At 58.2% G+C, this 57671-nt stretch carries 48 protein-coding genes and 10 pseudogenes; 20 read left to right on the top strand and 38 right to left on the bottom strand.

Annotated features, from left to right (window positions below):
* Positions 1-29 precede the first annotated feature (29 nt).
* From VSR68_RS32595 to VSR68_RS32575, 5 genes and pseudogenes are all read right to left on the bottom strand, one after another.
* Positions 30-257: pseudogene (locus VSR68_RS32595) on the bottom strand (NAD(P)-binding protein); the annotation flags it as partial.
* A 3-nt stretch (positions 258-260) separates the two neighbouring features.
* Positions 261-941, bottom strand: coding sequence for a cupin domain-containing protein (locus VSR68_RS32590; protein ID WP_342943709.1), 681 nt, complete (start codon positions 939-941; stop codon positions 261-263).
* A gap of 76 nt (positions 942-1017) precedes the next feature.
* On the bottom strand, positions 1018-1362 hold the full coding sequence (locus VSR68_RS32585; protein ID WP_342943708.1) for a carboxymuconolactone decarboxylase family protein: 345 nt from the start codon (positions 1360-1362) through the stop codon (positions 1018-1020).
* A gap of 68 nt (positions 1363-1430) precedes the next feature.
* Positions 1431-1712: a hypothetical protein gene (locus VSR68_RS32580; RefSeq protein ID WP_090874148.1), complete on the bottom strand. Its 282-nt coding sequence runs from the start codon at positions 1710-1712 to the stop codon at positions 1431-1433.
* Between the two features lie 28 nt (positions 1713-1740).
* Positions 1741-2520: a glucose 1-dehydrogenase gene (locus VSR68_RS32575; protein ID WP_342943707.1), complete on the bottom strand. Its 780-nt coding sequence runs from the start codon at positions 2518-2520 to the stop codon at positions 1741-1743.
* 147 nt (positions 2521-2667) lie between these two features.
* On the opposite strand from VSR68_RS32575, the gene gcvA reads away from it, so the two are divergent.
* On the top strand, positions 2668-3582 hold the full coding sequence (gene gcvA / locus VSR68_RS32570; protein ID WP_342943706.1) for a transcriptional regulator GcvA: 915 nt from the start codon (positions 2668-2670) through the stop codon (positions 3580-3582).
* Positions 3583-3748: 166 nt separating this feature from the next.
* On the opposite strand, the gene VSR68_RS32565 is transcribed toward gcvA, so the two are convergent.
* From VSR68_RS32565 to VSR68_RS32555, 3 genes are read right to left on the bottom strand one after another with little or no spacing between them, the layout of a single operon-like run.
* A complete protein-coding gene (locus VSR68_RS32565; RefSeq protein ID WP_342943705.1) occupies positions 3749-4675 on the bottom strand; it encodes a LysR family transcriptional regulator in 927 nt (308 codons plus the stop codon).
* A 12-nt stretch (positions 4676-4687) separates the two neighbouring features.
* Positions 4688-5983 (bottom strand): MFS transporter, encoded by a 1296-nt coding sequence (locus VSR68_RS32560; RefSeq protein WP_342943770.1) that lies wholly within the window; start codon positions 5981-5983, stop codon positions 4688-4690.
* Complete coding sequence (locus VSR68_RS32555; RefSeq protein WP_342943704.1) at positions 5980-7323, bottom strand: tetratricopeptide repeat protein; 1344 nt, start codon at positions 7321-7323, stop codon at positions 5980-5982. Before VSR68_RS32555 ends, VSR68_RS32560 begins: the two co-directional genes overlap by 4 nt.
* 132 nt (positions 7324-7455) lie before the next feature.
* Here VSR68_RS32555 and VSR68_RS32550 point away from each other — a divergent pair, with 132 nt between their 5' ends.
* On the top strand, positions 7456-8322 hold the full coding sequence (locus tag VSR68_RS32550) for a helix-turn-helix transcriptional regulator (protein WP_342943703.1): 867 nt from the start codon (positions 7456-7458) through the stop codon (positions 8320-8322).
* A gap of 132 nt (positions 8323-8454) precedes the next feature.
* Here the strand turns inward: VSR68_RS32550 and VSR68_RS32545 are convergent, their stop codons facing one another.
* On the bottom strand, positions 8455-9888 hold the full coding sequence (locus tag VSR68_RS32545; RefSeq protein WP_342943702.1) for an amino acid permease: 1434 nt from the start codon (positions 9886-9888) through the stop codon (positions 8455-8457).
* 415 nt (positions 9889-10303) lie between these two features.
* Complete coding sequence (locus tag VSR68_RS32540; RefSeq protein ID WP_342943701.1) at positions 10304-11557, bottom strand: MalY/PatB family protein; 1254 nt, start codon at positions 11555-11557, stop codon at positions 10304-10306.
* A 559-nt stretch (positions 11558-12116) separates the two neighbouring features.
* On the opposite strand from VSR68_RS32540, the pseudogene VSR68_RS32535 reads away from it, so the two are divergent.
* Together VSR68_RS32535 and tnpC are read left to right on the top strand one after the other, a co-directional pair.
* Positions 12117-12485 (top strand): annotated as a pseudogene (locus VSR68_RS32535) (Tn3 family transposase); the annotation flags it as partial.
* An 11-nt stretch (positions 12486-12496) separates the two neighbouring features.
* Positions 12497-12862 (top strand): annotated as a pseudogene (gene tnpC, locus VSR68_RS32530) (Tn3 family transposase post-transcriptional regulator TnpC).
* A 119-nt stretch (positions 12863-12981) separates the two neighbouring features.
* On the opposite strand, the gene VSR68_RS32525 reads toward tnpC, so the two are convergent.
* Positions 12982-13734: an SDR family oxidoreductase gene (locus VSR68_RS32525; protein ID WP_342943700.1), complete on the bottom strand. Its 753-nt coding sequence runs from the start codon at positions 13732-13734 to the stop codon at positions 12982-12984.
* 119 nt (positions 13735-13853) lie between these two features.
* Between VSR68_RS32525 and VSR68_RS32520 the strand changes: the two genes are divergently transcribed.
* Entirely contained in the window at positions 13854-14477 is a 624-nt protein-coding gene (locus VSR68_RS32520; RefSeq protein WP_342943699.1) for a helix-turn-helix domain-containing protein, read from the top strand.
* Between the two features lie 184 nt (positions 14478-14661).
* Here the strand turns inward: VSR68_RS32520 and VSR68_RS32515 are convergent, their stop codons facing one another.
* From VSR68_RS32515 to VSR68_RS32485, 7 genes are all read right to left on the bottom strand, one after another.
* Positions 14662-15879, bottom strand: a complete 1218-nt coding sequence (locus VSR68_RS32515) for an MFS transporter (RefSeq protein ID WP_342937527.1) — start codon at positions 15877-15879, stop codon at positions 14662-14664.
* A gap of 123 nt (positions 15880-16002) precedes the next feature.
* Positions 16003-17208, bottom strand: coding sequence for a 3-sulfinopropanoyl-CoA desulfinase (gene acdA / locus VSR68_RS32510; RefSeq protein WP_342943698.1), 1206 nt, complete (start codon positions 17206-17208; stop codon positions 16003-16005).
* Positions 17196-18416 (bottom strand): CaiB/BaiF CoA-transferase family protein, encoded by a 1221-nt coding sequence (locus tag VSR68_RS32505; RefSeq protein WP_342943697.1) that lies wholly within the window; start codon positions 18414-18416, stop codon positions 17196-17198. Before VSR68_RS32505 ends, acdA begins: the two co-directional genes overlap by 13 nt.
* A 153-nt stretch (positions 18417-18569) precedes the next feature.
* The gene (locus VSR68_RS32500; protein ID WP_342937530.1) at positions 18570-18911 is read right to left on the bottom strand and encodes a carboxymuconolactone decarboxylase family protein; all 342 of its coding nucleotides are present in this window, start codon (positions 18909-18911) and stop codon (positions 18570-18572) included.
* Between the two features lie 49 nt (positions 18912-18960).
* Complete coding sequence (locus VSR68_RS32495) at positions 18961-20187, bottom strand: MalY/PatB family protein (RefSeq protein WP_342937531.1); 1227 nt, start codon at positions 20185-20187, stop codon at positions 18961-18963.
* Between the two features lie 56 nt (positions 20188-20243).
* Positions 20244-21533 carry a transporter gene (locus VSR68_RS32490; RefSeq protein ID WP_342943696.1) on the bottom strand — a complete coding sequence of 430 codons (1290 nt, stop codon included), beginning with the start codon at positions 21531-21533 and terminating at the stop codon, positions 20244-20246.
* A gap of 97 nt (positions 21534-21630) precedes the next feature.
* Complete coding sequence (locus VSR68_RS32485) at positions 21631-22104, bottom strand: PaaI family thioesterase (RefSeq protein WP_342937533.1); 474 nt, start codon at positions 22102-22104, stop codon at positions 21631-21633.
* A 295-nt stretch (positions 22105-22399) separates the two neighbouring features.
* On the opposite strand from VSR68_RS32485, the gene VSR68_RS32480 reads away from it, so the two are divergent.
* The 3 genes from VSR68_RS32480 (at position 22400) to VSR68_RS32470 (ending at position 25328) form a co-directional block, all read left to right on the top strand.
* Complete coding sequence (locus tag VSR68_RS32480) at positions 22400-23314, top strand: LysR family transcriptional regulator (RefSeq protein WP_342943695.1); 915 nt, start codon at positions 22400-22402, stop codon at positions 23312-23314.
* 172 nt (positions 23315-23486) lie between these two features.
* Positions 23487-24065: a cysteine dioxygenase gene (locus VSR68_RS32475; protein WP_342943694.1), complete on the top strand. Its 579-nt coding sequence runs from the start codon at positions 23487-23489 to the stop codon at positions 24063-24065.
* A 63-nt stretch (positions 24066-24128) separates the two neighbouring features.
* On the top strand, positions 24129-25328 hold the full coding sequence (locus VSR68_RS32470; protein ID WP_342943693.1) for an MFS transporter: 1200 nt from the start codon (positions 24129-24131) through the stop codon (positions 25326-25328).
* Between the two features lie 191 nt (positions 25329-25519).
* Here the strand turns inward: VSR68_RS32470 and VSR68_RS32465 are convergent, their stop codons facing one another.
* Entirely contained in the window at positions 25520-26650 is a 1131-nt protein-coding gene (locus tag VSR68_RS32465; RefSeq protein ID WP_342943692.1) for an aminotransferase class V-fold PLP-dependent enzyme, read from the bottom strand.
* A gap of 570 nt (positions 26651-27220) precedes the next feature.
* Here VSR68_RS32465 and VSR68_RS32460 point away from each other — a divergent pair.
* The gene (locus VSR68_RS32460; protein ID WP_342943691.1) at positions 27221-27811 is read left to right on the top strand and encodes a hypothetical protein; all 591 of its coding nucleotides are present in this window, start codon (positions 27221-27223) and stop codon (positions 27809-27811) included.
* 45 nt (positions 27812-27856) lie between these two features.
* On the opposite strand, the gene VSR68_RS32455 is transcribed toward VSR68_RS32460, so the two are convergent.
* Together VSR68_RS32455 and VSR68_RS32450 are read right to left on the bottom strand one after the other, a co-directional pair.
* On the bottom strand, positions 27857-28321 hold the full coding sequence (locus tag VSR68_RS32455) for a hypothetical protein (RefSeq protein WP_342937539.1): 465 nt from the start codon (positions 28319-28321) through the stop codon (positions 27857-27859).
* 260 nt (positions 28322-28581) lie between these two features.
* Entirely contained in the window at positions 28582-29331 is a 750-nt protein-coding gene (locus VSR68_RS32450) for an H-NS family nucleoid-associated regulatory protein (protein ID WP_342943690.1), read from the bottom strand.
* Positions 29332-29763: 432 nt separating this feature from the next.
* On the opposite strand from VSR68_RS32450, the gene VSR68_RS32445 reads away from it, so the two are divergent.
* Positions 29764-29913, top strand: a complete 150-nt coding sequence (locus VSR68_RS32445) for a hypothetical protein (protein WP_342937541.1) — start codon at positions 29764-29766, stop codon at positions 29911-29913.
* A gap of 65 nt (positions 29914-29978) precedes the next feature.
* Here the strand turns inward: VSR68_RS32445 and VSR68_RS32440 are convergent, their stop codons facing one another.
* The 5 genes and pseudogenes from VSR68_RS32440 to VSR68_RS32420 form a co-directional block, all read right to left on the bottom strand.
* Positions 29979-30809, bottom strand: coding sequence for a GSU2403 family nucleotidyltransferase fold protein (locus VSR68_RS32440; protein WP_342937542.1), 831 nt, complete (start codon positions 30807-30809; stop codon positions 29979-29981).
* Complete coding sequence (locus tag VSR68_RS32435; protein WP_342937543.1) at positions 30806-31951, bottom strand: RpiR family transcriptional regulator; 1146 nt, start codon at positions 31949-31951, stop codon at positions 30806-30808. The genes VSR68_RS32440 and VSR68_RS32435 overlap by 4 nt, the downstream gene beginning before the upstream one ends.
* Positions 31952-33210: 1259 nt before the next feature.
* Positions 33211-34245: an IS630 family transposase gene (locus VSR68_RS32430; RefSeq protein WP_090870157.1), complete on the bottom strand. Its 1035-nt coding sequence runs from the start codon at positions 34243-34245 to the stop codon at positions 33211-33213.
* Between the two features lie 175 nt (positions 34246-34420).
* Positions 34421-35152, bottom strand: a complete 732-nt coding sequence (locus VSR68_RS32425; protein WP_342943689.1) for a hypothetical protein — start codon at positions 35150-35152, stop codon at positions 34421-34423.
* A gap of 723 nt (positions 35153-35875) precedes the next feature.
* Positions 35876-36366 (bottom strand): annotated as a pseudogene (locus VSR68_RS32420) (transposase); the annotation flags it as partial.
* Between the two features lie 753 nt (positions 36367-37119).
* Here VSR68_RS32420 and VSR68_RS32415 point away from each other — a divergent pair.
* Positions 37120-38661 (top strand): methyl-accepting chemotaxis protein, encoded by a 1542-nt coding sequence (locus tag VSR68_RS32415; protein ID WP_342937545.1) that lies wholly within the window; start codon positions 37120-37122, stop codon positions 38659-38661.
* Between the two features lie 335 nt (positions 38662-38996).
* On the opposite strand, the gene VSR68_RS32410 is transcribed toward VSR68_RS32415, so the two are convergent.
* A complete protein-coding gene (locus VSR68_RS32410) occupies positions 38997-39410 on the bottom strand; it encodes a metallopeptidase TldD-related protein (RefSeq protein WP_342943688.1) in 414 nt (137 codons plus the stop codon).
* Positions 39411-39433: 23 nt separating this feature from the next.
* Here VSR68_RS32410 and VSR68_RS32405 point away from each other — a divergent pair, with 23 nt between their 5' ends.
* Entirely contained in the window at positions 39434-39727 is a 294-nt protein-coding gene (locus VSR68_RS32405; protein ID WP_342943687.1) for a hypothetical protein, read from the top strand.
* Here VSR68_RS32405 and VSR68_RS32400 read toward each other — a convergent pair.
* From VSR68_RS32400 to uppS, 9 genes and pseudogenes are all read right to left on the bottom strand, one after another.
* Positions 39722-39883: a hypothetical protein gene (locus VSR68_RS32400; protein ID WP_342943686.1), complete on the bottom strand. Its 162-nt coding sequence runs from the start codon at positions 39881-39883 to the stop codon at positions 39722-39724. The two genes, VSR68_RS32405 and VSR68_RS32400, sit on opposite strands and share 6 nt — an antisense overlap.
* 181 nt (positions 39884-40064) lie before the next feature.
* Positions 40065-40280 carry a hypothetical protein gene (locus VSR68_RS32395; protein WP_342943685.1) on the bottom strand — a complete coding sequence of 72 codons (216 nt, stop codon included), beginning with the start codon at positions 40278-40280 and terminating at the stop codon, positions 40065-40067.
* 147 nt (positions 40281-40427) lie between these two features.
* A complete protein-coding gene (locus VSR68_RS32390; protein ID WP_342937552.1) occupies positions 40428-40985 on the bottom strand; it encodes a hypothetical protein in 558 nt (185 codons plus the stop codon).
* Positions 40982-41257 (bottom strand): hypothetical protein, encoded by a 276-nt coding sequence (locus tag VSR68_RS32385; protein ID WP_342937553.1) that lies wholly within the window; start codon positions 41255-41257, stop codon positions 40982-40984. Before VSR68_RS32385 ends, VSR68_RS32390 begins: the two co-directional genes overlap by 4 nt.
* 802 nt (positions 41258-42059) lie before the next feature.
* Positions 42060-42710: pseudogene (locus VSR68_RS32380) on the bottom strand (IS6 family transposase); the annotation flags it as partial.
* Positions 42711-42718: 8 nt separating this feature from the next.
* Complete coding sequence (locus tag VSR68_RS32375) at positions 42719-43690, bottom strand: class I SAM-dependent methyltransferase (protein WP_342943684.1); 972 nt, start codon at positions 43688-43690, stop codon at positions 42719-42721.
* On the bottom strand, positions 43687-45039 hold the full coding sequence (locus VSR68_RS32370; protein WP_342937555.1) for an STM4012 family radical SAM protein: 1353 nt from the start codon (positions 45037-45039) through the stop codon (positions 43687-43689). The genes VSR68_RS32375 and VSR68_RS32370 overlap by 4 nt, the downstream gene beginning before the upstream one ends.
* 401 nt (positions 45040-45440) lie before the next feature.
* Positions 45441-46532: a terpene synthase family protein gene (locus VSR68_RS32365; protein WP_342937556.1), complete on the bottom strand. Its 1092-nt coding sequence runs from the start codon at positions 46530-46532 to the stop codon at positions 45441-45443.
* A gap of 414 nt (positions 46533-46946) precedes the next feature.
* Positions 46947-47717 (bottom strand): polyprenyl diphosphate synthase, encoded by a 771-nt coding sequence (gene uppS / locus VSR68_RS32360; RefSeq protein ID WP_342937557.1) that lies wholly within the window; start codon positions 47715-47717, stop codon positions 46947-46949.
* Between the two features lie 1192 nt (positions 47718-48909).
* On the opposite strand from uppS, the pseudogene VSR68_RS32355 reads away from it, so the two are divergent.
* Positions 48910-49460 (top strand): annotated as a pseudogene (locus VSR68_RS32355) (IS6 family transposase); the annotation flags it as partial.
* Here the strand turns inward: VSR68_RS32355 and VSR68_RS42940 are convergent.
* A pseudogene (locus VSR68_RS42940) lies at positions 49442-49621 on the bottom strand (IS6 family transposase); the annotation flags it as partial. The pseudogenes VSR68_RS32355 and VSR68_RS42940 sit on opposite strands and share 19 nt — an antisense overlap.
* Before the next feature lie 672 nt (positions 49622-50293).
* Here VSR68_RS42940 and VSR68_RS32350 point away from each other — a divergent pair.
* The 5 genes and pseudogenes from VSR68_RS32350 to VSR68_RS32330 form a co-directional block, all read left to right on the top strand.
* A pseudogene (locus VSR68_RS32350) lies at positions 50294-50500 on the top strand (DDE-type integrase/transposase/recombinase); the annotation flags it as partial.
* A gap of 150 nt (positions 50501-50650) precedes the next feature.
* The gene (locus VSR68_RS32345; protein ID WP_342937559.1) at positions 50651-51778 is read left to right on the top strand and encodes a phosphoribosyltransferase domain-containing protein; all 1128 of its coding nucleotides are present in this window, start codon (positions 50651-50653) and stop codon (positions 51776-51778) included.
* Positions 51768-52526 (top strand): trehalose phosphatase, encoded by a 759-nt coding sequence (locus tag VSR68_RS32340; RefSeq protein WP_342943683.1) that lies wholly within the window; start codon positions 51768-51770, stop codon positions 52524-52526. Before VSR68_RS32345 ends, VSR68_RS32340 begins: the two co-directional genes overlap by 11 nt.
* A complete protein-coding gene (locus VSR68_RS32335; RefSeq protein ID WP_342937561.1) occupies positions 52519-53613 on the top strand; it encodes a cysteine protease StiP domain-containing protein in 1095 nt (364 codons plus the stop codon). Before VSR68_RS32340 ends, VSR68_RS32335 begins: the two co-directional genes overlap by 8 nt.
* Positions 53613-54560 carry an HpcH/HpaI aldolase/citrate lyase family protein gene (locus VSR68_RS32330; protein ID WP_342937562.1) on the top strand — a complete coding sequence of 316 codons (948 nt, stop codon included), beginning with the start codon at positions 53613-53615 and terminating at the stop codon, positions 54558-54560. The genes VSR68_RS32335 and VSR68_RS32330 overlap by 1 nt, the downstream gene beginning before the upstream one ends.
* 144 nt (positions 54561-54704) lie before the next feature.
* Here the strand turns inward: VSR68_RS32330 and VSR68_RS32325 are convergent.
* Positions 54705-54971 (bottom strand): annotated as a pseudogene (locus VSR68_RS32325) (IS6 family transposase); the annotation flags it as partial.
* 115 nt (positions 54972-55086) lie between these two features.
* Between VSR68_RS32325 and VSR68_RS32320 the strand changes: the two are divergent.
* Together VSR68_RS32320 and VSR68_RS32315 are read left to right on the top strand one after the other, a co-directional pair.
* On the top strand, positions 55087-57330 hold the full coding sequence (locus tag VSR68_RS32320; protein ID WP_342943682.1) for a S10 family serine carboxypeptidase-like protein: 2244 nt from the start codon (positions 55087-55089) through the stop codon (positions 57328-57330).
* Positions 57331-57562: 232 nt separating this feature from the next.
* Positions 57563-57671 (top strand): annotated as a pseudogene (locus VSR68_RS32315) (IS6 family transposase); the annotation flags it as partial.

Genomic DNA, 57671 nt, shown 5'->3' with positions numbered 1-57671 from the left:
GCCGAATAATCGCAAGCTTGCGATTAGTCCGCAGGCCAGAACCACGCCGGTCCGAGGTCGAAACGGTGAGGATCTTCCGTTACGCTCCCGGTGCCTGCAACCATCGGCCCGTTGGCAGGAACGGACTCAATCCGGCCACCGAATGTGTCACTTGCCTCAAGGAGTACGTAGTCCCTGAGGCCATGCTGTTCGAGCAAGAAGGCCGCATACAACCCACTGAGGCCGCCGCCGATAATCGCGATATGTGCAGTCGACATCGGTTATCCGCCTGCCGCAAGACCGGCGAGATGGCCTGTCTTCAGATACAGCGTGGCGCCATGCGGGCCAGCCACGAGATCGGGATATTCGCCTGCAGGCAGACGCAACCAGCAACCTCGAACGTATTGCCGCCCGTCGCTCCACAGTTCGCCGCACAGTTCGCCCGTTAACACCAGCAGTTCGGCGCTATCGATCGCGTTCGCGAAGAGCTGCTCGTCCGGATCGAGGCGTAACAGAGCGGTCCGTTCGGACGCATCTGAAAACAGCAAGCAAACGTCACGGCCTGCGCGTCGTCCCCAGCACAACGGGTCGTGTGTGTCGATACGCACGGCGCGATCTTCCCCAGGCGGCATCTGCCCGAGCTTGACGAAAATGATTGCGCCCTCATCGCTGGAGGGCTGATGCGACGACCCAGGTGGATTGCGCAGATACCATCCGGCCGGATAGTGCCGATTCCCTTCCGAGAACGTGCCGGACAGCACCAGTATCTCCTCGCCACCTGCGTGTTGATGCTGCGGGAAACACGAGGCCGAAGCGTAGCGCACGATGCTCGTGGCACGGCCCGTCTCGCCGCCCAGCCGGTCGAGCATCACGCGCTCGACCCCGCTTTGTGGTGAAGCGACCCAATGGTATTGATCGGCCGCGACGACAGCGCAGCGCGAGAAGTCCGCGTTGACGAGCATCGCGTTTCCTCCAGGCATGAACGGGAGGCCGTCGGCTGATCGCTGCAAGAGCCCCAACCAACGGCCTCAGATTGGACTATTTGTTCGGCAACGAAGCGTGTGCGTCGAGGACGCGCGCCGAGTACGTCAGCGCAGCGCCTGCGTTCAGCGCAATCGCGACGCCCAGCGCTTCGGAGATTTCTTCCAGCGTGGCGCCGTGCTCGACCGCTTTTCTGGTATGCACAGTGATGCAGCCGTCGCAGCGCGTCGTGACAGCGACGGCCAGCGCGATCAGTTCATGGATCTTCGGCTCCAGTTTGCCGGTCTTCGCGGCAGCGCCTTCGATCGTCATCAAACCACGCACCACATCGGGAGTGAGCGTGGCGTATTCGTTCACGCGCGCGATCAGCACGTCGCGATAGGTATTCCAGTCTTGCATCATGGTGGTGTGTCCAGGCGACCAGGTGAGGGCTCGTGCCGTGGCTCGAAGCCCCATTGAATAGGTGAGTGTTATGCGGCCTGATAGATGCGCACGTCCGGCACGTCGTCCAGCAGCGGCTTGAGACCGCCGACCACATCGGCGCTGAACAATGCGCTCTCCAGGTAGGCTTTCGCGTTTTCCTCTGTGTCAAAACCGTGCAGCACCTGCACATCCTGCTCGCGCACCAGCAGTTCCTTCGACTTCGCGCCCGCGATCGTATTGAGGAACGCGGCCTTGTACTTCTGATAGACGCCGACGGCAGCGGCACGGTTGGCATCGGCGATCTTCAGGGTGATTTGCAGATAGACCATTTCTCGGCTCCTGTCACGGAAGGGTTGATCAGGCCTGGCGACCGGCCATCACGCCGCCATCGACGGAGAGGACGGTGCCGGTAATCCACGACGCACTCGAAGAAGCCAGGAACAGAATCGCCTCGGCGACGTCGGCCGGCTGTCCATTGCGACCAAGCGGGTGGAAAGCATTGAAGGCCGGCAAGGATTCCTTGACCTGGTCGTCCGTCATGAACGTGTTGTAGACGGGCGTTTCCACCACGGCCGGTGCGACGGTGTTGACCCGGATGTTCGAGGCCGCAAGTTCGATAGCAAGGTTGCGCGTCAACGCGTGTACGCCGCCATTCGCCGCGGAGTACGCAGCCGAAGGCGTCGCCCCGATGGCCTGCAGGGCCCAAAGCGAGCCTGTCTGCACGATGGCGCCACCACCGCGCAGCTGCATCGCCTTCGCCGCGGCCTGCGCCATGAAGAATTTACCCTTGAGGATCGTGTCGAGAAACCAGTCGTACTCGGACTCGTTCACGTCGAGAAATGCCTTGGGGCGGAACACGCCCGCGTTGTTGACGAGAATGTCGACGCCGCCAAACCCCTGCGTCGCCAGTTCGACCAGCGCCGTCGCCGTACCAGGCCGGGCGATGTCACCCGCATGGACACGCACTCGGGCGCCGGACGGGTCGATATCCGCCGCTGCCTGCCTGAGCTTGGCCTCGTCACGGCCGCCAATGACCACGTTGGCGCCGGCGTTCACAAGGCGGGCGGCGACTTCTTTACCGATGCCCGATCCGCCGCCCGTGATGATAGCGATTTTGGAAGAAAAACTATTATCCATGACTGCTCCTGAAAAAGAATGAAAGATCGGAACGAAAGCAACACGAATCGTGTCGTTATTGCTAATTCATGGGAATATTCTCGCCACCCTGCACCACATTCACAAATGAGATATTCTGTTTGCCATTGAAAGAAAATCTTTCTACCGATGACCGCTCCGATTTTCCTGAACGCGCTGCGCGCCTTTGAGGCAAGCGCGCGCCACCAGAGCTTTTCTGCTGCTGCACTGGAATTGAACGTCACGCCGGCTGCCGTCGGTCAACTCGTTCGCAGCCTCGAAGAATGGCTGGGTGTGCCGCTGTTCCATCGCGGCAGCGGCGGGCGAGCGCGTCTTGTGCCAACGGACGTTGCCGTACGGGCACTGCCCGACATCCGCGATGGGTTTGATCGGCTGAACCTCGGATTCGCGCGACTCAAGGAAGGCTCGGCTGTCGGGGTGCTGACGGTGACCGTCAGTCCGGCGTTTGCCGCGAAGTGGCTTCTGCCGCGCATTGACCGCTTCCAGAGCACCTGGCCAGAAACCGACGTGCGTCTCGACACCAGCCTGAAGCTGATGGATTTCGCGACCCAGGGAATTGATATCGGAGTTCGTTACGGCGCGGGGAACTGGCCAGGATTGGAGGCCGAGAAACTGATGGACGAAGAGGTCTTTCCCGTGTGCTCACCGGCGTTTCTCGACAAGCATCGCCGCTTGCGCGGCCCGGCAGACCTGGCCGGGCTGACGCTGATAGACGATCTCTCCGTCGATCGTCAGATCGGATTCGTCACCTGGGACGCGTGGCTCGAAACCGTTGGAAAGAAAACAATCGCGGCTCGATCCGGGTTGAAGATCAACAATTCTGCCGCGGTCTTGCAAGCCGCGATCGATGGCCGCGGAGTCGCGCTAGCGCGTAGCGTTCTCGTCCGCGATGATCTGGCCGCCGGGCGTCTGGTCCGGTTGTTTCCAGACATCGTGCGGCCGTCGGTGCTCGCGTATTACGTCGTCTACCGGAAGGAGTGTGCTGCGTTGCCGAGACTTGTCGCGTTTCGCGATTGGCTTCTTAGCGAGGCTTGCGTCGACTGACATACGAAGTACGTTGGCCCTCATATCGAGTGACCGCTTTGTGGATACGATCGTCGAATGGGCGCCTGCCAGCGCTTGCGCAAGCGTCAGTCTCGCGATGTTGCTACTGGCATCGGCCATGTCGTGCGGCGAGCCGCCCCGTTGCGAGGCTTCTGTATTCATTGCGTCACTCCAGATCCGTTTGGTCGACCACCATCCGTTGCGCAGGGACCCAGAGATCGTGCGCCATCGTCAGAAATCCGGCGATATAGGCGACATCCTCTTCGCCCTTGCGAACCCCGACATTGATGCTCTTGCTCAAGCCATGCTCGCCGAGCCGGACGGTCCGTACAGGCAACCCGTTCCCCTCCTCCGCGACGAGCCAGTTCGGTAAGACGGCGATGCCGCGACCGGCCGCAACCAGTTGCAGCATCAGTTCAGTCTGCTCTGCCGTCCGATGAAATTTCGGCTTGCAGTGCGCGGGCACCAGAAAGCGCGTGAAGATGTCGAGGCGCTCCTTGCTCACGGGAACCGTGATCAGTTCCTCGCTCATCAGGTCCTGAGGCACAGCGAACTCGCGTGTGGCGAGCGGATGGCACTCCGGCACCACCAGCATCAACTCATAGTCGATGACGGGACAGAACGTGATGTCCGGCACGTCGATCGGGTCGGGCGTGATCAGCAGATCGATTTCATACCCGAGCAGCGCGGCAACGCCATCAAAGCGGAATGCGGTGCGCACATCGAAATCGACATCGGGCCACGCGGTGAGGTAGTGCGGCGTGAGCCGGGTAAGCCATTTCTGGCACGGATGACATTCCATGCCCACGCGCAGCGCTCCACGGCGACCCTCTGCGAAATTCGTCAGCGTCCGTTCTGCGTGCTCCATCTGCGGTAGCACGCGCCCAGCGAGGCCAAGCAGATATTCGCCGGCGTGCGTGAAGCGCAGTCCACGGCCGTTCTTGGTCCAGAGCTTGACGCCATGCCGTTCTTCAAGTTTTCGAACCATGTGGGATAGCGCCGACTGCGTCACATTCAACCGGTCGGCCGCCGCCGTCACGCTGCCGAGGCGATCCACTTCCATCACGATCGAGAGGTATTGGAGGTCTAGCATTCCTGTTCTCCATCAGCGCAACGCTTCGGTGCTTCGCGGGCGATCGACGCTATCGGTGCGTTGGATCGGCTCTTGCGACGATCTCGCTTTTCGCAAAGTGAGCGCAAACCCGACCAGACCCAGCACCGGTCCTGGCACCAGAAGCCACATCGCATCGAGTCCGATATGTTCGAAAAGCGAGGTGCTCGCTTCAATCGATAACACCGTGATCGCAAAGCCAATCGAGTTCTGGATCGCGAGCGCGCTTCCCACGAGCGCGCGCGGACATGCGTCGGCAGCGAGCGCGGAAAACTGCGGCGAGTCAGCGGGGGCCGACGCGCCCCAGATCAGCAGAAGCACGGCCATCGTTTCGGGAGCCAGGTGACGCCAGCCCAAAGCGAAGACGAGCCCACATAAACCGGATATCGCGAGTGCGCATGTCGCTACCTTCGCACTGCCGAGGTATCGCGATACAACACCGCCGAGCAAGGAGCCCAGCGCACCGATCCCGATCACAATGAACGACATCGCCGAAACACTGAGCCCTGGATAAGCGCTCGTCAGCGACGTATGGGAAATCAGCAGCGGTACCGCGGTCCAGAACGCGTAAAGCTCCCACATGTGACCGAAATACCCGAGCGTCGCGGCCCGAAACCGGCGAACGCGAAACGCGCTGAATACGGATGGCGGCGACGTCGCTGATGTCTCCTTGCTGCTCGCAGAACGGGTCGACACGACGGAGTGCGGCCCATCGCCGAGCGCGCCGATAATGCCGGCCCCACCGACAGCAAGCAACGACGACGCAGAAATGACCAGTTGCCATGAGAGACCCATTCCCAGCACTCGCATCGCATGGGGCAGCGCCGTGCCGAGTATGAGCATCCCGACAAGCTGCGCGAGCGCTTGCCCCGTGCGATTGGGCGCCCAGCCGATGATCAGCTTCATTCCCATCGGGTAGATGCCGGCGAGGCAGATACCGACGCCGAACCGGAAGAGCGCGCCACTCACGAGACCGGTCGACAGCCACGCAAAGCCCAGGTTGAACAGCGCACCGACGACGGCGCTGCAGACGAAGATTCTGCTCGCGCGAAAACGATCGGCGGCGCCGCTCAGCGAGACGATGAGTGTGCCGAGGATGAACCCAAGCTGCACCGCACTCGTCAACCAACCGATGTCGGCAGCGCCGATGTGCCAGATTCTCACCAGGTCGCCGGCAGTACTGTTCGCACTGAACCACAGTGCAGTACCGAAGAGTTGGGCGATCGAGATTGCGGCGACCGGGCCTATCCCTTCAATGAGCCGTTTCCGCACGCCGGTCGCCCCGATCATCGATTCGCGATGGGCGCCCGCGCGCTGCGCAACTGGTCGAGCCATCGCTCGTCTCGAGGAGACGGGCGACGATGCAGCCGTTCGTTGAGGATCGCGTGCGCTTTCCCGACCTCGCCGCTTCGCATTAGCGCAACCAGCAAGGTGTCCTCGACGACCTCGCGCTGCGCGCCGCTTCCGCCGATTCGCACGACGTCTCGCGCGACCGGCTCGAGAATCTCTGCGGCGAGCGCGTACTTTGCTTCGGCGAAGGCCAACGACGCGCGGCAGATCGCCGGGACGACGGGGCCAGCCGGAAGCTTGCCTTCGTCGATGAGCCTGTTGAGCTCGGCAACGCGTTCTTCGACGGCTTTGCTGTCGCCCGTCGCCGCGGCGACCAGCGCCATGTGGAAGTCAGCGAACGGAAAGCCCGCTTCCTTGAAGTAATCCGACGCGTACTTCGCTGCGTCGTCCCACATGCCCGCCGGAACCGCGTGGCCGTAGGCCTGCACGCGCCAGAGAAACGACGACGTGTCGCTGACGATGTTGATCGGCGTGCCGAGCGACGCAGCCGGCGCGACATGCTCGTTGTAGATGGCGAGCGCTCGCCCGGTGTCTGCCCGCTCAAGGGCGATGAGCGCGCTATGCCATGCAATGTGGCCGTGAAGCACGCCCGTCTTGTCATATTCCGGCAGCCAGCCGGTAATCATGTCTTGCGCCTCGTCGTTCGCACCGGATTCGTACAGCACGTGGGCGACGGCGTGCGCCGCATTCACGTTGTGTCGCCGCACTTGCAGCGCGCGTTGCGTCAGCGTGCGTCCGAGCTGGAGGTCGCCGTTTTCGCCATGCGCCCAGCCTCGATAGGTCAGGAACCACCAGTCGTCGGCATCGAAGTGTTTCGCGTGGCGTTCGCACAGGTCGACGCGTGCCTGGTCATGGTCGGCTATGCCGGAAAACGCGAAGAGGCCGAACGCCCCAAGCGGCATCGACAGGATGACGATGTCCCGCGGCCAGCGGTCGGTGTGCGCGAGCGCGGCGGTGAGTGCCCTGGCCGCCTGTCCGTTGATGGCCAGCGACAGCACGTCGACGTGGCTGCGCTCACGTTCCGTCCCGTTACGGGCGACGAGATCGAGCGCCTTCACGATATGTGCGCGAGCCTGGGCCGGCTGCACGCTAATCGCATGCAGGCGCGCGCGGGCGGCATACGCCAGCGCGAAATCGGGGTCGGCCGCGATCGCCTCGTCCAGTGCGTCCCCGGCGCCCGGCCACAGCGACAGAAGCAGGTCGACACCCGTACGGTATCGCTCCGCGGCATGGTCGGATGTTGTCGAAAGCGGCAGGTCGTAGCGGTCGAGGCGGCCCATAAATCGGATACTCCGGAAATTCGTTAGCAATCGGGCACGGCTGTCAGTTGCGACCGGCCCTGTAGCGCTTCAAAACGCGGGAAGGTCATTAAACCCGGTTTTCCCGTGACAGTATTTCGACTGGTAGCCAGAATGTATAGAATATCTGCCAATCGGACGAACGACATGAACTGGGAAACAATCGAAGCCCCGGCGGACGCCATGCCTCCCGCACCGCTCACAGTCCGTGCGCAGTTCATTCCGGCGCGTCACTTCTTTCCGGAGCACTCGCATCGCTGGCATCAGATGGTCTACGCGATTTCCGGGGCGTTGACGGTAATATCGGAAGGCGGGTCGCTCGTGATCTCTCCGGAGCAGGCCGTGTGGTTGCCGACCGGGCTTCGTCACAAAGTGGGTTCGCTTCTCGGCGCTGAGTTTCGCAGTCTGTGGATAGCCGAAGAGACCGGCCGCGCGCTCGCAGGCACGGCTCCGATGGTGTTCGCGGTTTCGCCGCTGCTGAAGGCGCTCATCATCGAAGCGGCGGCCATCGAAGGGCGGCAAGACGATGACGGCTATGCCGGTCGAATCACCCATCTCATTCTCGACCAGCTCCGGCGCACGCGGCCACTGCCGACCGCGTTGCCGTGGCCGAGAGACGGCGCGCTCGCGACGCTTTGCGAAGCGCTTTATTCAGATCCGGCAGATCCGCGTGGACCGGAAGACTGGGGGCGCGTGCTAGGCATGTCGGCCCGCACGCTGGCGCGACGTTTCGTCAGCGAGACGGGGATGAGCTTGCGGTCGTGGCGCCGCCGAATGAGGCTGTTCAGGGCGATCGAACTGCTTGGCGGCGGCATGGGCGTCACCCGCACAGCGATGGAGCTTGGCTACGGCTCGACATCGGCATTCGTGTATGCGTTTCGTCTCGAAATGGGCAGCAGCCCGCAGGTCTATATGCGCGGTCGTGGCGAGGAGGCGGGAAACCGGTCTGCGTCGCCAACTGCCCGTGTCGCCAGCGAATGATGGCAAATCAGCGCGCGGCACGCGTCAATGCATTAAGGGGCGGCTGCCACGGTGGTCCGTGGTAGTCCGCCCTCATAGGCTTAAGGAAGTCGCGAAATCGTTTCGATGCTCCGCGCGGGCACCGGATGGCTCTCAGGCCAGTTGATCCTCCGGCTTGCCGACTTCAAGTTCGTCACGCGCCTGAGACACGTCCTTGCGGACGTAGAACCGGTAGGCCGCATACACGACCAGCACCCAGACGGCCGAAACAACCAGCGACATGCGCATATCCGGCAGGATCGCGATACCGACCAGCACCGCCACCACGAAAGTGAGCGCGATGTAGTTGCTGTAGGGGTAGAACGGCATCCGGTACGCGATCTGGTGTTCTTCCCCGTTCTGGATCTTCAGCTTCCGGAACCTGAGATGGCTGATGACGATTGAGCCCCATGCACAGACCAACGCGAACACAGTCACCGAAGAGAAGAGTTCGAACGCCTGCTCAGGCATGATGTAGTTCAGCAGCACGCCCGCGAACATCGCGGCAAACACCATCAGGATTGCACGGTGCGGCACCTTGCGTGAATTGGTGACGCCGAGAAAGGCCGGTGCGTTCTTCTGCAGCGACAGGTTGTAGAACGTGCGGCTATTCGTGAACACGCTCGCGTTGACTGCCGACAGCACGGCCATGATCACGACCAGATTCATGATGCTCGCTGCGGCCGGAATGCCGATCTTCGTGAAGACCTCGACGAACGGGCTACCCTTCGTCGTCAACGACGTCCACGGGAAAACCATCAGCAGAACCGCGATCGCACCGACGTAGAAAATCAGCAGTCGCCAGAACGTGGCATTGACAGCCTTCGGCATCGTCGTTTTGACATCCTTCGCTTCGCCGGCCGCGAGACCGAGATTTTCGACACCGCCGAATGAGAACGCGACCATCACGACCGCGAGGAATGTGCCGCTCGCTCCCTTGGCAAAGAATCCGCCGTGGTCGACCAGGTTGTGATAACCGACGGGCACGCCGTTGTTGCCGATGCCAAACACGATCATGCCGACGCCAAAAATGATCATGGCGACGATCGCGATCACCTTGACGAGCGAGAACCAGAACTCCGCCTCGCCGTATATCTTGACGCCGATCATATTGACGACAAACATCAGCGATACCGCGGCGCCGGCCGTCACCCAGATCGGAATGTGCGGGAACCAGAAATGAACGTAATTGCCCAACGCATTCAGGTCGGCCGCACTGGTGGCGAGCAGAAAGATGAATGCGTTCCAACCGTTCAGAAAGCCTGCGAAGCGGTGAATGTAGCGGTTCGAATACGACACGTAGGAACCGGACACCGGCTCTTCCACGGCCATTTCACCGAGTGCCCGCATGACGAAATAGATCGCGATAGCGGCAAGCAGAAAGACCAGCAGAATGGCCGGACCAGCCGTTCTGATTGCCCAGGAAGATCCGTAGAACAGTCCTGTGCCAATTGCGCCGCCGATGGCAATCATCTGGATATGGCGGTTCTTAAGATCTCTTTTCAGATCTTCCCGCTCGTATGCCTGTGCTTCGATGTTGTTGTTCATGTCGCCTCCAAGGAAGTTGATCGATTGTTGTTTTTTTCAGGTTGGAAAGAAGGTCAGATCGCAAGCTGGGCGTGGAACGCCTGGCGCGCACACCGTTATGCATCGCTGTCTTTGAGCCATAGTCAGCTTCTTCGGCTGCACAGGCTTCTTATATTTATATCGTCATCCTAATTATCTATCTTGCTTTCCCAGGTTCCGGAACAAATCACTTTCCGTAGCGTCGATGGCCGTGCCAATCGCGCTGTCCGATGTAGGTCGTCTAAAGGGGTGCCCCGTGCATCGTAGTCCTGTGTCACGCCGCTTTCGGCGTTAGCATCGGCTCAGCGCATCGGGTGTTGCACGGATGCGACCACGCATGGATTTTCGTCGCGCCGTCGTTGAACGGGACGCTAGTTCGCTCTCGCCAATTGCTGTTTCAGAGTTCAGCGAGCGCGGTGGTCAGACGGCGAATTGCTTCGTCCACGGTGGAACGCGGACAGCCAAGGTTTGCGCGCATGTACCCATGCCCCTCGATGCCAAACTTCGGCCCGTTGTCCAGCCACAGTCGCGCGCCCGTCAGCATGAAATGCTTGAGGACGTCGGGGTCCATCGCCAGTCCCCGGCAATCCATCCAGGCAAGGTACAGCGAATCGGCAGGTAGAACCTCGATCTTCGACGTGAGGCTGTGGACCGCATTTCGGAAGTACGTGTGATTTTCACGCAGATACCGCAGTAACTCTTCGAGCCACGGCTCACCACGAGAATAAGCGGCTTCGGCGGCGACCATCCCCAGCGTGTTGACGGATGGGTACATGTTCCTGTCGAACTGCCGACGCAATTCGTCGCGAATGCAGCGATTGGGCACGAAAAGATTCGCGCTTTGAAGTCCCGGCAGGTTGAAGGTCTTGCTCGGCGCGGTGCAGGTGATGCTGTTCTCCGCAAACACTTTCCCGAGCGACGCAAATGGGATGTGTTTCTTGAATGGATTCACGATGAGATCCTGGTGAATCTCGTCCGAAATCACGAGCACGCCATGTCGCAGGCAGATTTCCCCCATCGCACGCAGTTCGCCTTCCGACCAGACGTTGCCCGTCGGATTGTGCGGATTGCTCAGAATGAAGAGTTTCGTGTTGTGCCTGATCGCTGCTTCGAACGTCTTTTCGTCAAAGCGATATACGGTTCCCGTGCGCTCGAGCGGCGCACAGGTCAGCTGGCGCCCGTTCAGCAGAACATCGTCGTGAAAATGCGCATACACGGGCGGCTGAATCAGGACCGAGTCACCCGGCGAAGAGAACGCCTGGATGGCTGTTTTCAACGCGGTGATGATGCCGCTGGATTGAAGCACCCACTCGCTCGGGACCTCCCAGCCAAAGCGCTTTGCCTGCCAGCCGGTTATTGCGCAGACGTAGCTCTCGGTCGCTCCGCGTGAATACCCGAATACACCGAACTCAACGGCCTCATGCAGTGCATCGATGACGACTTGCGGCGCCCTGAAATCCATATCCGCCACCCACATCGGCAGCGGATCGGCCGCGAATTCCTGTGCCGTCAGCAACTTCTCGCCGAACGCCCACTTGAGTGAATTGGAGCTTTTGCGGTCGATAACTTCATCGAAAATCGATCCGACTTTTCCTGCACCACCTGCGCCGCTTGCTGGCATTTCACAACGAAGCTTCACGATGACTTCCATCCGCAATAGACGGCACGCCGGCGGCGTGACCTCGTATTGCAGCTAGACTAGCAGCGCGAAATGCGGGGCAACAATGGTATGTTCTCATGGAGCAGTGAGCATGGCTCATGGATGCCGGTCCGCTTTGTGCACGAGGGGCGTTGAGACGGCGGGCGCGCCAGGAGCAATCGGGACGCCATGTTGTATGCGGCGCACGGTTGCGACCGCTTCCACCTTTTTGAATGCGGCAGAACGACGTCAAACGACGCTCCAAGGGAGCGACGGCGCTACACAAAGGCCGCACTGAATGACAACCACGAGGTCCTTAAGGAGTTGGTTGCATTCGGGGCCGAGATCGATGCCCGTGACGCGTACGGGAATACGCCGCCTTGGGGCGCATGAACCAGGTACCGGTGGTGCTGGCGCTACAGGACACGACCGAATTCAACCTATCGCATCTTCGCGCCACAGAAGGATTGGGTTACTGGACAGCCGATAACGGGTGTGGCTTCCTGATGCATAGTCTGCTAGCGGTGACACCCGAAGGGTTTGCCGCTGGGTGTGCTTGGAATGATGACCTGGGCGCTGCTCAATGAGAAGCTCGGCAGCAAATAGGGGCATCAAGATCGAGTCGTACAATGGCTTCTCGAAGTGGCTGTCATTCGGAGGGGACGTGATCGCCGAGAACGAGCCAGAGGAGCAGCAGAAGCGGCTTCGCTACAACGACCTGATCGCGTCGGCCGTGATTTTGCAAAACACGGCTGACATGATGCAGGCGCTGCGCGAGATGGCGGCAAACGGCGAGAAAGTGCGCGCGGAGGATATCGAGTTTCTGAGCCCGTATCCGACCCACAACATCCGGCGCTTCGGTCACTACAAACTGCACCTGGATCGTCGGCCGGAAGCCCGGATCAGGGATCCGCTGTTCGGCCAGGCTGCCCGTACCTAGGCATCCCGTTCATGACTGCACGCACGGCCACCACGACGACCTGTTTCGGCGATGTCGACACCGCCTGCTCGAGCGGCTCGAATCGAACTACGACACAACCCGCCTGCTGGCCACCGTCGATATCGTCGATCGCATCCGCCACCAACTTGATGATCCCGAGGGGATACGCGACGATCTCCTGGAGATCCGCAGCATGGCGCAGTCGGTGCTGAATGGCGCACCCCATCGGTGCCGTCGCGACGCGAAGGCACCTTGCCCGACCGGGTGCTGGACGCGCTCGACCGGATTGACGAATTTGTCACGGAGCTCACTCGGTGAGGACGATCATCGAGCCGCTCGAAGCGCTGCACCCAGACGACGGGTTTGGCGAGGGTTGAACGATGCCGGTCCGTCTGCCGATCGGGACGGCGCGTTCATCATCGATGAGGCGCGCCAGACCCGGCCGTGCGGTCAGACGATCATGGTTCAGCTAGCCTTGGCGTTTTCGGAGACCACCTCACCAGGGAAGCGGACCCGCGGCGTTCGAGAATGTGCCAGTCGGCCCATTCGCGTCAAGGAGTGCGAGGCGAACGGGCTCCCGTGCCGCATCCTCAACGGATCCAGCCCCGGGGGCATAGTTGCTCAGATCCGTTGCGGTGAACCCCGGACAGACCGCATTGACCTTGATGCCGGTTCCCTCCAGTTCGATGGCGAACGCCTGCGTCACTGCATTGAGTGCGGATTTCGACGTTTGGTACACCCCGACGTACTGTCGCGAGTAATCCGCGGGGTTGTCCTTCAGCGTGAGAGAGCCACCTGCGCTCGAAACGTTGACGATGCGGCCCGCCGGTGCTTTTCGAAGAAGCGGCAGCATTGCCTGCGTGACTGCGACAACCCCGAACACGTTGGTCTCGAACACCAAGCGCATATCGTCGACTGACACACGGCTCACCTTATCCCCGTCCTTCATTTCTTCGACGGACATCCCCGGCTTGATTGGACGCGAGATCCCCGCATTGTTGACCAGCACATCAAGACGACCCAGCGTCTCTTCGATCTGCGCAGCCGTTGCCGCAATCGACGCCTGATCCGTCACATCCAGCTGGAGGGCCTGAGCCTCTGCTCCCACGCTTTTCGCTGCCGCCACGCCGAGGTCCAGCTTGCGCGCTCCGACGAGTACCTTGAAGCCTTTCGACGCCAGATCTTTCGCAATCTGAAGGCCGATTCCCTTGTTTGCACCGGTAACGAGTGCCACGGGTCTGCTGTGCATGTCTGCTCCGTTCAAAAATGATGGGCGAGCGCGATTCGCTTACGTTAGAATGTAAGCGGAACATCGCTCCGGTTGCAGACTATACGGAACATTGTTCCGCTTAACAAGAGGGAAATGACTTGAGCAGCAAGACAAATAGGACGGACAGCGAACGTGCTCCGCGTTCGGTGCGCGCGGACGCGCGACGCAACATCGACACGTTGCTGCGAACCGCGCTGGCTGTCTTCGAATCCTCGGGAATCGATGCGCCAGTGCGGGAGATCGCGCAAAAGGCGGGAGTGGGTATCGGCACGATCTACCGCCACTTTCCGCAACGTTCCGACCTCGTCGTTGCTGCTTTGTGCAGCGAAGTGGATGCCTGCGCGGATGCGGGCGTTGAACTTGCCGCCACGCTTGGCGCCGGGGAGGCATTGGTGGGATGGATAGATATCTATGTTGGATTCGTGACGACGAGGCGTGGACTTGCCGCCGCCCTGAATTCCGGCGACCCCGCCTTTAAGGCCTTGCCTTCATATTTCCTGGAGCGACTCCGCCCGGTCGTTCAGAGTCTCCTCGATGCGGCGATCGCTTCGGGCGACATTCGCAAAGGGATACAGCCCGACGAGCTGCTGTGCGCGGTGGCTGCCCTCTGCGCTCCACTCGAATGCCCCGATCCTCCCGACGCTCGCAGGCTGGTGGCCCTGTTCGTCGACGGACTGCGGTATGGTGCAGTCCCCCCAGGACTCAGCTCACGACTGAAATGAGGCCGCATGCAAAAGGGCTGACAAATTTTGACGGAATCGGCTTGCTCGCGCTGCAAGCGCCGTCGACCGTTGCGGCTCGTCCACTTATAAGGCCACGCACATGTGGCCTAGCGGGGCGACGACGAAGCGTCTGACGCCGACGCAGTCAGATGTCCCGTCAGCGCAGGCGCTGCTGATATTCGGGTTAGGAAACGGATCTCGTTGCGATCGACATGCATGCCGTTGGCTGGTTGATTTTTCGCAACGTCAGGGCAGCGATGAACGCGAGGAGCCCACCAGCAGCGAGTGACATATACGCCCACCCCCACTGATGCGTCCAATCGAGCGTTGCTCCGAATGTCATGGGCGCAAGCGCTCCAGCGCCGAACCCGAGAATCGATCTGACACCCATCACGCGGCCCAGATAGGCTGCCGGCACCTCGTCCGTCATGGCCGCTGAAAGTACGCCCGAATCGGCAAGAATGAAAAAGCTGCCGATGGCCACGAGCGCGATCACCCAGCCGGCACCCCACTGCGCGGACCAACCGATCAGCATCGAGCACAAGGCGCCCATTGCACCAACGTACACCAGCACGCGTGACCGGCCCCATCGGTCCGACAACGCGCCGACGACTCCCGTGGCAATCATCCCCGACAGGTGCACCGTTCCGCCCACAATCAGGCTGGTGGACATTGCGCCAAGGCCGGACGGTTGAAGTGCAGTCGCCAACAGCGTCGGAGTCCACGCCCAGCTACCCAGCAACTCCCAACAATGGGCAATGTAGCCGACCAGAAGACATAAAGACGTGGGACCGAAAATGCTGCTCCAGCGCATTGGCTCCGCAGACGCCGCCGCCTTACGCTCATGTCGTCGGTTCTCGACGTCTTTAAGGCTGAACTGGCCAACGATCGCGCCGGCCAGGGCGCCGATGGCGCACAGAGCAAAGGCCGCCGACGGGCCGCATGACTTCGCCACCCACATCGAGAGAGCGACAGAAAGGAGGTAGCCGAATGAACCGGCCGCCAGAACCTGTCCCATCGCGCGCCCGCGTTCTGCCGGCAAGCTCAGGTCCGAGACGAGCAGCAGCGCTGGAGTGTAAGCGCCGCCTTGCGTGAGCCCCACGAAGACGATCAGGATTCCCGCGGAATGCGGGGACCTCGCGAAGATAGCGAACACGACCAGGGCAGCAGCGCCTGCCCATGTACAGACGAGATACATACGCCTGGCTCCCAAGCTATCGGAGAGCCAGGAAGCCACTAGAAGCGCAATGGCGTTGGAGAGATTGAACGCGGTCTGGATCGCGCCGGCAGTCGTTGCATCCATGTGCCAGGCTGAACGCAGTACGGGCAATGCACCCGCAAATGCCATCGTGCCCATGCAGGTACCCGCACGGCCGATGCATAAAAGCAATTGACGATTCATATGTACCTCGCCGGGGTCGAGCGCCCCGGTCGTAAAAAGCGCGACACAGATGGAGAAAAAGATCGATGGGGCGGTTATCGATAGCGAAGCACGTGGCCCACGTGCCTCGCGGCTGGAACTCGCTCAGGCCTCTTTGCTCTGTGCCGCCTTCAGGTACCCATCGCGTGTCTGCGGCAGTTTCATGCCGAGAAGTGTGGCCGCGACCTGTGTGCGCAGAATCTGTGCTGTACCGCCTGCAATGGTGAACATGCGGGCATCACGTACGTGACGCTCCATCGCATTGCGGCGCCCGTAGCCAGATGAGCCGTAGAACTGCAAAGCGTCGTTGGTGACCTTGTTGGCTGTCTCGGCCGCAAAAATCTTCGCCCGTGCCGCCTTGTCAATATCCGGAAACTCCGCGCCGCTGCATGCCGCAGAACGCAACAGCAATCGAGCGGCCTCCAGTTGAGTTGACATGTCGGCCAACATCCACTGCAGTCCCTGAAACTCGGCAATCGGTCGACCGAACTGCTGACGCGATTTTAGATACGCCATACCTTCCTCAAAGGCACCCTGTGCGATGCCCAGGGCGACCGTTCCGGCACCGACGCGCTGCGCGTTGTAGGCGGTCATCAGCGCCGCGAAACCTCGCTTCAGCCCGCCGGGTGGCATCACGAGCATCGACCTGTGCACCTTGAGGTCGCGGAACTCGAGATGGGTTTCAGGGATGCCGCGCACACCCATCGCGTAAAGCCTCCGGCCGACCACAAGACCGGCCGGTGCGTTGCCATCCCGCACGCAGATGAATGCACCGATGCCTTGCTCCACGCCATCGTCGAACACACGCGCGAAAATCAGGTGCAGCCTGGAAACGCCACCGCCCGTGATCCAGTATTTCTCGCCATTGAGGATGTAGTCATCCCCCTTCCTGTCGGCACGCGTGGTCATTTCGCTGGCAGCGCTGCCAGCGTTGGGCTCAGAGATACAGATCGCGGGCTTGTCCCCCGACAGAACCAGCTCTGCGGCCAACTTCAGTTGTTCGGGCGTCCCATACCTGGCGATAGCGCCGATTGCGCCCATGTTGGCCTCGACGGTGATGCGGCCCATGGTGGCGCACGCCTTGGCCATTTCCTCAATAACGATCACGGTGTCCAGGTAAGACAAACCACGCCCACCCAGGCTCCTTGGCAATGTCATGCCCATGAACCCCGCGTCGCGCAGTGCTGTGACGTTGTCCCATGGATACTCCTCCGTGAGGTCCGTATTGGTGGCGGTCGAGGCAAATACCGTTTGCGCGAGCTCCCGCGCTTGTGCCTGCAGAGTCAACTGCCCGGCGGTCAGGTCGTACATGGCGTCTCCTGTAGCGATTGATTTGTTCCAAGCCAATCCGTTAGTACTTCGGCAGCATGCTCGTTCAGCCGTGGCGGCGGTCGCCTGTAGCTCGGGGGCGTAGCCGACATCCTCAGCGGATTTGCCAGAAGACGAAGCTCCCCATCCATCGCCCAGTCACAGGGCATGTGCAACTCGGCACCGCGAGCTTTGACGTGTGGATCGGCAAATACGTCTTCCAGATTGTTCACAGGCCCGCACGGGACCCCGACTGCCTCCAGCTGCTGCAGCCATGTCGCGCGATGCCGTGTTCGTAAGGTGTTATCGATCAGTTCGCACAGTGCTGTGCGATTGCGAATTCGCATCGGGTTCGTCGCGAAGCGTTCGTCGGACGCGAGTTCGTTGATCCCGGCGACCTCGCAGAACCGCCCAAACTGTGCATCGTTGCCAACGGCAAGGATCATCGGTGCATCCGCCGTTGAGAACACCTGGTATGGAACGATGTTGGGGTGGCCGTTGCCCAGGCGGGCCGGTAGCTGACGATCAGCCAGATAATTCGTTCCTGCATTGACGAGCCAGGAAATCTGCGTATCGAGCAGGGAAATATCGATGTGCTGCCCTTCGCCCGTTCGCTCCCGATGCTGGAGGGCCGCGAGGATGCCGACGGCGGCATACATGCCAGTCATGACGTCCGCGATCCCAACACCAGCCTTCATTGGTTCACCGTCCGGCACCCCGGTGAGGCTCATGATGCCGCCCATGCCCTGGATCAAAAAGTCATAGCCGGGTCGGCTGGCGTAGGGGCCCGTCTGCCCGAACCCTGTGACCGAGCAGTAGATCAGGCGCGGATATTGATCCCTGATCTGCTCGTACGCCAGGCCGTATCTGGCCAGGCCGCCCACCTTGTAGTTCTCGACCAGCACATCGGCGTGTGCAATCAGTTGATGGACGAGTTGCCGACCTGCGTCCGATCCGATGTCGATAGCGATCGAACGCTTGTTCCGATTGGCCGCGAGATAATAGGCGCTCTCTTCCGTTTCCTCGCCCGACTTCCCGCGTACGTACGGTGGGCCCCATTTGCGCGTATCGTCACCTTCGTCAGGTCTCTCAACCTTGACGACATCGGCGCCGAGGTCACCAAGAAGCTGGGTCGCACTTGGACCCGCCAGGATGCGGGAGAGATCGAGGACCCTGATGCCTGCCAGTGCTGTCGTCTGTCCAGATTTCATGCCATATTTCCGTCGGAATAGTTCACCGCGCCGCTGCGCGCAAGATGCGACAGCAACATCGGCCTCAGTGGAGGGTTGGTTACATCCAAAACCTTTCGGCTTTCTGGCGCCGCGCGTGGCTCCCGCGCATTGACTTCCGCGCGGTACCTGCCCTCAGGTATCAAACTGACCGAAAGCCTCCATCGCTCTCGCGGAATAGACAAACGCGGCGCCCGCATTAAGGGCAATGGCGGTTCCAAGCGCCTCCGCAACCTCCTGTTTCGTTGCGCCCGCTCTTTGCGCTGCTGCAGCATGTGAAGCGATACAACCCTCACATCGTGTGGTGACTGCCACGGCCAGTGCGATGAGCTCACGTGTCTTGAGGTCAAGCGCTTTGCTCTCATTCAACGACTCGTTCAGACCAAAGAATGCCTTGCCCACCGGCGCGTTCGCTTTCAGCAGATTTGCCCCGGCAGCACGTTGATTCGAAAGCAGTTCAGCCCAGTCATTAATCATCTTCGTCTCCAATTTCCTTCAGCTTCGCAACCACCCTGCAAAATGGCACTCAACGCTGCGCAAGCGCCTCCGATATTCGCGCAATCGCCAGGTCGACCGTCTGGCGGGGGCAGCCGAGATTCGCGCGCATGAAGCCGTGACCTTCCACGCCAAACTTCGGGCCCTTATCAAGCCACACGCGGCCCTTGATGAGCATGAAGTCTTCGAGCTCCTCCGGCGTCATTCCAAGCGCGCGGCAGTCAATCCACGCCAGGTAGAGCGATTCCATGTCGATCACCCTCAGGCCAGCATCGAGCGCATTGATGCGCTCGGCAAAGTGCTGCTGGTTCCGGGCGATGTAGGTCACCAGCGCGTCTACCCAGGTCGCGCCATGCGTGAAGGCGGCTTCGGTAGCCACCATCCCGAGCAGGTTGATGCGGGTGTTGTGGTTCCTCTCGACCGTGCGGATCACCTCGTCCCGCTTGACCTTATCGGCAATGAACATGTTGCCGCATTGCAGTCCGGCCAGGTTGAAGGTCTTGCTCGCCGAAGTGCAGGTGATGCTGTTGTGAGCGAATCGTCGATCCAGTGAGGCAAACGGTGTGTGCTTCCTTCCGGCACCGTACACAAAGTCGCAATGAATTTCGTCGGCGATCACGAGCACCCCGTGGTTCATGCAGATCTCGCCCATGGTGCGCAGTTCCTCTTCTGTCCACACATTGCCCGTCGGGTTGTGCGGGTTGGACAGAATGAAGATCTTGGTGTTGTCTTGAATCGCGTTTTCGAACACCTGGGCGTCAAAGCGATAGCGCCGCCCATCGAAATGCAGTGGTGCCGCGGTGACGTGGCGACCATTGATGACCACATCGTGATGAAAGTGCACATAGACCGGCGGCTGGATCAGAACCGAATCGCCAGGCTGTGAGAACGCCTGCATGACAGTTTTAAGCGCCGCAATGACGCTGGCGACCGGCACTACCCATCCAGGAGGCACATCCCAGCCGAAGCGCTTTTGCTGCCACCCGATCACGGCGTCGACGTAACCTTTCGTCATGCCAGCCGGGTACCCGTAAATGCCGTGCGAAACGGCTTCGTGCAGCGCTTCGATCACCGCCGGCGGAGACATGAAATCCATGTCCGCCACCCACATGGGCAATGGCTTGGCCTGTGCCTGAACATCCGTCATGGCGCCGGCCGGGTTCCCCCACTTGAGTGAATTGCTACGGTTGCGGTCCACCACGGTGTCGAAATCAAACCATGTTGCGCTAGCCGCCAGCGCACTTCGATTCTGAGTCATTGCTCTTTACCTCTTTCTGTCTTGCGTAGTTCGCGAAAGCCGCGTCGGGGGCAACTTCAGTAGCCCAGTGCCTTGAGCACGGGCGACAGGCACACGATCACGCCAAACACAAACACGTACCAAACTCTGGAGGATACGTATCTCCGAAGCGCGGGCACCTTGTACACCAGAACGCACGGAATGATGAACGACGCAATACCGTAGATGGGCGATGCCAACTGTTGCAGCAACAGGATGGAGAAGCGCGTCTGTACCCAGAACCAGAGCCCGAGCACAATAGACACGCAAACGCCGGCAGATACGAGGCGGGCATTGACGCGTTCCTGCGGAACGATACGCGTCAGGACGTTCATGACCATGCCTTTGATAGATTCCTCGAAGCCCAGGTAGATGCCAAGGAAGGCGGTTAATATTGCGAACACATTCAGGGCTGCGGTCATGTACAGCACACCATCTCCATGGATCACGCTACCAGCCAGTGCGAGCGCCGAGATGTTTTGCGCCCTGGCCGAGAGCGCCTGCTCGTGCGAGAGTGCCAACGCAAACGACGTGGCAAAGAACAGGACCGCGACGGCCAGGATGGCGAACGCAATGCGGTTGGCGCGAATGGCGCGATACGTAGCGACGCGCGAGTCCTTCTCCACCTTTCGGAAAGCGATGTTCATGGGGCTGAGGATCTGCACGAAGAGGATGGAGAACAAGGTGAACGGCACAGTGAGAATGGTGTCGATCACGAACCGTTTGAACTCCGGCAGCGACGGCAGATTCGCGCGGACATCCCAATGGGGAATCATCACCACGCCCAACAACACGACCACGCCGAGCTTGAAAAGCACCAGCGGGCCGGACACCCTGAAGATCAGCTTCTCGCCCTGCGCGGCGACCAGGACCAGCAGGCACAGAATGGCCAGCGAGAAGAACGGACTGTCCGAGAGCAGCCCTATGGTCATACCGAAGCTCTGCAGGTACTTCGCCGCATCAAAGGTCACCGCCATGGAATAGGTCAGCATGCCTTTGAGCAACATGAAAAAGTACACTACCGCCAGAAAGATGCCCCAGTTCCTTCCGAGATACTGGGTAACGATTCCCGCGTAATGCTCGCATTCCGTGCTGCCTGACAGCGTCTGCAGATATAGCTCCTGCATCATGTACAGCGCGGGATACGACAGCGCCACCGACGCAGCAAACACCCTGATACCGGTGATACCAACCTGAAGCGGCAGAAAAACGATGCCGGCGCCGATTGCCATTCCGATGCAGAGGATGACCCATCCAAGGTCGTATCTGGTGAACGGCACCTTGCCGACAAATCCGGCGGACATGTCCAACTCAGCGGAAGTATTCAATCTCGTCTCCTATAGTTAATTGTGCGTGGCGTCGGCGGGCCTAGTAGCTCTTATGTTTTCGACGCTGGATCCCCTTTACTTTGCCGTCGGATCGTCCTTAGGTGTCTGTTCGGTCGGGCAGACGGATCGCGAGCATTTCCCCGACAGCGCAGGTGAGCTCGCCTGCATTCAGAATCAGGTCGATCCAGGCCTTTCGTCCCTCAAGTGAACGAAGCCTCCCCCATATCACCAGCTCAACACCAAGTGGTGCGGGCCGCTTGAAGTCAACCTTCAATGACGCCGTCACGAAGCGGATCGGCTCAGAGAGATCACCCGACCCCGGCCCTTCTTTCTGACAGGCAAAGGCGGCTGCGGATGCCGCGCCATGACAGTCGAGAAGCGAGGCGATCATCCCGCCATAGACATGATCTGGAACACCGCCGCTATACCGGATGTCAGGCGTGAACCTGGCAACCGTTTCATCGCCCACGAGATAGCTCTTGAGGTGATGGCCGTGTGGATTTTGCGCACCGCAGCCATAGCAGTGAGCGAACTCTGGCGGGTAGCTGTCTTGTATCGCACGTGTCGACATCTCGATGCCTCCATAGGGAACCCGTGATGTCAAGACTCAGCGGGTAACCCGTTGACCTGCAATCATCCCGGTATCAACTTGACCTTGGGGTTATCATATTTGTTCATCTCGTTCATGGACAATTGAGGTTTTTTTCAACCTGAGCGGAGCGGCGTAAATTCGGCAGGCGTCCTCCTCGATGATGTTCACGGACTGGAAGTCCATGCTGTACCCGACGGACCAGGACTTGCCATAACACTGGACTCCGACCCGCGCTTCATGAAGACGCGCAGAAACAAGCTTGAGGAATAATTCAATGGGCCATCGATCCGGCACAACGACACCGACACTTCGGCAGCTTCAGCTTTTGCTGGCGCTCACGTCTTCAGACGGCATAGCGAGTGCCGGCGCGCAGCTCGGTATGTCACCTTCGGCCACGAGTCATGCGCTGCGCGCTCTGGAAAAGGCGCTGGGAACCGAGTTGATTGACCGCAATACGGCAGGGGTCACGCTGACCTATACCGGCGAACATGTGCTTCCCCACGTCCGCGACGTCTTTGCATCCATTCAACTCGTCCAGACCACAGCGCTGGCCGGTGCAGAGCTAAAGACCGGTCTGCTGCGTTTGGGCTCGTTCGGCGCCAGTGCGACGATCAGGGTTCTGCCCCCGCTGATCGAGCGATTCAAGGCCCGCTACCCTGGCGTTGATGTGGTGGTCACAGAAAAGCCGGACGAGCAGACGTCGCGTGACCTGATCGAGCGCCGCCTGGAACTCGCGGCGGTCACGCTGCCCAAGACGGACGTCGATTCGCAAACGCTCGCCGTCGATGAACTCGTCGCGGTCTTGCCTTCTGGACACCCTCTGGCAAAACTTGATACCGTTCCGCTCAAAGAAATGACGGCTGACCCGTTCATCCTGACCCGTGCGGGGTCGCAGGCTTTGGTGACCCGGCTGTTCTCAAGAAATGGGCTGCGCCCCAGGGTGACGTATGAGCTCCTGCAACTGATGTCGATACTGGAGCTGGTCGCCAGTGGGAAGGGCATCTCGATTCTGGCCAAGCTGGCGCTGCCGGATCGGTATTCTGGCACGGTATTCCGTCCTCTTTCGCCTGGCACGTCCCGACGTATCGGATTGGTGTGCCTGAATCAGAACCGACTGTCCCCTGCGGCTCACGCGTTCTGGCAGGAAGCTCGCCGATATCACTCTGAGCTCAAAGGTGCTGTTCGATAACGCGTATGGATGGTTTCGATGACTCCAGAATCTGTCCGCAACTTGAAATCAGATTCAATTGCTCAGGAAAGGACATGAGTCGACAATCGATATCGCTATAGGGTTCGCCACCATCGACCGATCAAGAGTGCGAACCGCCGACTACAATGACACCCCGCCAAGGAGACATGTAATGCGCGTTCCGGCTACGCTCTTCAAACAGTTCGTGCACGAATTTACGCTACTCGTTGACACGTTCCCGGATGATGAAGCGCAAATCCTGGGCACAGGACACGATCTCCTTGCCGAGATCGTTCGTCGCGATGACTGGCTCCCCGAGGCGTATGCGCAGCCACATCCCCAGTACTACCAGCAGTACCTGCTACACGCCGATCCGGCCGATCGTTTTTCGGTTGTCAGCTTTGTCTGGGGCCCGGGCCAGATGACTCCGATCCATAACCACACGGTCTGGGCGCTGATCGGTTTGCTCAGGGGTGGCGAGCGTGCCGAATGTTTTCAAGTCGGGGAGCCCGGCCAGCCGATGCGATCGCTCGGGGTTGATTACCTCAAACCGGGAACTGTCGAGAGTATTTCGCCCCATACCGGCGACATCCACAGGGTATCCAACACATATGATGATCGCGTCTCGATCAGCGTTCATGTCTACGGCGGGAACATCGGACGAATTTCGCGGCACGTCTTCGACCCGCAGACGAGCATGCGCAAACCGTTCATCTCTGGTTACTCGAATGAGGCCGAGATCTCCGCGTAGGCAGTCAACACTTGCGTCGACCCGTTTTATCCGAAGCGCTCCGATGCGCGTGACCCCGTCCTGATGTCCACTTCAAGAATCAACGCCGACGTTGTTCGTTTGGCCACTGCGCAAGCCTTGGCCGGCGCCAACTCCACTGTCGTCTACGCCACCGGCGCGATTATCGGCCACATGCTTGCCCCGACGCCGGCGCTGGCGACATTGCCTGTATCCATCTTCGTTGTCGGCATGGCAGCTGCAACGCTTCCGGTTGGCGTAGTGACGAGGCGCTACGGCAGGAAAGCTGCTGCGCTGTTTGGCAATGCCTGTGGCGTCATCGTCGGACTGTTGGCAGCGTTCGCGCTGGTCATTCCATCGTTCAGCCTGTTCTGCGTCGCCATGCTGTTTGGTGGCGCATACGCAGCCGTGGTGCTGACGTTCCGGTTCGCAGCTGCCGAATGCGTGCCAGCAGAGAGTCGCGCCGGGGCCATGTCGACGGTGCTGGCCGGGGGCGTTGCCGCCGGCATACTGGGACCGCAGCTGGTTACAGCCACCATGAATCTGTGGTCGCCGCATGCGTACGCGGTCACCTACCTGGCCTCCGCCGGCGCCGCGGTGCTCTCGGGGATCGTGCTAATGGGCGTGCGGTTCGAACACCAGCCTCCGATCTCCGCCCATGCACAGGGCCGGGACAGCTCTGTCATCGTACGGCAGCCGCGCTTTGTAGTCGCCATGCTCTGCGGCGTCATGAGCTACATGATGATGAACTTCATGATGACGTCCGCGCCACTGGCCATGGAGTTGTGCGGTATTCCGCGTGTGCACTCCAACTACGGCATCGAGGTCCACGTGATCGCCATGTATCTGCCGAGCTTCTTCACGGGACGGCTGATCGCTCGCGTTGGTGCGCCGACTGTCAGCCTGGCGGGGTTGGTGTTGATTGCGCTGGCCTCCGTCACAGGCATGACCGGTTTGTCGGTGAATCACTTCTGGGTAGCGCTCATGCTGCTCGGCCTAGGCTGGAACTTCGGCTTCCTGGGCGCTTCCGCCCTGGTGTTAGCATGTCACGCGCCGACGGAAGGCCCTCGCGTGCAGTCCATTTACGACTTCGTAGTGTTCGGCACCATGGTCGTCGGCTCGTTCGCGTCGGGCGGTCTGTTGGCGACTTACGGATGGGGCCTGGTATGTGGTGTCATTTTGCCCGCGGTGTTGATAGCAGTCACCAGCGTTTTCTGGCTGCGGTGGGGGCAACCGCGAACAGACGCACTGGCTCACCGCAGTTGACCCCTTCACCGTTTGATTCCGCTTGGCATCCGGAATGACCCGAACGGAAGGTGTGTGCAGTTCTCGCGGCGACGCTCAATATACAGCTGAACGTGCGTGTTGCTGAGGCAGGTGCGGCTGATAAAACGTGTCGCTTCAGATTGCTGACGTTCGTTTCGGTCACTCACATCGGTGCGGCGACCACGACCGGCTCAGTTGGCCTCTTTAACGGCCGCGTGCAGTGCATCCACGAATACATCCAGGTCCGCTTCGTTCATATAGATATGCGGCGACACACGCAGACCTTCCAGCTGGCCGACGCGCCGGTATTTGACGTGAACCGAGAACGGTTGCCGCAAAGTGCGTTCGAGGCGCACGGCATCGATGCCGTCGATAGAAAACAGGCTCACAGCGCCGAGCGTATCGGCCTCGAGCGGCGTGTGAATGCGCAAGCCCTCGATGTCAGCGGCGCGCGCGGTCCAGTAGCGGGTCAGCGCACTTAATCGCGCATGAATATTCGCGACACCGATCTCCCGATGAAGGCGGATCGCCGGTTCGATGCCGGCCTGCAGCGCCGAGTTGTAGGTGCCCAGGTTCCAGTGATCGAACTTGTCCGCCGTGTCGGGCGTGGCATCGAATGGAGCGAGCAATGGCCAGGTTTCGCGTAAACGTCGTCGATTGATGATCAGCATGCCGTTGCCAACGGGCGCGCCGAGCCATTTATGCAGGCTCGTCACGAAGAAGTCGCAGCCGAGTTCGCGAAAGCTGATGGGCATCTGCGCAAAAGATTGCGCTGCGTCGACGATGGTAATAATGCCGCGCTCCCGCGCGAGCGCACACAAGCGCGCGACCGGCAGTACCCTGCCTGTCCAGTGAATCATATGCGTCAGGTGCAGCACGCGCGTGGCGGGGCGGATGGCAGATGAATATGCAGCGACTACTTCCTCATCGCTCGCAAGCAGATCGAACGTCACTGCGTCGACGACAACGCCCTCGCGCGTCTGGCGCTGTTGCCAGCCACCCAGTGCGCTCGGATAGTCCCACGGCGACACGAGCACGCGTTCGCCAGCTGATAAGGCGATGCCGAAAATCGCAACGCTAAGGCCCTCACTCGCATTTCGGTTGAGCGCGATCTCCTCTGCGTCGCAATCGGCGAGCGTCGCCAACTGCCGCATGATGTCCGGAAGCTTCGCGTCGAGGCCGGTCCACATGTTGACGTCAGGATTCTTGCTGACGAAACGGTAGGCATCGATGACCGCCTGCTCAACGACGAGCGGCGGCGGGCTGACAGCTGCATTGTTCAGATTAAGCAGCGGATGCTGCGCGGGATATGATTCGCGCACGCGTGCCTAGTCCACGTCGGCGTTCATTTCGCATTGAGTATCTGCAAGCATGTTCTGTCCTGTTCTGGTTTCGGCGCGCGCCTGCAAAGCCGAAGTCAATTTATCTGGTAACAGGCGGCCTGTGTCATTGTTCGGACAGACCAAACCGCACGAATGCTAGTCTTTTGCGATCACAGGCAGAATATCGTGCTGCGCTGCTGTCGGCGACGCGCAGCCCGCTCTCGCGCGCCTTTCGTTCAAGGGTAACCGCAAGGTAATTTATGCTCTGCAGAGCATAATTACGAACCCTGTTCGCCCGCAGCGGACAGATAAAATAACAGCATGGTTGAACCTGTTGTTGCATCGGCGGGGCAAGGCCTGCCCTCGCCGCCCGCAGACCTGAACATTCTCGCCAAACGCACGCCGTGGACCAGGTCTCGCCCGATCCATCCGTTGCCAGCGCCGTCTGGAAGCGTTGCGGTGAACCCGCCTACCCGGCCGTTCGGATCGAGCGGGCGGAGCTTGGCATCGTTGCTTTGGCATCGCTGCTGCGCCGCGCCACATTGACCATACACTTGCCGGGCAACCGCGATGGAAGCGGTGGCTGAAGGCCGTGGTCCACTTGCGTCTGGCGAGTCAATGTTGTGCGACTCTTCGGACATGGTTTCCGTATTGGATAGTACGACCACGCGGCCCTCGGGCAACGCAACTCTTATCACGGACGCTTCTGCGCCCTTCTACCGCCAGATCCTGCTGGAAGAGACGACCAGCCTGGATTACGCGAAAAGGCCGAGCTGGCGACGTTCACCTTTCTGCTCTGAGACGGTCTGGCTTTCGACCAAGGCTGGCTCGTGTGCTTGCGTTTCGATCTGGAAGAAGGCGCCGACTCCGGCGTTCTGCGCGGTGCGCAGCCAGTCTGGCATGTCGCCGAGGCCGTTCTTCCATTCGTTGTCGCGCGCGTCGCGATACAGCGGTGGATGGTCTTTATCGTGCTGGGTCGATTCGGCGAGCGCTTCCGGGGTGCTGCCGAATTTCTTCCATCCTGCGGCGGATCCGGACGATCAGTCGGTCGCGGGCTTCACCATCAGCGATTCTTCCCTTCATGAACAAGCATTTCTCGTAGGGGTCGAGCCGTGCAGTATACCGGCGGCTCGAAAACAAAAAACCCGCAACGGGTTGTGAAGCCAGATCGAGACAGATACGGACGTGCTGCGTCGTAGAAGTCGGTTACGCGTGCCTGCGCGCCATCTGGTCGAACGATTTACCAGCACGGAAACGCTCCAGACGGTCACCCGCGTCGGTGATTATCGCGAGCGGCGCGCGCTGCATCTGATAGTCGTATGTCGCGACGATCACGGCGAATTGCCGAAATCCTTCTTCGTCGAGTGCCCATACATGGAAATTGCGACCATGATCGAAAGCGGCGGAAAGAATGCTTTCAGCGTCCCGCATCTGTTCGAATGTCGCCTCGCCATATCCCGCTTCGGCCAGCAGGCCAGTCAGGATCATCACCTGGCATAGCGTCTGTGCAGCATTGACGTTGCCGCTGCCCCGCCGCATGGCATCAAGCGCGACGTGTACCTGCAGACAGACACGGTCAACCCCGGCGCGCGGCATCGGTAACAGCATTGCCTTGCTCCGGCGCGTGCCTGCCGCCTGGGTGATTCTTGCAAACGGGATCGTTCTGGTCATCAGGTGAATGAGGCGTGGTTTCGAAAGACCTTGCGCTCGAATGCTACACCAAGCCGTGATATACGCTCCGGGCTGTTGGCTATGACTTGGCGACGCGGCCGCCCTGTTTTGCTTGTATTCAGATGGTAGAGGGATCTTTTTCGGCGGTCAGGGAAGCGGCGACGCGCCGACAGTCGCTCGTTAAAGAAACCCGAACTGTTCGAGCAGGACGAAGACGTCCTGCTCATACCAAACACTTTGCGACATATGAATTGCGGAAATCAGGCCGAGACCGCTTCCGAAGCCATGTCGCTGGTCAGTGCAACCGCCTCTGGACTGTGCGGTGCCTTTTTCGCCGGCGCTTTCTTCGTCACAGACTTCTTCGCCACGGCATTTTTGACTGCGGCCTTCTTCGCCGGCGCAGATTGAGTTAATACTGTCTTGCCCTTCTTTGCGACCAGCTTTTTCCTCGCGGCTTTCTTCACCGCTGCCTTCGTGGCCGAAGCTGATTTCGAGGCCGGGAGTCCCTCTTCCGCGCCAGCAATCAGAAACTTCGAACGATCCTTGGCGCCAGCCAGCCATGCCGGTGCCCGACCGCGCCCACTCCAGGTCGCGCCACTTTTGGGATCGCGATATTTCGGAGCCTGGGGTCCGCGCACGTAGTTGCCGGGTTTTGCCGTCTTCCTGGCGATAGGAGCCGGTTGTGCGACGCTGTCGTCAATCAGAAACCTGGTACGGTCCCTGGCACTCGCAATCCATGCTGGAGCGCGGCCGTGTCCCGTCCAGGTAGCGCCCGTCTTCGGATCGCGGTACCTCGCAGGAGCTGTGGGTTTGGTGATCGCCGCGGCGCCTGGCTTACGACCGCGTTTCTTGCTGCCTAAGTGTGCATCGATGTCCGCGATGGTCAGGCCATGCTTCTCCATCAGGTCACGAATCTTGGCGATGGCGGTCGACGACTGACTCCTGATGAGCGCATCAGCTTGCGCCTGAAGCTTTGTGATTCGTGCCTGCACTTTTTCGAGCGTTGCCATTTGTCCCCCTTCGGTATAGCGATGGCCGCACTATGCCACACAGCATTGAGCAAACGCTAGTGTCGACCTCTCCAGCTGCGGCCGACCTACGAGCTGGATGTCCGTAACGGGTGGTTGATGACGTCGGTGAAAGCCGATCGTCCGGCACTCGGCGTCGCGAGCACGCTGATTCAACCCGGGATAGGAGTGGAAGTTAGATGACCCGACTCCTGGAGAGCCTCACCTTTTCGCCGACCTGAGAGGACAAAAAACGGCAGTGCCTGCCACCCTCGGAATGCACCGAGCCTGGCGTCGTTGCGGGAAGTTCATTTCAGTGCATGTCTTAAGGCATTTTCCTGACACAGCAATCGTGCCGCGTCACAGAATGCACCTGCTCACTCCATAAACAGAATAGCAAGCGCCTCCTAACTCGAGAGTGAATCAACCACGACCATGGCAAAGAAGATCAGCGTTCAGCAGGTACCGGCGAAAAAGCGCCGTTCGGCGATGCCTGTGCCCGAGCAGCACGTGGACCACGCGGATATCCTCCTTTTGTTCGAGCAGGTGCGTCGCGAGACTGTGGCGCCTATGTTTAAGACATAGTCGTCGTAAATGCGCGCCTCACGGGTGCGCTCGCAACTGGGCGGGGCCGGTCACCCATGACGATTTTAAGCCTCGCCGAAAATTTCCTCGAAGCCTTCCTGGCACAGCTGTAGCAGCTGGGCGGGATCGTTGCCCCGAATTTCCGCAGCTGCGCGGATGACGTCGTTCATCTCCCAAAACAGTTCTTTGACGCCATTGCGAACGGATTTCTGCTGGTTGGGATGCAGCGTGCCATCGAGCTCCTTCCAGATCGGGACGAGGTCGGTCTCAATCGCCGCGTAGAAGATCTGCAGGGTGTCGTGGATGTACACCACATCCTGCGCGAGTTTGTTTTGTTCGTCTCTCTTCTTGCGGATCAGCAGCTTCTGGATCATGAAGCTTACCGGGTTCGGCACGCGAACGGCTTCCACTGCCTCGCCCAACCCGGAATCATCCTCGGGGATGGTCACAACCCAAGGCTTGTACAGCAGCACTTCGAGGTAACGAAGCTTTTGCGCGACCACTCCAGCCTTCAATTCGGTCGCGTCATCTTTCAATCTCCCTTGCCGGTCGCGCTTCTTCCCGCTGTTCGTGAGAGGGGTGAGAAACTCCGCATAGAAACCTTTCGCGTCGCCGCCCATGGTGTAGCGCATTGCTGGCGGCTTGTAGTCACCAGTAAAGTTGGGCTCTTCCGTGAACCCCGCCGCAACCAGCGCCTGCTTGATATCGCCTTCGAGCAGCTCGCGCTCCGCGTAGGCCACGTCTGCATCCTGCGTGAAGATCGGATTATAGTCGGCCGTGTAGGCGCGCGGCTCGTAGTGGTAGAGCCGAAACGCCCAGCCGCCGACAAATACGATCTGCTTGCGCCAGGGTTCGAGGGTTAGCGCGAGCGTGCTGAATTCCGTCAGATCGCTCACGCGCGCGCTCCTACTACGTTCGCCAGAACGCCGTGCTCGAACTCGGCCGCCTGCTCGGCACCGCGCGACGGATCAGCTGATACGTCAAGCCATGTCTGGATGATGTCGGACACCCACTTCCCCTCATGAAGCACGCGCCCCCGGCCTAGCGATTGCGGATACGGGTGCTGCCGCAAAACCACATCGGCCCGCTCGCCGTCATGCATGAGTCGCAGGCCCCGCCAATGCTCGGCGGCTGCGAGGTCGGGCACCCAGAGGGTTGTTATGAAGCCACGTACGTGCCCCACGCCAAGCGCGTCCGCCGCAGCGAACTGGCCAAGCGTCACCTCTTCCCCTTCCCGCTTGAGAAGCTTTCGCAGTTGCTGATCCTCAGGCACGCCTGGCGCGAGATATTTCATGGGCAGCCCCACAGCTGGCTTCAGGTACGCGGCTTTCCATCGTTGTGCCAGTTTGCGTCGCTGCACGACTCGCAAGTATGGCGCGGACTCGATGAAATTCTCTTCTTTCAGGGCATTGATGAGGCGTGTGGCAGACATGACAGATACACGAGCTTCGCGCGCGAGGTCGGTCGCCGTGAGGTAGGTCCTGCCCGGGGCGTTGATCATCCCTTCACGGCTGATGTCTGCCGCGAGCAGGAGTTTGAGCATCCACTGGGCGAGATCCGAGAACACGAGCGGCGGCGGCGCAGAATGGCTTCTGCGCCGCACGCTGGTAACGGAACGTTCATCAGCCACATGGTCCAGTCCGGGAAAGTCAGCGTACAACGGCTCGCCCGCCAGTATGGCGAAGGGCTCACCCTGCCCATACTGGCGATGAAAATCCATGAGCTTTTTGACGAGCGCCGTCGAAGCGGTTCCCACCCAGATGAGAACGGCCGGGCGGACGCCATTTTGCTGCGATCGAAGGCGTGCCTCCAACAGAGCCTGCGAGAAAAGTGGTATCACGCGGTCGGAGCGCCCTTCCGTCGACGTCTTCAATACGGCGTAATACGTCCGACCGTGAGGGTCGGTCAGAACGAAATCTCCGATCCAACCCGTCTCACGGTCCTCCTCGACCTGCCAGCCATTACCTTCGAACAGCGAATCCAGGGAGCTTCGTGCCAGACGGTCAGCCGCTCCGAGAGAAAGGTATCGATCGCTCATGTTTCACTCGGCCACGTTAACTAACATGGCCATCTGAAATAACACGGCCATGTTACTACCGCGCCGCCGGGTTCGCAAGGGTATCCGGTTGCCGGAAAAAAAACGGGACGCCGAGCGCCGACGGCGATACCGATGATCGCGCGCACGAAACGTGGCTTTTTCCGCCGCGCGAGTTGAGACGTTGGAGTATCAAGCGCAGGCACTGCCGAAAAGTTCGATCGTTGGGCACACGTAAGAAGCTCCTTTAACTTTGGTTAGCAAGGTTGGGCTGAACCGCACCTAGAACCGTGAAGCCAATTGGCTTGCTATAAGCTAGTGTATAGATCTGTCACCAACCTTCGCTGCACATCTGCGACGGATGCGCCTCAATTCGGATACACAGCCGGCTGCGCTCTATAGTGCGGCCGCTCCTATGGGCCGTAACGATGTCCCGACCTTCGCCCGAAGGAACTCGAAAATGGTCGCTGCAGCACGAGCCTTCGCCTCCGGTTCGACGCCAGCGCCATGGCCACCGTCGCTGTGTTCCACGTACCAGACTTCGTCGTGTCCGAGCGCCTGCATCTTTGCGACCATCTTGCGCGCGTGGCCGGGGTGTGCACAGGATCGTCTGTCGACGACGAAGCGCGATCGTACCGCGGATAGATCAGCGTGAATCCGTCTAAAACCCACCGGATATGGCCACCCTCCTCCTGGTTCAGGTCAAGCACATTGATGTCAAGCACTGTCTCCCATTGAGGGTGTCCCGCGATCAAAGCGTCCCATGGTGTGCGCCGAATAAAGCCGAGAGGATGCTGTTCGTCGCCCAGATATTGCAGCCCCATCACCATAGCGCCCGCATATAGTGATGCGATCTTGCGCCATCATGTCGTCGAGAATCCGTTTGGTTAGCGTGTCAGCGCGTGGTGAATTTCCATACATCGCCATGGTTCTTACGGGTGTGCACGGGCCCGTGAATCCACAGAATTGTGCAACGGCGTCCATATCATTTCCGAGTGCGAATTTACCACGAATATAAATCACCATTGAAAAGTAGCTTCGACAGTTGAAGGCTGGCGGTCGTTTGCGTTTTCGAAACGCCATTTCAAACAGCAGCACGAGCCTGATAACTCACCGACTCACATGCGAATGATCGACCTCGATTCCGCGCTCGGCAATCATCGTTTTCCAAATTGCGCGGACCTAACGAATATGTAACATACCACCCCCTTCGCATCACGACCTTGTCAGACGGTTATTGATCCGGCAATAAAATGTTGAAATCAAGCCGCATAACGGACAGGATCATGCTGGAAGTATCGCCGGATGCGTTCGGGTTGCTTCTGCACAACCCTGTAATGGTGCGCGGTGGCCTTGACCAGTTGCAGCCTGGTACGCGTTGGCGCCCGCCGTGTGACGCTTTGCTTGAGGTCGGCGTTGGCCATCTCGTTGGGATTGAGCTCAGGGCTGTAGCTGGGCAGATAGAACACCTCGATCCGGTCGCGGTGCCTGCCCAGCCAGGCCTTCACGGCCTTGCCGTGATGGACACGCAGATTGTCCAGGATCAGGAAGATCTTTTTCTTCGCCCCGGTGATCAGCCGTCGCATGAAGTCGATCAGGATGCCGGTGTTCAGCGCACCGTCGAAGATCTTCCAGCGCATCTGTCCTTTATTCGTCACGGTGGAGATGACCGACAGGCCGGCACGCTTCGCGTTGACCTTGAGCACCGGTGTCTTTCCCGTGGGCGCGTAACCGCGGCCCCGAACATCGTCGGAGCGCAGTCCGGTTTCATCGCCCCAGTGGACTTCGGCTCCTTCAGCCTGGGCCCGCTGCGCAATGGCAGGATAGTCTTCATCGAGCCACTTCCTGATCGCCGCCGGCGATTGCTCATAAGCCTTCTTCAATGGCTTTTGCGGGGTGAAGCCCCAGCGCGACAGATACAGCCCCATCGTACGAACCGGCACACGGATGCCGAACCGCTGTTCGATCACTTCGGCCACGCTCTGACGGGTCCACAGGGCATAAGGCATTTTCAACTGGTCAGGTGTGCGGTCTTGGATGATTTTCTGCACCACCCGCTCCTGATCTGCGCTCAGGCTGCGTCCGGTACCCGACGGACGACCGCGAGGCCCGACATCCACGGCACGCCAGCCGCCCGCCTCGTACGCCTTGCAGGCCGCAATCACCGTCGTGGGCGACATCTCGCAACGCAGCGCCACCTCTTTCAACGCTACGCCTTCGATGCGCATCTTCACCGCGCGGCGACGGCGTTCATTCAGTGCCGCCATCGGCAAGGTTCGGGAGTCGATTTTTTGCATACCACTTCCGACCAGGTGTTGCGCTCAAAGTTTCAATATTTTATTGCCGGATCAATAATGCAGGCGCTAGAGCACCTTCGTCATGACCGGATTCACGTTTCGTTTCATTGATCAAAATTTTCGCCTTCATGTGCGAGCATTAAGGCTCGTCGCGCCACGAAAAGGCATTAGAGATCTATGGGTAAACGGGTGAACATTCATACGGCGAAGGAAACCATTTACCCACTTCACAAGCAAAACTTGGATCGGTTTTATGTAGTTTATGGAAAGTATCCGTTGGTGTCGTGCCTTTATGAACGCAATCTGCTGCATTGAACCATGCCTGAACCCCTACTGCCCAATATTCGCCGGGATTTTGCCCGGCGTATGAATTTCCCAGATACTTCTCCTTCGCATCTTTATACAACGTATTCAAACGGTCATCAAACCCTGGGTCATGAACAAGTATGCCCGCGTCCATGACAGCATGTGCGAACTCACGGATACAAATAGATTCACGTGGATATCTGTCCAAAGGGCGTCCTACTTTGAGCAAATTCGCTTCACTGCAACTTACATATGGAAGGCAAGAAATCCAGCCGCATCCCTGTGCTCTTTTATCCCATTTTTCGTCGCATGGTAGTGGGAATCGTCTATCCATATCCACATACTCTGGAAGCGTCGTCATCTCTCTATTCTTTGGGATAATGAGAAAACCCTTTACGTTATTTGCGAGCAGCCTCCGGATCGGGTCATGTTTTGATACCATTACCTCGATGATGCGTTTTGCCTTAAGAAGCGCAAAACTATCGACTTCTGCCGCTGCGACAACCGGTATTCCACTAGCGTCAACGTATTTTTTGTAGTAGTTCCTGTCGAACCCCAAGCTATCAGGAACGGGCGAAATAAAATCGACATGCGTCTCCATCCTCATTTCCTTCGAAAAATAGTTTAGAGCCCGCACCTTGCATGTCATACATGCATCGAATGCGGAAATGACAGAGTTAGTGACATCCGCTTAGCTTTTTTCAATCCGATAAGCTACGCATTCGAGGGATTCTTGAAGCCAAAAATGTGACTCTTGTTTTTCAAACCGGACTTCTTCGTACTGTTGCTGCGAGTAGCACTGGCATACACGAACGCCACGGAATCACTCCAACAACTCGTTTGGCCAATACCTCCGCATGAACACGCATAAGTGGCGCGCATCCCTTTAAACACCAACAATACCGCGCTACGTTAGTTCCATGAGTCGGGAATTCTTCATAGAACATTCGTGGTTCATGGCGCGTTTGACAAAAGACAACGGGATTGCATCGGTCGAAGCAGATCGCGTCGTTCAGCTGTTAATAGGCACGTAACTTCCCACTCTCCATTTGGTCCGCTTGACCGCTTCCCAGACGCAAAATGTGCGCCAACTCGTGCATGTACATGAAAACAGCGCTCGCCTCCAACGTTTCGTGTCTCAAATCCGACAATCACAACAAACCGCAAGTGTCGGTCGAAAACAGTGCCCATCAACCTGAGCTATAGTTTTTTATCGAAAGGCTTTACCTAGTTTTTCATATCAAGTGGACTTCGTAATCCCTTATATCTTCGCGCCTGGCAGAATCTGAACCAACAAGGGTTAAGAAGATGAGTTCTTCAGTTTTCAACAGCAGATGATGCAACAGGCGTTTTTCATGAAGGCTTCATGGATGAATGCAAGACGTTCGAAGCGGATGCGCAGTCGTCGAAAGTTGTGAAGCCATGAGATGGTGCACTCGACAACCAGCGTGTTTTGCCCAGTCCGCTGCCGTAAGGCCCGCCGAGTCGGGTGATTTGAGTGGCGATACCGGCCGCGTGTAGCGGACGGCGGTATTTGTCGTGATCGGTGGCGGGCCTCGCTCGCCAGCAATGGGCGGGATGGTGTCAACCAGCGCGTGAAGCTGGGTGACATCGTGGCGGTTGGCGCCGGTGAGAATTGCCGCGAGCGGGACGCTTCGGTAATGAGGTGGTGCTTTGAACCTGGTCGCGCACGGTCGGTGGGATTCGGTCCCGTTTTTGGCCTGCGCCCACCGCGCGGAAATCGACGACTACACGGGATCACTCAATCCGGTCGGCCTCGCGCAGCTTTGCGAGCAGGACCTCGTGCGGCCGTTCCTGATTGAGCAGTTCGTCCAGGTTCTGTTCGGGGCAATATTTCGGAAGCCGAATAAGACGCAGGCCTTCTGCGTTGTCAACGACGAAGCGCCTGACAGCCATGGACCGATCGATGTACCGGATATCCGTCAACGATCAGGCATAGCTTGCGGGTAGCCTGTTTGAGCAGACGTTTCATAAATTCGATGAACGTCACGTTTTGAACGTCCCCTCGAACACCATGAAGCTCAACGTCCCACGACTGGATATCGCCGAGATCATAGCTTCATCCATTTGCTCACCACTCGCAGGCTCACACTGTAAATGTTCGCCACCGCAGTCTGCATCTCATCGCGCCACGCACCGCTTGCACGATCATTTTCTTCACGTGCGCCTGCGTGGCTCCATCCAGCTTTCTGGCATCGTTTTTTCTCTTCATGCTCGTACAACGCATTGCGCACTATTTGGTGCACACCTCAGTGACTAGGCGAATCCTTACGCAATATTCAGGATTGGACGACGGTAGTTTTTCGAGAAATTGGCCGATATCAGTGATCGTGTTCTGCGTCGTAAGCGAAGCTGAAGGTGCGCGGTTCGATACCTTGTAACTTTCGTTAGCTCTGTAGAGTCGGCCGGGCAGTCGGCACGAGGTGGAGCTCCGCGACGTGGAAGCACTTGCTTACGACCACATTGACGAACAAGCCGACTAGTCCGACGCTGCATCCGATGGCGAAGGAAGGGGTGTCTCCAATAAACGGAAAAGAGGCCTGCGCCATGACTCTCAACAGAAAACTCACCTCGACGATCGTCATCCTGTGGGTGGGCATCATCATGATTATCTTGTTCGGCGCGTGGCAACACCGATCGACGACGATCTTGGATCGTCAAGAACAGCTTTCGTTGCTAATCGAAGAAGCCAACTCGATCGTAAGCCATTATTACCAGCTTTCGCAGCAGCATACGATCTCGGAGGATGATGCGAAGAAGCAGGCCTTGGAAGTGCTTTCGTCGATTCGGTATGGCACCGACGGATACCTTACTGTGATCAATTCTCAGTCGGTGGCGTTAATGCACCCATTCAAGCCTGAACTCGTCGGCAAGAACATGTCAAACTTCACCGACAAGGCTGGCAAGCACCTCTTCGTCGATTTGGCGAACGTGGTTAGCCAGAGTAAAGGCGGGTTCGTCGAATATCTGTGGACCAAACCGGGGAGTGAGGCATCTGTACCAAAAACCAGCTACGCGCTTCGCTTCGAGTCTTGGGATTGGATTCTCATCACCGGCATGTACATGGATGACGTCCAAAAAGCGTTCTTCAACGACATTGTCCGCTGGATTGGAATCACTGTTGCCCTAGGAGTCGCCTGCACTGTTGTGATGTTGCTCGTCTTGCGAAGCATAAAGCACTCTCTCGGCGGCGACCTAGAAGTGGCGGTCGCGACGACACAACGCATGGCGCGTGGTGATCTTGCCACTCCCATCCCGGTCATGCATCGCGAAGGAGAGAGCTTGTTGCGTGCGCTGAACGTGATGCGGAGAGGTCTCATCGATGCCATCTCGCGAGTGGCCGACAGTGCTGAGAATATCAATGTCGGAGCAGTCGAAATCGCAGCTGGCAACACGGATCTGTCGCAACGCACGGAAGAACAAGCGGCTGCGTTAACGCAGACTGCATCGAGCATGGACGAGATGACCGTGAATGTGAAGCACAACGCCGACAGCGCGGTCATGGCCGCCATTCTGGCGAGCCAAGCCACAGACATTGCGACCCGCGGCAGCAGCGTCGTCGAAGACGTGATCCGTAAAATGGGCGACATCACGAACAGTTCAAGGCAGATCGGCGACATCATTGGAGTAATCGACGGAATCGCATTCCAGACCAACATCCTCGCGTTAAACGCAGCCGTCGAAGCCGCGCGTGCGGGTGAGCAGGGGCGCGGCTTCGCGGTCGTTGCGGCAGAAGTGCGAAGCCTCGCGCAACGCTCAGCAACAGCGGCGAAGGAAATCAAGGCGCTAATTGGGACCTCGACAGTCAGCGTCGAAGAAGGCGCTGCGCTCGTCGCCAACGCCGGCTCCACGATGACGGAAATCGTCGCATCGGTAGGGCGCGTGAATGAAATCCTGGAAGAGATCAGTCATGCGTCTCGCGGACAGAGTGCAGGCATAGAACAGGTGAACCGCGCCATAGGAGAGATGGACCAGGTGACCCAGCAGAATGCTGCACTGGTCGAGCAGGCCGCCGCGGCTGCGCACTCGCTCAGGGATCAGGTCGCCATCCTTCGCGAAGCAGTCTCGTCTTTCGCACTGCCTGACTGAGCTTCCCCCGAAATTTCGACTTCCAGCGGATCGCGTGTAAACTCGATCTGAAGGAAGGAAAAAAACAATGTTCAAGGTACCAAACTAGGCATATACGGCGGAGTTCAGGGCGGCCGCCGTACAACGGGTCAAGGATGGACAAAGCATCCGTGCCGTGTGTGTCCACGATCGAAAAGGCAGTACATGCACCCAACACGAGCCACGAACGCCACGCACGCGGTCGCGTCCAATATGGACGCGCCAATCCGAGAAAGCGCAGGAAGAATCGGCCGTTGATGCTGTAGTCCTTTGGATCCTGAATCGTTGCAGTAGGCAGCATGGAAATTCCTACGTATTCAGGCAACAACGCCGCCGACCGTCATCTTGTCGATCCGCAGGGTCGGCTGGCCGACGCCGACCGGCACACTCTGACCTTCGTTGCAACATACGCCGACGCCCGTGTCGAGCGACATGTCGTTGCCGATCATGCTCACGTACTTCACCGATTCCGGGCCGCTGCCAATCAGCGTCGCAACCTTCACCGGGCAGATGATCTTGCCGTTCTCGATCATGTACGCCTCGGACTCCGAGAACACGAACTTGCCGTTCGTGGTGTCGACCTGGCCGCCGCCGAAGTTCACCGCATACAGGCCGTTCTTCACCGACGCGATGATTCCTGCGGATCCTTGTCGCCATTGAGCATGTAGGTGTTTGGTCATGCGCGGCATGGGCAGCGCCGGGTACGACTCGCGCCGCGCGTTCTCCGCCACAACGCCCCCGCGCATTCCCGACCATGAACGCGTGCAAGCTCGGCAATCAAATCGGCCCCCTCAGCGCTCATCGCACCAATCACGGCCGGGCCGAGATAGCGCCCAACCGGAAGGTCTTCGACGATATTCAGTACGCGCGCAATATCGACTTCCCTCGCCGCCTGCTTCCCCGATTCGTCCGGCTCACGAAAGGCGACAACGAAATCGAGCAAATCGCCCAACATTGCCGGCATTCCCATGACTGCCTCGAATTGCTGATCACCTGCAAGGATTCCCGCCGGCCTGCTCACTCGGTTCTGCGTCATTTCGTTCTATAACTTCGCTACTGCAAACGCCTTGAGCGCTGCATCGCCGTTGAAGGCGCACCACTCCTTCGGTCCGGAGGGAACCTCGATGATTTCAGGCTGAATGACATCGTCTTCCGGCAATGCGGCGCCCAATTCCCGCAGCCATTTCTTGACCGTTTCCTTCAACCTTTACGTCCCGGACAACCTGTCGCATTCCTTTCCGTTCACATACAAATTCAGTGACGCGACGCTACGCATTCCAAAATAATCGAAGACGTTCTTGCCTTCATCCACTTTCAGTTTCACCACTTTGATCTTCCCGGAACCGCCCGGTGTTCGGCGAAGTAGTTGTCGTACCGCGGCGTGACTACCGTCTTGTCCTTCCGGCCGCCGCGACGTCTATGCCGATCGCCTTCTGGGGCGTAGCTGGCTTCAGTACGCGGCCGTGCTGCCCCAGAGCCGCAAGCACGGCGTCCATCGTGCCGTTCTGCTGCCAGCGCTTGAAGTTGCGCCGGGCGGTAATGTGGGGCGGGTAGCCAAGATTCTGCGGCAGATGCACCCACAGGCATTTCGTGGTGAACACGTGTAGGATGGGGTTCAGCCCGCAAACCGGCGACGCGCGGACGGCCAAGGCCAGGTGTCTGCGGGCCGAAGAGCGGCTCGACCACCGCCCATTCGTCGTCAGAGAGCGGCTGGTAGGTCACAGTTTGCGTACCTTTTCTTCGTTCGATCATTGAACGGTCTGGCCGTCCAGCATTTCTATCCGGAACGGTCCACGGACGCCCACTGAAAATTCGGCCGCCGCGGCCAGGGCGCGTTCGAGTTTGATTTCTGGCCGCATCGGCATGCCGGCGGTGGTATGCAGCGAGCCCAGCGCCGCCTGTTCGCCGCTACCACAGGCATTGAAGTTCACGGCGTTTTCACCAACCTGATAATCGCCGTCAATCCGGAAGATGCGCCCCTCGTGTCCAACCAGAAAAGTGCCAGCCGATTCCCGTTCGCCGTCCTTCCGCGCGTATCCGCCGCGGGTAAAGCACTCGCGTACCGCCTCAACGAACGTTGTGCACATGAAGACGAACACATCGGTACCTTCAGGGCGCGGCGCGACGGTCAGACTATGGCCCAGAAGCTGCCCCATCCTGAAGGACGAAGTGAAGCCGATCAGGAACGGCCCCACCCGATAAATCTTGGGGTCGGCGCGCACCGTCATGTACGAACCACCCGCTCCGGCCGAATCGGCACCCATGTAGACCTTCTTGCCATCCGTCAGCGCCACAATGCAGGTCATGCTACCTCCGTAGGTGTTGCCCAACAGAACGCGACGTGCATGCCATCGCACGGCTCAGCCGTAGTCCAGCCGAATCCATGCAGTTCGCCCATTGCCGTCCAGAACTGCCTCGCGCCCGCCTCGCGGTTCCATGACCTCTCGCGGGCGGTCGTCACGACCACCCTGATACACGCCTTCTCGCCAGGCAACTTCATCAGCAGGAGCGCGGCAATCTTGTGCCACTGATTCTCAGTGGCCCGCATTACCCGGTGATTGGCGTTGAGAACGCTCATTCGCGACCCTCGGTAATCGGTAAGCCAGCGATGTACGTTGCCGCGATCCATTCGAACGCGAGGTGGCGGCATTCCTCGCGCGTGTACGCAGTCCCGCCCGTGATTCCGTCCAGACAACGGTCGCGGGTTCGGTGCAGGCGCAGGCTCGGCAACCGTGTTGGGCGCGGACGCAAAAACGCTGGCTGTGACTGCAGCGCCGTGAGATTTGATTTCGTGTTCGGTCGTCATTAAATCCACCAGGAATGGTCCGCGAAAAGCAAATGCAATAGTTGGGCCAACGCGACGACATGTGCATCGATCGGTAAGAGCTTCAAGCGCGGCGCAGTCGAACTCAATGCCCTGCGATGGTTTGAGCTTTGCGATGGGGGGCGGTAAGCGCTCAACCAGATCGCAGCAGGTTCGCGCGGTGGCCATCCGGTGAGCATGTGCACGAGGTAGGCGTACGACTGAAGGTCGCTGGCGTTGCATGCGAGTACGACTCTGCCAACGGAGCCTGGCCATCTCGGTGTGGTGTGACGCATTTCTTCCAATCGTGCCGACGGATGTGGGAGATGTGGGGTTCCGGACAAACGGTGCAAGGGGCCAGAAAAGCTGACGGCACAGGATTGAGTCTTTGCCCCATGTTCAAGAAATGGAGGGCAACTCTCAGCGACGTCGGCTCTTGCGGTGACCTCGTTGTCAAGCGCATTTGAAATCTGAGCCACTTAGCGCGTCGGCGTGGAGTGACCCCCTGAGGCTGGACAAGGAGTCGGCAGTGAAGTGATACGCTTGCTGGGCCTTGATCGAAAGATGCCTTATCGCCATCGTTCACCTGAGCTTTGCGAATCATATGCATGGTCTCGATTCCACCCAGAATGATGCGCGCGCAACGAAACTTCTTGAATCCCATTATTGGGCGGGTTCGACGCTTGATGGCTCGGTGATCCTGTTCGGCAATGTTATTCAGATACTTTTTTTCTGGCGGACCCTGATCGGCATATCCCGCCTGGCGTTGATCGCTTGCAAGGCAGCCAGATTCGATCCGCTCTTATCGATCGTCACGGTCTCGGGTTCGCCATTCTGGTCGATTGCCTTTTCGAAATAGGCCCGGGCCACAGCCTTGTTCCGTCGGGCTCGCAGCAGAAAATCAACGGTGTTGCCTGCCTTGCCGACAGCCCGGTAGAGATACGCCACTCACCCCTGATTCGATGTAGGTCTCGTCCATCCTCCAGCTCTTGCCGACTGTCCGTTTGCACCGTCGAAACGCCTTCTCCAGGACCGGCAACAGTTTGAGTGCCCAACGATGAACCGTCGAATGATCGACCGCGATCCCGCGCTCGGCCATCATCTGTTCGAGATGACGCAGGCTCAGCGGATAGGCCACGTACCACCGAACGCACAGCAACATCACGTCTAGCGGGTAATGCAACCGTTTGAGTACTTTTGTCACAGCCGGACTCAGCTTTTCGGTCATCGATCAGGTCACGCCTTAAAGGCCGTCAGCATAGCAGACCGCCTTATCGCGACAGATTCAAGATAGTTGCTAGAGTTCCGCAACGAAAATGGTGACGTAAAATACTCGTATTTACCCGTTAAAATGCTCTGTGTGAATTGAAGTCCGTGTTTCCCAAAAATCCAGTCTTCAACCACATAGTTGCCCGTCAGCTCCGTAGGAGACGTCATGTTCCACCCTGGCATTTCAATCCGATTGACGTGTCTCGGACGAACACCCATCGACTTGACTGCGGTAGCGTCGGCTCCAAGGGGTATACTGTCGAACAAGATTAAAGGAAGACTGTCGCTGTTCGAAAGGTCGACCTTCGTCAACCCGAACCGCTCGACCGAGTTTGCTTTTCTCGAGAGAAACTTCTCAACGGCATGTACATGCGTCGGAATACCCGGATGGGAATCCCACTTCGCGTAGAAATCGGAACGAAGAATCTGCCAGTCCGCGTATTGCGAGTCGAGATCGCCTCGGTCAAACGAATTGGCATGTCGGCACTCGTGCGGAACTGGGTAGCGAGGAATTCCAATAATCGATGTGAAGTTGTGAAATCCGCCCGGCTTTGTCCGTTGCCTCATTTCCCGAAGCAAGGGAATCCACACGTCTTTCGTTACGAAATGTAACGACGAGTGCGCCAAAGCTAGGTCATAATTTTCGTCCGGTACGAAATCCTCGATCCGTCCCTCGATCACATCGACGTTCAACGAATAACGGTCAGCAATCGAACGAAATTTCTTTACGGCGCTCGAGGAAAGTTCCAAGGCGGTCACCTTGTGTCCCCTGAGGGCAAGAAAGAGCGCATTTCTGCCTTCACCGCAGCCGATGTCTATAACAGTCGAGTTTCGTGGTAGAAACTGTTCAATTTCAAATACCTCAACACTCGGTCCGCCCATCGTCCACGCTTTCGCGTCCGAATAACCTTTCTCCCAAAATCGCTCACTGTTACTCATCGTGGAACATACCTCTCTTCCAAGGTTTTCACATGGTTCGAGAAAAGATGGTGCGCGACCAAATTACTGTATTTGTAACCCTTCTTGGTCAATCGAATCTTGTCATTGGACGGCGGCTCGATGCACCCTTCAGCCTCGAGCGCATCAATTACGTCCGAAAAATCAGAATACAGATTCCGGACAAACAGTGATGAATAGTATGTCCCAGACAGTTGGTTTAACGTAAGATTGAGAATGAAATATCTCAAGCGCTCTTCGTAAGCATCAAGAACAATTCCATACCTCACCATGCTATGTTCGGTGATTTCGAGGCTCAAATAATCTTCAATGGCCTTGCCGACCTCCTTGGGGTCGACCGCATAGTCGAAGCTGTAGTGGTATTTTCCGTTGTAGCTTCTTGCGCCTGCTCCAATTCCGATCATCGGAACGCCGAGAAAGTCGGAGGTCTCTTGAGCGTACGCGCTGGTATTCTCTGGCAGACGGGTGAACCTAGTGAAGGACTCTTGTCGGTATCCATTCATTTGCATGAACTCGACATTGCTATCGTAAATCGCATACTTGTTTTGGTCATCGATGTATCGCTCCGGATGCAATCGCTGCTGCTTATGAATCGCTGTGAGAGGTCGGCTAACTGCGGGATACAGTGAGATAGTCAATGGACCTGATGAAACGATGTGGCGGAGCGAATTTCCCCAGCTTTCGTAGGTCTGACCTGAAAGACCGTAGATCAGATCCAGATTGAAATTTTCGAAACGCTTTCGGATATTTTCTACCGCAGAGATTGTTGTCGAGACCGGGTATGGGCGACCGCTGGCCTTCAGCTCCGCGGAATCCATAGTTTGGATACCCATACTGATTCGGTTCACGCCTTGGCTTTTCAAGAAATCGAGAAGTTCCTCGGACATCGAGTCGGGAGAACCTTCGACACATAGCTCGGCAGAGGACGCAATATTCGGGAATCCACGTTGAATCGATGAAAAAATCTGTCCGAATTGTTTTTTGTTTAGAATAGTCGGGGTTCCGCCACCAAAATACACAGATACAACAGTCTTGCTTCCGGTGTACTTCGCATAAAATTTGATTTGGTTACATATCTTATCAACATAATTTTGTATTAGGTCCTCTGTATGTTGGGTCGTTAGAAATAACGTACAATATGTACACTTGTATCTGCAAAACGGTATATGGATATATATTGAAACTGGCCCGCGATCACCCGGATGCCATACTTCCGTAATGCCGATATTATGTAGATCTTTATACGATCTTTTCGAAGGGTAACTATATACATACGACTTTAAGTGATTGTTACTTATAGAATGTCGAATTGAATCCGCGATTTTCTGCATGCTTTTCTCCAGTCACTTCTGTATTTTACAGGGGTGGATGTGACGCGAAACTTGAAGTTAAGTGACTAAAACGATTTTGATGGCGAGAGAATGTCCTCGCGCGGCGAGGCAGGTATACCTGTTAGTGGACCGGCCAAGATCCGGTCGAATTGCTATCATAAGCTCGCCGATTATGGAATCGTCGTCACTTATTCGATGACGACATAAAGCGTTCAGGCCGCGCGATGCCGCCCCGAACTGCCGTGCTCGCTTGACGTGGCTCACATGATCACCAAGGGGCAGATGAAAGCCAGCGGCGCCCGACAGACTTTCGCTGATCAGTTTTATTCGTTGGCTGAATACGCAGTCCTATTCAAATCAGGATTTGTTCAACTTGGGGTCGTTATCGCGACAAAACCACCTCAACTTGTTCGGGGATTGGCCAGCGTATCGAAGAAAAAGTTGTCGGTCGCCGCATAGCGCTTCTGGCGTCGTGCCCAGTCGTACTGGCCGCGCATCAGTGTACCCATATCGTGAAGGAAACGCTGAAGCCCGTCACCCGCCCAAGACCTAATTCTCGCCTCCAGCTCCAGATACTCGCGAACCAAATCATTGTGGATGCGAACCGTATCGTTGACAGCTTCCTGTTGCGACATGCCTTGTGCGATCAGAATGTTCGGCAGGTTCCATATCATGCCGATTTCGCGCGGAAACGACATGAGATCGTTACACAGACTGGCGATAATGCCGACGAGGGTCCGAAGCCGCCTTACTTCGACATGCTGATAATCGTTCGGCGGTACCTCGTACCCGGCGACGACATCGGCCAGCGCACAGGTAGGAGCTCCGCCACCAAAGCTGCTCCGTCCAAGCAAATATTCCTTCACGCTTGGCGGCGGACTGTTAATGCTGACGCCCACCTGCCAGATCGTGCCAAGGAAATAATAGGTCATGCCTTCCACCCATCGCAGGTATTGCGTCGAGCTGCTCACCTTCTCGATGCGACGCGCCATGTCGAGAGTCGCCTCTCCTGTTCTGACGCAAAGATCTGTATATTCAACAGGGAGGCGACGGATTATCGCCTGACAAATCGGATGCCAATCGTATCCGTGAGAATCGGTCATGATCTCGCGCAGCCAGAGATGGAATTGCGCCAGTCCCTCCGGCGATCCGTGGTACGCACCGGCCTCACAAAAGTGATCTTCCATAAGGAACATCCAGGCGCTCCAGATCGATGCGGCCAGGAACGCTTCGCGATCCATGCGGTGAAACATCCTCCCAACTAGGTCGGCCGGACCAAGGCTGCGCAACACGGCTTCGCCCCTACCGCCGCGCTCAACGAATGCGTGGCGGACCGCCCACTCCACAACCTCCGCTTCCACTACGTCGGTGTTCGAATCACGCCCCTCCGGAAACGGATAGTTGAGCGCCGGAAGATGCAGTTTGTCGGCAAGCAGCGTGCTACCCGGACGTAGCTTTATTTCGGGATTGCATGAATGAATCGGTCGGTTCATGTTCGATCTCCGGAAAGACTCGCTCTTATTAATACTGCCGTGCGAACCTGGATAGCGCGCCATATCAGCATCACCCGGCACTACACTACGAGCAAATCGCCCGACTGGATGATCCCCACTTCCTCGGTAGACATTTCCCGCACGGCGACTTCGTTCACTCGCGGCTTGTCTTATGCATAATGCGAAAAGGCAGATGTATTCTCGCCGTCAACACGGTTGTTTTGACCAGGATGCGCACGAGTCAGGCAATACACACATAGCCGTGTGTCGCGAGACCGCATGCGGTACGGCATGGCGTCGTTGTCCAACAAGTCCGCGGGCGGCGCCTTCGGCCGGGACGCCCTGCAGCCGCGCCCCGCCAATACGATGAGGTAAAGCGCATTCACGACGGGCGTTCCTGATTGCGAGGTGATGTCATTGTCCAAAGCGGCGATGCCGCGACCGATAGATCCTGAGGGCCTCATCGAAATCCGCGCGGCTGAAATCTGGCCAGCACACAGGCGTGAAATGAAACTCAGAGTACGCGCTCTGCCACAGCATGAAATCAGACAACCGCTGCTCACCGGAAGTCCGGATGATAAGGTCAGGATCGGGTTGCCCTGCCGTATAGAGGTGGCTCGCGATCAACTCAGGACCGAGGCCAGTCAGCAGCGTGTCTAGCATGCCGGCCGTGAGGTGGTTCGCGATGAGCGTCCTGATGGCATACAGCAATTCGAGGCGGCCGTTGTACGCGACCCCAATGTTTACGGTGAGCCCATCGATGCCAGCTGTACGGCGCTCAGCATTCTGAATACGGTGCGCCGCACCACGGGGAAGGCGGGACAGGTCGCCGATTACGCGCAGACGCCAGCGGTGGCTGCCCGCAAGTTCCTCGAAGACCTCGACAATGACGGTCAGCAATGCGCGCAGTTCTTCCTGATCGCGACTCAAGTTTTCCGCAGACAATGGCCACAGCGTTACTAGCGGGATACCCGCCTCGCTGCACCATGACAGCAGTGCATGAACCTTACGCCCCCCTGCCCGGTAGCCATCGATAGACTGCAGTCTCAACCGTTGGGCCCAACGTCGATTGCCGTCGAGTATGACCGCAAGGTGTCGAACCGGAACTGACTGATCGGACAACGTTGCATCACCCAAGGTCGCCCCGCGTGCGTCTGAACTTGACAAAGCCAAAGCTTGAACCATCACCGCTTCCTCAATATGGGCGCTGATTGATCAAAAAGCCACGCGGCAGTGGACGGAACTGACCCAGCCAGCTCCTTATCCGATGACCTGCCGGTTTTCCGCATCTTGAACGCGCTCTTGCTTTGGGTGGATCGCGACGCCTTAGGCATGGATCGTCCGCATCTGACACGGAAGAAATTCGGTGCGCTGGTCGCCGCGAGCTCCTCCGATGCGCTTAGAACCAAAAAGCATGCCATATACCGAATTGCCTGCACCAACCAAACATGCGATCGGTGACATCGGAAACTCAACGAAGCCGACAAAGCATGTGCACCCATCCGGCACTTCTGACAACCATTTCTAGGACCCGTCGACTGTCTCCTGAGCGATTGATTCTTCGCCGTAGTCCGAGCCACTGCCGACACGTTGACAGTGCCCTGACGCTGCATAGCTTGGAGATCGCGTGGGCAAGCTAATAAGGATACCGGACTGCCTACCGGCAATCCGCTATGAGCTGATCGGAAACCAGCGTTTTATTGCTTGGCACGGCACCCAGTTTCCCCTGCTTCTTCCCGCACCAAATCGCCGCTCGTGCGCCAGAATTCGCGAAACAGCTTGATCCATCGGGTGACTCTTTTCCTGAACGCCCCGTACCGCTCGCACTTCCCGGTCGCTTCGGCGATTTCCTGGCCGATCGTGAAGAAAGCGACCCAATGCTGAGCCGAATCAAAGCATCAATTCACCCGTGCAATCAAGCGTTCGTCGGTCACCTTACCTTTTCCCGTTGGATTGCGTTGCAATATCTCCGGCATTGTCCGATGTACGACAAATGTTGGACATTTGCGACAGCCGGTTCGGTCGATGGGTTGTGTCTGCATGACGGTCCGTCCGGCGTAAAAATTGCATTAGTCAGTTGCACACGTCCAACTCACACGAAAGTCAGGATATGAGTATCTACAAGCGATTTCGGTTGATCGGGGAAGATCCGGCGGATCGCCGTTCCGCGAAGATGGCACCGTCGGCGAGGTACCGGAGAAGATCGGCATATGGGGCGACGCAGGAGCGATCCATGCCGTCAGGATGTGGCGGACAGGTCACAACGGCATGACTTTCGGCGAGCCACGCGGTCCATACAGCGAGTTCACGGCTCTGGTGCAAATAGCGCGGGGCGAATCGGGTTAAGGTGTCGGGCTGAACGAATTGAGAACCGACGATGAGCAAGCTGAAGAGCCTGGGCGAACTGTTCAGGCCGTCACTTTGACCGCGATGTGATCATCCTGTGTGTTCGCTGGTACCTGCGCTACAAGCTTAGCTTGCGCGATCTGGTCGAAATGATGGCGGAACGAGGCCTGTCGCTGGCCCACACGACGATCCTGCTGGGTGCGGAGCTTTACGCCGGAGTTCGTCAAACGGTGGAACCGCTTCGGCAGGCCCACCGGCCAGTCCTGGCGCGTCGACGAGACTTACCTCAAGCTGCGCGGCAAGTGGATCTATCTTTATCGGGCGGTGGATCGGGTGGGTCAGACGGTAGACTTCATGCTCAGTGCCAGGCGCGACGTGAAGGCGGCAAAAGCCTTTTTCAGGAAGGCAATCAGACTTCAGGGCCAGCCACCGAAGACCATCACGCTTGATGGCTATGCAGCCTCGCACCGCGCCGTGCGCGAGATGAAGGCCGATGGCTTGCTGCCTGAGGACACGAAGGTCCGATCCTCGAAATATCTCAATAATCTGGTCGAGCAGGATCACCGCAACATCAAGTCCCGGACGTCATGCTCGTTGACGGCGCGCCACAACAGATATGGCTCGCCGCGAGCGTCACGAACATCCCATCCAGATGCCCAAGTGCTGCCTGGCATGCGCCGCACGGCTTTGGCGAACAGGACGAATCCGGCGCCGAACTTTTCGCACCAGCAACGGATCGTCTCTATGTAACCACGACGCCACGCTATTCACGGGATAGGCGTACTGGCAACTATGGAGAGTTCTTGATCTGCCCACGTCGTGAGGGAGGCCGTTGCCAGTGCGGGCATGAGAATGTTGCCTGCCTTTGAGAGAGATAGAGAGATCTGATCTCGGTCAAATGCGACTAAGGCTTCTGCTCGTATCCTATGCTTGCAGTGAGCGGTTGTCCTCGGTCCGCTTACTGCTAGGGCTTTTTGGCGGACCGTCAGGGTTTAGGTGGCTCTGACGGTTTTTTTTGCGAGATTTTGGATCGAATCCGGCAGGGGAATTAGCTTGTAGCTGTCCGTTACCGGCATGTGATGCATCTGCCGGTGAGCGCACCAGGCTCCGGAACATCCCCGCTTTTCCGATGGGTGTTCGGTAAACGCGGCAACTTTCACAGGTTTAAAACACGAGATTGCCCCCTTTCATGTTATTGCGTAACCCAATGGCTTCTCTGACAAACGGGTCGGTACTGACGGTGCAGCATCCCACCGCGGCCATTCTGGCACGTATATTGTCAGACTCGACGGAGGTCGCACTTTGGCTACACGTGCTGGCGGTACGCTGTATGTCGTCCAGGCACGTCCCCGGCAATCATCACCTTATCCCAAGCGCTCAACGCCGAACGTGAGACGCCGATCAAGGTCCGCTAGAACAAATACCTGAACAACGTTGTAGAGCAGGACCACCGTGCCATCAAGCGTCGCACCCGTCCCATGCTGGGATTCAAAGATTTTCGCTGTGCCAGCATCATTCTGGGTGGCATCGAAGTCATGCGTACGATCGTCAAGGGGCAGATGAAATGCATTCGCGGCACTCAGCCATCTGCCGCTGAGCAATTTTACTCGCTGGCGAAATAAGCAATCCTATGCTATCGCGCTTTGCTATGACCGTTGCCCTTATCGCGACAAAATCCGAAATCCTTTTAAACAGTGCCGCGGTTGTCACAACGAGGCGATTTTCAACAGCCTGTTAGGTCCTCGACCTCGCATCAAGCTAGGAAGCAGTTCATGGACAGCAATGTAGTACCGACGTTCCTACGCGCTCAACTCAAGCGGGGACTGCTCGAGGTCAAAGTCGACGCCGCCGCCTTGCCCGCGGCTAACTTGTTCGGTTTCGCAGAGCGCCGGAATCCAAAGCGGGCATTCCTCTTCGTGTCCAAAGTTCTGGGACGCCACATACCGGCGCGCCCATCGATCATGGCTGCCAGTTTCGAGAGCCTCGTCAGCGAGATCCCAGCGGACATGCCCGGCCCAGTGCTGGTAATCGGCATGGCCGAAACCGCAGTTGGCCTCGGTGCCGGCGTGCACCGTGCTTACAGTGCAACGCGTTCCGACAGCGTGTACCTCACCAGTACCCGTCATCCTTTGGGTACCGACCTCTTTGCTCGATTCGAGGAAGAGCACAGTCATGCCAGCACCCACTTAATCCACCTGCCGGTCGATCCCGAGGTTCGTGATTTGATGCTTCAGGCCCGATCTTTAGTCTTGGTGGACGATGAGGCTTCTACCGGCAAGACCTTTCTCAACCTGCACCGCGCACTAATCGAAGCCGGCCTGAAGAAGATCGAGCGAGTGGTCACGTGCGTCCTGACGGACTGGTCTGCGGGTGCTGTGCGTAAGGCCATCGGAGAGTCGACCACCGCCGTATCCTTGCTGAGCGGCTCGTATCAGTTCCACGAAGATCAGTCCGCGCCCCTGCCGGATATGCTACGCGTCGGCGCCGTTTCTATAGGTGAATGGCCTCTCTCACCCTGCAATGACTGGGGGCGCTTGGGCGTTCGCCACGTGGACGACACGCTCGCACCGGACATTCAGATCCAGCCCGGCGAGAAAGTCGTCGTAGTGGGTACCGGTGAGTTCGTCTGGCGTCCCTTCCTGCTGGCGGAGCGCGCGGAGCGAGCCGGGGCGGATGTCTACTTCAGCTCCACCACCAGGTCCCCTATAGCCCTAGGCCACGCCATCGAGCACGCGCTGTCGTTTTCTGACAACTATGGCCTCGGTATTCCGAACTTCCTCTACAACGTGAAGCCCGGCCAGTTCGACCGAGTTCTTATCTGCACCGAAACCCCGGCGCAAGCGCTCCCTGCAGAACTGGTTGATGTCCTGAATGCGGAGGTAATTTTCGATGAGCAGTAATCGTCCGCTGATATTCGTCGACCTCGACGACACCCTGTTCCAGACCGCAGGCAAGATGGCGGAGGCCACCCCACGAATCATCGTCACCCTGGACGTGCATGGGCAGCCCAACGGGTACATGAACCCGGTCCAGAAATTCTTCATCAACTGGCTGCTGGCCTCGGCCGACGTCGTTCCGGTTACCGCACGTAGCGTGGAGGCCTACAACCGCGTCAAGCTTCCTTTCACCGAAGGTGCAATTTGCTCCCATGGTGGCGTGATGCTCCGCCCTGACGGATCGCTTGACCAGACCTGGCACGGACAGATGGCCGAGTCGCTCCGGACCTTTCAAGACCGGCTGTCGACACTGAGCGAGGCCACCCTGCAGATCGGCAAAGAACTGGGCTACTCCCTGCGCAGTTGGGTAGTTGGAGAGAAAGGTCTGCGCCACTACGTGGTGACCAAGCACAACGAGTCCGACGACTCTGTGCTCACTGAGTTGCTGACCGAAGTTCAATCTCGAAGCATGTTGGAATGCATGCACATCCACGTTAACGGCAACAACCTCGCCTTCCTGCCTGCGGGTTTGGAAAAATGCTTCGCCGTTCAAGAATGGTTGCGCCGCGACCGTGAGATCCACGGCGAGCGGCCAGTCCTGGGCTTCGGTGACAGCGTCTCCGACCTGGGGTTCATGGACCTCTGTCACATGTGGTCGACGCCGGCGCGCAGTCAACTGGCAACAGTAGTGAAGGCGCTCATCAATGAGTAATCTTCTCGCCACCCTGAGCACCGTCGGCAGCGGCAGCTACGCCCCTGAAGATGTACATTTCCTTTTGCAACGCGTGCAGATGAGCGTCACTAACGTTGAGGAAAAGGAGCTTCTGATTCAGACGAATCAGAAGCATTACTCTGAGATGATAAGCTTGGAGCAGGCTCCTACCGACGTGCACAAGGGTCTCTACACCCATGCCCTGGCGCAGAACGGTGCTCGTATGGCTTCCAATGTTCAGTCCCTGGCCTTGGCATTGAATGCCGCTTACACCGGGCCGAGCATCGCCCTGGTTTCATTTGTTCGCGCAGGCGTGCCCCTCGGCGTCCTGCTGCGCCGGGCACTCGTCGAAATGGGCCGCGATGCTCACCACTACGGTGTCAGCATCATTCGTGATTGCGGGATCGACACGGTGGCTCTGGAAGCCATCATCCAGTTGCACGGTGCCGAAAAGATCGTCTTCGTGGATGGCTGGACCGGCAAAGGCGCAATCTCCGGTGAGCTCAGGCGGACCTTGGACGACGACAAGCGCTTCCCAGAAGATCCTCGCCTCGTTGTTCTAGCAGACCCCTGCGGCCGCGCTTGGCTGGCTGGCTCTGCAGAGGACTGGGTAATTCCGTCCGGCACCCTCGGTGCAACCGTGTCCGGCCTCGTATCCCGCACCATCTGGCCGACTCAAGGTGGGCTTCATGGTTGCGTGACATACGACCACCTGCCTAAGCATGATGTAACCCGAGAGTTCATCGATAAGATCGAGGTCGAACGTGGGGCGCTGGGCGAAGTTTATCCCGCAACTCCATGGACCAACGAACAGCGATTGGAACTCCAAGCGTCCGCTGATGACGTGGTGTCCTCGCTGGCAACTCGTTTTGGCATCTTCAACTTGAATCGCGTGAAGCCGGGTATCGCTGAGGCAACCCGAGCGGTTCTGCGTCGTGTGCCTGATCACGTTCTGGTACGTGATCGCAGCGACAGCCACGTGCAGTTGTTAATGCATCTCACTGACCGCGCGGGCGTGACCGTAGAGGAAGCTGGCGCTGACCTGGGGCCGTATCGTGCCGCGACAATCATACGGAGTCCGATCTGATGGGCGCCACTTCTCCATTCGCCCTGGGGGCGACTCTGTACATGCCGGCTACCCGCGGTGACATCCTGGACGTGGTTTTCGGCACCAAGATCTCAGAATTGCGCTCACTTGTGGTGTGCCTGGAAGACGCGGTGGCGGCGATCGACGTCGAAAGCGCGCTCGCGAACCTGCGGGCGCTCCTCATGGATGTTGAGGCTAGGGGCGGCCGCCCTGAACATGGTCCCCTGCTGTTCGTCCGGCCGCGCGATGCTGCGATGGCAGCGGTGCTGAGTGACTGGCCCCTGATGAAGCACGTCGATGGGTTCGTCGTACCCAAGTTGACCCTGAAATCCCTCCAATCTTGGGAATACGCGGTGAGCAACCCGGATCTGTGCCTGATGCCCACACTGGAGACAGTCGACGTGTTCGACCCTGGCGCAATGGTGGAGCTTGGCCAGGCTCTGAAGGCCAACCTGAACCAGCGCATCATCACGCTGCGGATAGGCGGAAACGACCTCATGGGTTGTCTTGGTCTGCGGCGCAATCCGGCCACCACGCTCTACAACACGCCGATGAACTACGTGATCCCTATGCTTGCTGGGATCATGGGGGCTCAGGGCTTTGCTCTGACCGCTCCTGTATTCGAGCAGCTCGCCACTCCTCATCTCCTGAAGGAGGAGTTGGAGCTGGACATCGCTCATGGGCTGGTAGGGAAGACGGCTATTCATCCGAGCCAGATCAGCGTCATCCACGATACCCTCCGAGTGAGCGTCGCGGACCTCAACTGCGCCAAGTTTATCCTCAACGATGTAGCTCCTGCCGTTTTCAAGCACAACGACGCGATGTGTGAACCCGCAACTCACTACAAGTGGGCGGTCAACATCCTTGAGCGCGCTAAGTGGCACGGAGTGAAGGCCGCTGATCTGGGTAGTGGGGAGCACAGCGTCCGACTGGCAGAGGCCAACTGATGAGCGTGGAAATGCTTGAGGCTAACCCGAAAGGAGTGAAGGTGCTCTCGGTGTTCGATTTCGATGGGCCCCTCACCCGGCACAATAGTTTTGTTCCGTTCCTGCGGTTCGCCTTCGGCAAGCGTGAGTTCGCTCGCCGAGTCCAATGTACGTTTCGTCCATACGCCAACTCCTGGCGACCGCCCGCTTGCAGCGCCGAAACGCCTTCTCCAGAACCGGCAACAGTTTGAGTGCCCAGCGATGCGCGGTCGAATGGTCAACCGAAATTCCTCGCTCGCCCATCATCTGCTCGAGGTGACGCAGACCCAGCGGATACGCAACGTACCAGCGCACGCAGAGAAGGATTACGTCAAGCGGATAATGCAGGTACTTGAGCACCTTCGCCACCGTGGGATTCAGGTTCTGCTTCATCGGTCAGATCGTCCGTCTTCGGGACTTCAGCATAGCAGGTCCCTTATTGCGACAAAGCCGATGCGCACGGGGTAGGCAATATTTGATCTGAAATCAGTAACTAGACGGGTAAAAAATGGGACGTTTATCTTTTGCGAAGCATTTTGGCCATCGACTACCGTTAATCAAAGCCAGCAATCTTGGAGCGGCCATCATCGCCGCCGGTCTTATGAGTGCCTGTAGCGCTGGAGACGATGGTTCCGTTTCCACAACATCAACCGCAGTACCGTCCTCAAGCTCAGCCCCTTCCCCACTGACAATTCGGCCAACTTCGGCCACCACGCCTGCAACTCTGTCCTTGCCACCGTTAGCAGCTGATCAACCCTACATCGACAATACGGCCTACGACACTACCGCCGGCGGTTCGCTTTCCTCTGCAATCGAGGGGGCTGCTGTGACACACCATCGTATTACCGTCAACGGTCAAACGCTGACCTATACGGCAACTGCAGGGCATCTGACCGTACGGGATGAGCGCACCAATGCCCCAACGGCTTCGATCTTCTACACCGCCTACACGTTGGACGGGGCGGACGTAACGCAACGTCCGATTACCTTCTTTTTCAACGGCGGGCCAGGTGCGTCGTCGAATTATCTTCGCATGGGCTCTTATGGGCCGATGCGGGTATTTTCCGAACAGGGTTCCACGGTGACCGGCCCTAATGACGTGACCCTCGGCGATAACCCGCAGACGTTGATCGACAAGACCGATATGGTCTTTGTCGACCCTCCGGGAACCGGTTATTCCGAAGCGATCGCACCAAAGAAGAATCAGGATTTTTGGGCGGTCGATGCGGATGAGACGGTCAACGCTGGGCTGATCTATCGATACCTTAACGTCAACAATCGCGGCCAGTCGCCGCTGATGCTCTACGGTGAATCCTACGGCGGACCACGCGTCGGGATCATGTCGTACACGCTGCACAATACGTATGGGATCAAACTGAGCGGCCTTCTGATGCAGGCGCCAGCGTTAAATTACTACGAAGAAGCAACTTATAATCTTTATCCGGATGGCTCCGTAAAGCCAGCTCGACGGTATCCCCTTCCGGCGTTTTTGCTTCCCACTGTTACGATGGCGGCAAGATACTGGGGGGCAATTACAGATCCAGCGCTAATAAACGTCGATTCCCCACAGCTTTTTCAAAAATCGGAGGATTTCGCCTTTAATGAGCTTATTAAGCTAACGCCCTCTGTAGATCTCGTCAACAAACAAATTGATGCTTTCACACGGCCGTATCCGCAAGTATGGAAAACCACGACAAGTTCCCCCGAGCGCCCCTCAATTGCCAGCATAAATCAAATGGGCAAATTAATTCAATCGATGGGAAATGCGCTATCTTCTGATGTCCCCATCCAATTCGCCTCAAATTATGCCGCGTCAATTGTTCCAACAATGGCATATTCATTTTTTAATTCACCTACGGCGCAGTCAGGCGGCGCATTGAATTTCATTCTTGGCGTCGACTTAAGCGGCTATAAAGCGGATTACGTTTCGTGGATTTCATCCGATAGCGTCGAGGATGCAGCAAAAAAATATACCGGCACCCTTAACTCTCTAATGGGAAATGGGGTATACGCGACCGCAAATAAAAGTCCATATCTATTCGACTCGTCTTCAACAGGGTCACCAGCAAATTCATCCGTGCTTGCACAGACAATTAAATTTGCCAACGATTCGGGTGCACAAATCGCCGCTGATAATTTACAACTGATGCGAAAAAACGCCATCGTTACGACAAACGCCATGGTGAACGGGAAAACATTGGGGCTGTATGATTTAAGAAAAAGTCTGATTGGGGGTGATATTTCGCAAGCCATGAACAATTATTTGACATGGGATCCGGCGCTTGACGACCTGTCAGCATACACGCCGATTTTCGCGTCGTATGTCTATAACACCCTAAAATACCAGGCCGTGTCCGGATATCAAGGACTGAATTCGATAATCGCTCCCGCCTGGAACCATATCACAAGTTATCCAGATGGTTCTCAGCTTCCATTTCCGGACGCAACCATTTTCATTGCGGATGAAATGGCAACCAATCCGAAGATGCAAGTGTTGACTGCTGCCGGGTATTACGATGCCGTCGTTCCGGCGGCAAAGGTCGATTGGGACATGCAATATGTTTCGGATCCCAAGGGCGGCCGGGTCCCGCAATCGCAAATGCAAGCGAGCTATACTCGAATCCTGTACCCTGGCGGTCACATGGCGTATGCAGACGATGTGAGTCGTCAGCAGATGCATGACTCGCTGGTCAGTTTCTATGCAAAGGCGACGAGTACGTCAATTCCATCCATGACGAGACAGCTAGACTGATGTCCCCCGCCGCAGAATAGTGGTCGTCCGGATAGAGCTCGGATCTTTTGTACATTCAAGGGCAATGTCAAGTTTGATGTGCGCAGTAAGATGTGGGCATGAAGAAGATGGCTCTGGTGCAAATAGCGCGGGGGCGAATCGGTTAAGGTGTCGGGCTGAACGAATTGAGAACCGACGATGAGCAAGCTGAAGAGCCTGGGCGAACTGTTCAGGCCGTCACTTTGACCGCGATGTGATCATCCTGTGTGTTCGCTGGTACCTGCGCTACAAGCTTAGCTTGCGCGATCTGGTCGAAATGATGGCGGAACGAGGCCTGTCGCTGGCCCACACGACGATCCTGC

Source organism: Paraburkholderia phymatum (genome assembly GCF_038900715.1).
GTDB classification, from domain to species: domain Bacteria; phylum Pseudomonadota; class Gammaproteobacteria; order Burkholderiales; family Burkholderiaceae; genus Paraburkholderia; species Paraburkholderia phymatum_A.
The sequence above is the reverse complement of the archived record's forward strand: the minus strand, read 5'-3'. Positions and strand labels throughout refer to the sequence as shown.

Bases quoted from the DNA above. Each gene is read 5' to 3' on its own strand.
- VSR68_RS32515 (WP_342937527.1), bottom strand. From the start codon at position 15,879: ATGAATCGTCAATTGCTTTTATGCATCGGCCGTGCGGGTACCTGCATG.
- VSR68_RS32545 (WP_342943702.1), bottom strand. From the start codon at position 9,888: ATGAACAACAACATCGAAGCACAGGCATACGAGCGGGAAGATCTGAAA.
- VSR68_RS32345 (WP_342937559.1), top strand. From the start codon at position 50,651: ATGGACAGCAATGTAGTACCGACGTTCCTACGCGCTCAACTCAAGCGG.
- uppS (WP_342937557.1), bottom strand. From the start codon at position 47,717: ATGGTTCAAGCTTTGGCTTTGTCAAGTTCAGACGCACGCGGGGCGACC.
- VSR68_RS32455 (WP_342937539.1), bottom strand. From the start codon at position 28,321: ATGACCAGAACGATCCCGTTTGCAAGAATCACCCAGGCGGCAGGCACG.
- VSR68_RS32580 (WP_090874148.1), bottom strand. From the start codon at position 1,712: ATGGTCTATCTGCAAATCACCCTGAAGATCGCCGATGCCAACCGTGCC.
- VSR68_RS32445 (WP_342937541.1), top strand. From the start codon at position 29,764: ATGGCAAAGAAGATCAGCGTTCAGCAGGTACCGGCGAAAAAGCGCCGT.
- VSR68_RS32425 (WP_342943689.1), bottom strand. From the start codon at position 35,152: ATGGAGACGCATGTCGATTTTATTTCGCCCGTTCCTGATAGCTTGGGG.
- VSR68_RS32415 (WP_342937545.1), top strand. From the start codon at position 37,120: ATGACTCTCAACAGAAAACTCACCTCGACGATCGTCATCCTGTGGGTG.
- VSR68_RS32460 (WP_342943691.1), top strand. From the start codon at position 27,221: ATGGAAGCGGTGGCTGAAGGCCGTGGTCCACTTGCGTCTGGCGAGTCA.
- VSR68_RS32475 (WP_342943694.1), top strand. From the start codon at position 23,487: ATGCGCGTTCCGGCTACGCTCTTCAAACAGTTCGTGCACGAATTTACG.
- acdA (WP_342943698.1), bottom strand. From the start codon at position 17,208: ATGTACGACCTGACCGCCGGGCAGTTGACTCTGCAGGCACAAGCGCGG.
- VSR68_RS32405 (WP_342943687.1), top strand. From the start codon at position 39,434: ATGAACGCGTGCAAGCTCGGCAATCAAATCGGCCCCCTCAGCGCTCAT.
- VSR68_RS32500 (WP_342937530.1), bottom strand. From the start codon at position 18,911: ATGATTAATGACTGGGCTGAACTGCTTTCGAATCAACGTGCTGCCGGG.
- VSR68_RS32435 (WP_342937543.1), bottom strand. From the start codon at position 31,951: ATGAGCGATCGATACCTTTCTCTCGGAGCGGCTGACCGTCTGGCACGA.
- VSR68_RS32375 (WP_342943684.1), bottom strand. From the start codon at position 43,690: ATGAGTAACAGTGAGCGATTTTGGGAGAAAGGTTATTCGGACGCGAAA.
- VSR68_RS32480 (WP_342943695.1), top strand. From the start codon at position 22,400: ATGGGCCATCGATCCGGCACAACGACACCGACACTTCGGCAGCTTCAG.
- VSR68_RS32470 (WP_342943693.1), top strand. From the start codon at position 24,129: ATGTCCACTTCAAGAATCAACGCCGACGTTGTTCGTTTGGCCACTGCG.
- VSR68_RS32550 (WP_342943703.1), top strand. From the start codon at position 7,456: ATGTATAGAATATCTGCCAATCGGACGAACGACATGAACTGGGAAACA.
- gcvA (WP_342943706.1), top strand. From the start codon at position 2,668: ATGACCGCTCCGATTTTCCTGAACGCGCTGCGCGCCTTTGAGGCAAGC.
- VSR68_RS32385 (WP_342937553.1), bottom strand. From the start codon at position 41,257: ATGAGCGTTCTCAACGCCAATCACCGGGTAATGCGGGCCACTGAGAAT.
- VSR68_RS32390 (WP_342937552.1), bottom strand. From the start codon at position 40,985: ATGACCTGCATTGTGGCGCTGACGGATGGCAAGAAGGTCTACATGGGT.
- VSR68_RS32495 (WP_342937531.1), bottom strand. From the start codon at position 20,187: ATGACTCAGAATCGAAGTGCGCTGGCGGCTAGCGCAACATGGTTTGAT.
- VSR68_RS32320 (WP_342943682.1), top strand. From the start codon at position 55,087: ATGGGACGTTTATCTTTTGCGAAGCATTTTGGCCATCGACTACCGTTA.
- VSR68_RS32330 (WP_342937562.1), top strand. From the start codon at position 53,613: ATGGGCGCCACTTCTCCATTCGCCCTGGGGGCGACTCTGTACATGCCG.
- VSR68_RS32555 (WP_342943704.1), bottom strand. From the start codon at position 7,323: ATGGGCCGCCTCGACCGCTACGACCTGCCGCTTTCGACAACATCCGAC.
- VSR68_RS32575 (WP_342943707.1), bottom strand. From the start codon at position 2,520: ATGGATAATAGTTTTTCTTCCAAAATCGCTATCATCACGGGCGGCGGA.
- VSR68_RS32365 (WP_342937556.1), bottom strand. From the start codon at position 46,532: ATGAACCGACCGATTCATTCATGCAATCCCGAAATAAAGCTACGTCCG.
- VSR68_RS32430 (WP_090870157.1), bottom strand. From the start codon at position 34,245: ATGCAAAAAATCGACTCCCGAACCTTGCCGATGGCGGCACTGAATGAA.
- VSR68_RS32585 (WP_342943708.1), bottom strand. From the start codon at position 1,362: ATGATGCAAGACTGGAATACCTATCGCGACGTGCTGATCGCGCGCGTG.
- VSR68_RS32525 (WP_342943700.1), bottom strand. From the start codon at position 13,734: ATGCACAGCAGACCCGTGGCACTCGTTACCGGTGCAAACAAGGGAATC.
- VSR68_RS32590 (WP_342943709.1), bottom strand. From the start codon at position 941: ATGCTCGTCAACGCGGACTTCTCGCGCTGCGCTGTCGTCGCGGCCGAT.
- VSR68_RS32565 (WP_342943705.1), bottom strand. From the start codon at position 4,675: ATGCTAGACCTCCAATACCTCTCGATCGTGATGGAAGTGGATCGCCTC.
- VSR68_RS32340 (WP_342943683.1), top strand. From the start codon at position 51,768: ATGAGCAGTAATCGTCCGCTGATATTCGTCGACCTCGACGACACCCTG.
- VSR68_RS32335 (WP_342937561.1), top strand. From the start codon at position 52,519: ATGAGTAATCTTCTCGCCACCCTGAGCACCGTCGGCAGCGGCAGCTAC.
- VSR68_RS32505 (WP_342943697.1), bottom strand. From the start codon at position 18,416: ATGAAATCTGGACAGACGACAGCACTGGCAGGCATCAGGGTCCTCGAT.
- VSR68_RS32560 (WP_342943770.1), bottom strand. From the start codon at position 5,983: ATGATCGGGGCGACCGGCGTGCGGAAACGGCTCATTGAAGGGATAGGC.
- VSR68_RS32370 (WP_342937555.1), bottom strand. From the start codon at position 45,039: ATGCAGAAAATCGCGGATTCAATTCGACATTCTATAAGTAACAATCAC.
- VSR68_RS32450 (WP_342943690.1), bottom strand. From the start codon at position 29,331: ATGGCAACGCTCGAAAAAGTGCAGGCACGAATCACAAAGCTTCAGGCG.
- VSR68_RS32540 (WP_342943701.1), bottom strand. From the start codon at position 11,557: ATGGAAGTCATCGTGAAGCTTCGTTGTGAAATGCCAGCAAGCGGCGCA.
- VSR68_RS32485 (WP_342937533.1), bottom strand. From the start codon at position 22,104: ATGTCGACACGTGCGATACAAGACAGCTACCCGCCAGAGTTCGCTCAC.